This is a genomic window from Acinetobacter lwoffii (assembly GCF_022967985.1).
Classification (GTDB): Bacteria; Pseudomonadota; Gammaproteobacteria; order Pseudomonadales; family Moraxellaceae; genus Acinetobacter.
The window spans coordinates 1-57,671 of sequence record NZ_JALJVC010000014.1 but is presented as its reverse complement, the minus strand read 5'-3'; the positions used below and the strand labels follow the sequence as shown (position 1 = coordinate 57,671).

The 57,671-nt window shown below is 39.9% G+C and carries 49 protein-coding genes, 2 tRNA genes and 2 pseudogenes (1 of these 53 running past the window's edge); 22 read left to right on the top strand and 31 right to left on the bottom strand.

What is annotated here, in order from left to right:
* From MWG72_RS09720 to phoR, 3 genes are all read left to right on the top strand, one after another.
* Positions 1-575, top strand: the 3' portion of a protein-coding gene (locus MWG72_RS09720; RefSeq protein WP_247143928.1) for a TetR/AcrR family transcriptional regulator. 103 nt of this gene lie to the left of the window's left edge; only the last 575 of its 678 coding nucleotides appear in the window; its start codon lies off the left edge, out of view; its stop codon occupies positions 573-575.
* Between the two features lie 249 nt (positions 576-824).
* A complete protein-coding gene (gene phoB, locus MWG72_RS09715) occupies positions 825-1,535 on the top strand; it encodes a phosphate regulon transcriptional regulator PhoB (protein ID WP_004280972.1) in 711 nt (236 codons plus the stop codon).
* A gap of 25 nt (positions 1,536-1,560) precedes the next feature.
* Positions 1,561-2,919 (top strand): phosphate regulon sensor histidine kinase PhoR, encoded by a 1,359-nt coding sequence (phoR, locus tag MWG72_RS09710; protein ID WP_005245337.1) that lies wholly within the window; start codon positions 1,561-1,563, stop codon positions 2,917-2,919.
* Between the two features lie 46 nt (positions 2,920-2,965).
* On the opposite strand, the gene MWG72_RS09705 is transcribed toward phoR, so the two are convergent.
* Positions 2,966-3,616: a glutathione S-transferase family protein gene (locus MWG72_RS09705; RefSeq protein ID WP_005245338.1), complete on the bottom strand. Its 651-nt coding sequence runs from the start codon at positions 3,614-3,616 to the stop codon at positions 2,966-2,968.
* 160 nt (positions 3,617-3,776) lie between these two features.
* Positions 3,777-4,724, bottom strand: a complete 948-nt coding sequence (locus MWG72_RS09700) for a pirin family protein (protein WP_005108391.1) — start codon at positions 4,722-4,724, stop codon at positions 3,777-3,779.
* Between the two features lie 498 nt (positions 4,725-5,222).
* Here MWG72_RS09700 and MWG72_RS09695 point away from each other — a divergent pair, with 498 nt between their 5' ends.
* Positions 5,223-6,545, top strand: coding sequence for a GGDEF domain-containing protein (locus tag MWG72_RS09695; protein WP_005264631.1), 1,323 nt, complete (start codon positions 5,223-5,225; stop codon positions 6,543-6,545).
* 190 nt (positions 6,546-6,735) lie between these two features.
* The gene (locus tag MWG72_RS09690) at positions 6,736-7,959 is read left to right on the top strand and encodes a GGDEF domain-containing protein (protein ID WP_247143927.1); all 1,224 of its coding nucleotides are present in this window, start codon (positions 6,736-6,738) and stop codon (positions 7,957-7,959) included.
* A gap of 8 nt (positions 7,960-7,967) precedes the next feature.
* On the opposite strand, the gene MWG72_RS09685 is transcribed toward MWG72_RS09690, so the two are convergent.
* Positions 7,968-8,900, bottom strand: a complete 933-nt coding sequence (locus MWG72_RS09685) for a restriction endonuclease (protein WP_247143926.1) — start codon at positions 8,898-8,900, stop codon at positions 7,968-7,970.
* A gap of 159 nt (positions 8,901-9,059) precedes the next feature.
* Positions 9,060-10,628, bottom strand: a complete 1,569-nt coding sequence (gene guaA / locus MWG72_RS09680) for a glutamine-hydrolyzing GMP synthase (protein WP_005245345.1) — start codon at positions 10,626-10,628, stop codon at positions 9,060-9,062.
* Between the two features lie 344 nt (positions 10,629-10,972).
* On the opposite strand from guaA, the gene MWG72_RS09675 reads away from it, so the two are divergent.
* Complete coding sequence (locus MWG72_RS09675; protein ID WP_121979887.1) at positions 10,973-11,611, top strand: DedA family protein; 639 nt, start codon at positions 10,973-10,975, stop codon at positions 11,609-11,611.
* A 37-nt stretch (positions 11,612-11,648) separates the two neighbouring features.
* On the opposite strand, the gene MWG72_RS09670 is transcribed toward MWG72_RS09675, so the two are convergent.
* The 5 genes from MWG72_RS09670 to MWG72_RS09650 all read right to left on the bottom strand — a co-directional run bounded on the left by MWG72_RS09670 (position 11,649) and on the right by MWG72_RS09650 (position 14,489).
* Positions 11,649-12,242 (bottom strand): threonine transporter RhtB, encoded by a 594-nt coding sequence (locus MWG72_RS09670; protein ID WP_121979886.1) that lies wholly within the window; start codon positions 12,240-12,242, stop codon positions 11,649-11,651.
* A gap of 197 nt (positions 12,243-12,439) precedes the next feature.
* A complete protein-coding gene (locus MWG72_RS09665; protein WP_247143925.1) occupies positions 12,440-12,832 on the bottom strand; it encodes a hypothetical protein in 393 nt (130 codons plus the stop codon).
* Between the two features lie 13 nt (positions 12,833-12,845).
* Entirely contained in the window at positions 12,846-13,682 is an 837-nt protein-coding gene (locus MWG72_RS09660; protein WP_004280959.1) for a ParA family protein, read from the bottom strand.
* Between the two features lie 96 nt (positions 13,683-13,778).
* Complete coding sequence (locus tag MWG72_RS09655) at positions 13,779-14,171, bottom strand: SirB2 family protein (protein ID WP_005108384.1); 393 nt, start codon at positions 14,169-14,171, stop codon at positions 13,779-13,781.
* Between the two features lie 9 nt (positions 14,172-14,180).
* Positions 14,181-14,489 (bottom strand): BolA family protein, encoded by a 309-nt coding sequence (locus MWG72_RS09650; RefSeq protein ID WP_004280957.1) that lies wholly within the window; start codon positions 14,487-14,489, stop codon positions 14,181-14,183.
* 233 nt (positions 14,490-14,722) lie between these two features.
* Between MWG72_RS09650 and MWG72_RS09645 the strand changes: the two genes are divergently transcribed.
* A tRNA-Gly gene (locus MWG72_RS09645) sits at positions 14,723-14,795 on the top strand.
* 48 nt (positions 14,796-14,843) lie between these two features.
* Positions 14,844-14,919, top strand: a tRNA-Gly gene (locus tag MWG72_RS09640).
* Positions 14,920-15,182: 263 nt separating this feature from the next.
* Here the strand turns inward: MWG72_RS09640 and MWG72_RS09635 are convergent.
* On the bottom strand, positions 15,183-16,883 hold the full coding sequence (locus tag MWG72_RS09635; protein ID WP_148334873.1) for an NAD-dependent malic enzyme: 1,701 nt from the start codon (positions 16,881-16,883) through the stop codon (positions 15,183-15,185).
* Positions 16,884-17,177: 294 nt separating this feature from the next.
* Here MWG72_RS09635 and MWG72_RS09630 point away from each other — a divergent pair, with 294 nt between their 5' ends.
* The 10 genes from MWG72_RS09630 (at position 17,178) to MWG72_RS09585 (ending at position 28,561) form a co-directional block, all read left to right on the top strand.
* Positions 17,178-18,140, top strand: coding sequence for an alpha/beta hydrolase (locus tag MWG72_RS09630; RefSeq protein ID WP_247143924.1), 963 nt, complete (start codon positions 17,178-17,180; stop codon positions 18,138-18,140).
* Positions 18,141-18,485: 345 nt separating this feature from the next.
* Positions 18,486-19,997 carry an acetaldehyde dehydrogenase ExaC gene (gene exaC, locus MWG72_RS09625; protein WP_247143923.1) on the top strand — a complete coding sequence of 504 codons (1,512 nt, stop codon included), beginning with the start codon at positions 18,486-18,488 and terminating at the stop codon, positions 19,995-19,997.
* Positions 19,998-20,397: 400 nt separating this feature from the next.
* Positions 20,398-21,513 carry a bifunctional 3,4-dihydroxy-2-butanone-4-phosphate synthase/GTP cyclohydrolase II gene (gene ribBA, locus MWG72_RS09620; RefSeq protein ID WP_005105068.1) on the top strand — a complete coding sequence of 372 codons (1,116 nt, stop codon included), beginning with the start codon at positions 20,398-20,400 and terminating at the stop codon, positions 21,511-21,513.
* Positions 21,514-21,531: 18 nt separating this feature from the next.
* Positions 21,532-22,002 carry a 6,7-dimethyl-8-ribityllumazine synthase gene (gene ribH / locus MWG72_RS09615; protein ID WP_004280926.1) on the top strand — a complete coding sequence of 157 codons (471 nt, stop codon included), beginning with the start codon at positions 21,532-21,534 and terminating at the stop codon, positions 22,000-22,002.
* Positions 22,003-22,006: 4 nt separating this feature from the next.
* The gene (gene nusB, locus MWG72_RS09610) at positions 22,007-22,456 is read left to right on the top strand and encodes a transcription antitermination factor NusB (RefSeq protein ID WP_004280924.1); all 450 of its coding nucleotides are present in this window, start codon (positions 22,007-22,009) and stop codon (positions 22,454-22,456) included.
* Positions 22,457-22,473: 17 nt separating this feature from the next.
* Positions 22,474-23,391 (top strand): thiamine-phosphate kinase, encoded by a 918-nt coding sequence (gene thiL, locus MWG72_RS09605; protein WP_247143922.1) that lies wholly within the window; start codon positions 22,474-22,476, stop codon positions 23,389-23,391.
* Positions 23,369-23,890: a phosphatidylglycerophosphatase A family protein gene (locus MWG72_RS09600; RefSeq protein ID WP_247143921.1), complete on the top strand. Its 522-nt coding sequence runs from the start codon at positions 23,369-23,371 to the stop codon at positions 23,888-23,890. Before thiL ends, MWG72_RS09600 begins: the two co-directional genes overlap by 23 nt.
* Positions 23,891-23,910: 20 nt before the next feature.
* Positions 23,911-25,275, top strand: a complete 1,365-nt coding sequence (glmU, locus tag MWG72_RS09595; RefSeq protein WP_247143920.1) for a bifunctional UDP-N-acetylglucosamine diphosphorylase/glucosamine-1-phosphate N-acetyltransferase GlmU — start codon at positions 23,911-23,913, stop codon at positions 25,273-25,275.
* Positions 25,276-25,286: 11 nt separating this feature from the next.
* On the top strand, positions 25,287-27,125 hold the full coding sequence (glmS, locus tag MWG72_RS09590) for a glutamine--fructose-6-phosphate transaminase (isomerizing) (RefSeq protein WP_247143919.1): 1,839 nt from the start codon (positions 25,287-25,289) through the stop codon (positions 27,123-27,125).
* Between the two features lie 59 nt (positions 27,126-27,184).
* Entirely contained in the window at positions 27,185-28,561 is a 1,377-nt protein-coding gene (locus MWG72_RS09585) for a phosphohexomutase domain-containing protein (RefSeq protein ID WP_247143918.1), read from the top strand.
* Between the two features lie 81 nt (positions 28,562-28,642).
* Here the strand turns inward: MWG72_RS09585 and MWG72_RS09580 are convergent, their stop codons facing one another.
* From MWG72_RS09580 to MWG72_RS09485, 20 genes and pseudogenes are all read right to left on the bottom strand, one after another.
* Positions 28,643-29,512: a beta-1,6-N-acetylglucosaminyltransferase gene (locus MWG72_RS09580; RefSeq protein WP_005245382.1), complete on the bottom strand. Its 870-nt coding sequence runs from the start codon at positions 29,510-29,512 to the stop codon at positions 28,643-28,645.
* An 8-nt stretch (positions 29,513-29,520) separates the two neighbouring features.
* On the bottom strand, positions 29,521-30,534 hold the full coding sequence (gene galE, locus MWG72_RS09575) for a UDP-glucose 4-epimerase GalE (protein WP_247143917.1): 1,014 nt from the start codon (positions 30,532-30,534) through the stop codon (positions 29,521-29,523).
* 1 nt (position 30,535) lies between these two features.
* Entirely contained in the window at positions 30,536-32,194 is a 1,659-nt protein-coding gene (pgi, locus tag MWG72_RS09570) for a glucose-6-phosphate isomerase (RefSeq protein WP_247143916.1), read from the bottom strand.
* Entirely contained in the window at positions 32,194-33,450 is a 1,257-nt protein-coding gene (locus tag MWG72_RS09565) for a nucleotide sugar dehydrogenase (RefSeq protein ID WP_247143915.1), read from the bottom strand. The genes pgi and MWG72_RS09565 overlap by 1 nt, the downstream gene beginning before the upstream one ends.
* A gap of 23 nt (positions 33,451-33,473) precedes the next feature.
* Positions 33,474-34,349 (bottom strand): UTP--glucose-1-phosphate uridylyltransferase GalU, encoded by an 876-nt coding sequence (gene galU, locus MWG72_RS09560; RefSeq protein ID WP_247143914.1) that lies wholly within the window; start codon positions 34,347-34,349, stop codon positions 33,474-33,476.
* 12 nt (positions 34,350-34,361) lie between these two features.
* Positions 34,362-36,236: a polysaccharide biosynthesis protein gene (locus tag MWG72_RS09555; RefSeq protein ID WP_247143913.1), complete on the bottom strand. Its 1,875-nt coding sequence runs from the start codon at positions 36,234-36,236 to the stop codon at positions 34,362-34,364.
* Between the two features lie 130 nt (positions 36,237-36,366).
* Complete coding sequence (locus MWG72_RS09550; RefSeq protein ID WP_247143912.1) at positions 36,367-37,536, bottom strand: DegT/DnrJ/EryC1/StrS family aminotransferase; 1,170 nt, start codon at positions 37,534-37,536, stop codon at positions 36,367-36,369.
* Positions 37,537-37,567: 31 nt separating this feature from the next.
* Positions 37,568-38,224, bottom strand: coding sequence for a NeuD/PglB/VioB family sugar acetyltransferase (locus tag MWG72_RS09545; RefSeq protein ID WP_247143911.1), 657 nt, complete (start codon positions 38,222-38,224; stop codon positions 37,568-37,570).
* The gene (locus MWG72_RS09540; protein WP_247143910.1) at positions 38,217-38,828 is read right to left on the bottom strand and encodes a sugar transferase; all 612 of its coding nucleotides are present in this window, start codon (positions 38,826-38,828) and stop codon (positions 38,217-38,219) included. The genes MWG72_RS09545 and MWG72_RS09540 overlap by 8 nt, the downstream gene beginning before the upstream one ends.
* Complete coding sequence (locus MWG72_RS09535) at positions 38,821-40,038, bottom strand: glycosyltransferase family 4 protein (RefSeq protein ID WP_247143909.1); 1,218 nt, start codon at positions 40,036-40,038, stop codon at positions 38,821-38,823. Before MWG72_RS09535 ends, MWG72_RS09540 begins: the two co-directional genes overlap by 8 nt.
* Before the next feature lie 3 nt (positions 40,039-40,041).
* Positions 40,042-41,172 (bottom strand): non-hydrolyzing UDP-N-acetylglucosamine 2-epimerase, encoded by a 1,131-nt coding sequence (wecB, locus tag MWG72_RS09530; protein WP_247143908.1) that lies wholly within the window; start codon positions 41,170-41,172, stop codon positions 40,042-40,044.
* Between the two features lie 11 nt (positions 41,173-41,183).
* Positions 41,184-42,296 (bottom strand): UDP-2-acetamido-2,6-beta-L-arabino-hexul-4-ose reductase, encoded by a 1,113-nt coding sequence (wbjC, locus tag MWG72_RS09525; RefSeq protein ID WP_247143907.1) that lies wholly within the window; start codon positions 42,294-42,296, stop codon positions 41,184-41,186.
* A gap of 2 nt (positions 42,297-42,298) precedes the next feature.
* Entirely contained in the window at positions 42,299-43,336 is a 1,038-nt protein-coding gene (locus MWG72_RS09520; RefSeq protein WP_247143906.1) for a polysaccharide biosynthesis protein, read from the bottom strand.
* Positions 43,337-43,339: 3 nt separating this feature from the next.
* Positions 43,340-44,353, bottom strand: coding sequence for a glycosyltransferase (locus MWG72_RS09515; protein WP_247143905.1), 1,014 nt, complete (start codon positions 44,351-44,353; stop codon positions 43,340-43,342).
* 8 nt (positions 44,354-44,361) lie between these two features.
* The gene (locus tag MWG72_RS09510) at positions 44,362-45,513 is read right to left on the bottom strand and encodes a glycosyltransferase family 4 protein (protein WP_005245414.1); all 1,152 of its coding nucleotides are present in this window, start codon (positions 45,511-45,513) and stop codon (positions 44,362-44,364) included.
* Between the two features lie 7 nt (positions 45,514-45,520).
* Positions 45,521-46,864 (bottom strand): O-antigen polymerase, encoded by a 1,344-nt coding sequence (locus MWG72_RS09505; RefSeq protein WP_247143904.1) that lies wholly within the window; start codon positions 46,862-46,864, stop codon positions 45,521-45,523.
* The gene (locus tag MWG72_RS09500; protein WP_005245416.1) at positions 46,864-47,832 is read right to left on the bottom strand and encodes a glycosyltransferase family 2 protein; all 969 of its coding nucleotides are present in this window, start codon (positions 47,830-47,832) and stop codon (positions 46,864-46,866) included. Before MWG72_RS09500 ends, MWG72_RS09505 begins: the two co-directional genes overlap by 1 nt.
* Positions 47,833-47,984: 152 nt before the next feature.
* The gene (locus MWG72_RS09495) at positions 47,985-49,115 is read right to left on the bottom strand and encodes a polysaccharide pyruvyl transferase family protein (protein WP_247143903.1); all 1,131 of its coding nucleotides are present in this window, start codon (positions 49,113-49,115) and stop codon (positions 47,985-47,987) included.
* 21 nt (positions 49,116-49,136) lie between these two features.
* Positions 49,137-50,570: a lipopolysaccharide biosynthesis protein gene (locus MWG72_RS09490; protein WP_034437960.1), complete on the bottom strand. Its 1,434-nt coding sequence runs from the start codon at positions 50,568-50,570 to the stop codon at positions 49,137-49,139.
* A gap of 166 nt (positions 50,571-50,736) precedes the next feature.
* A pseudogene (locus MWG72_RS09485) lies at positions 50,737-50,886 on the bottom strand (Vi polysaccharide biosynthesis UDP-N-acetylglucosamine C-6 dehydrogenase TviB); the annotation flags it as partial.
* Positions 50,887-51,183: 297 nt separating this feature from the next.
* Here MWG72_RS09485 and MWG72_RS09480 point away from each other — a divergent pair.
* The 4 genes and pseudogenes from MWG72_RS09480 (at position 51,184) to MWG72_RS09465 (ending at position 55,957) form a co-directional block, all read left to right on the top strand.
* Positions 51,184-52,284, top strand: a complete 1,101-nt coding sequence (locus MWG72_RS09480; protein ID WP_005245421.1) for a polysaccharide biosynthesis/export family protein — start codon at positions 51,184-51,186, stop codon at positions 52,282-52,284.
* On the top strand, positions 52,284-52,712 hold the full coding sequence (locus MWG72_RS09475) for a low molecular weight protein-tyrosine-phosphatase (RefSeq protein ID WP_005245422.1): 429 nt from the start codon (positions 52,284-52,286) through the stop codon (positions 52,710-52,712). The genes MWG72_RS09480 and MWG72_RS09475 overlap by 1 nt, the downstream gene beginning before the upstream one ends.
* A gap of 35 nt (positions 52,713-52,747) precedes the next feature.
* Complete coding sequence (locus MWG72_RS09470; RefSeq protein ID WP_005245424.1) at positions 52,748-54,931, top strand: polysaccharide biosynthesis tyrosine autokinase; 2,184 nt, start codon at positions 52,748-52,750, stop codon at positions 54,929-54,931.
* Between the two features lie 280 nt (positions 54,932-55,211).
* Positions 55,212-55,957: pseudogene (locus MWG72_RS09465) on the top strand (IS5 family transposase).
* A 404-nt stretch (positions 55,958-56,361) separates the two neighbouring features.
* On the opposite strand, the gene MWG72_RS15540 reads toward MWG72_RS09465, so the two are convergent.
* Positions 56,362-57,048, bottom strand: a complete 687-nt coding sequence (locus MWG72_RS15540) for a sugar transferase (RefSeq protein WP_228128798.1) — start codon at positions 57,046-57,048, stop codon at positions 56,362-56,364.
* Between the last annotated feature and the right edge of the window lie 623 nt (positions 57,049-57,671).

Sequence of the window (57,671 nt, the reverse complement as noted above, 5' to 3'; positions counted from 1 at the left end):
AAAAGCTCATCGAAGCCGGGATTGAAGCCTATGGTAGTTATGGTTTTTTTTCAGTTACTGTCAAAGATATCTGCAATGAAGCCAAACTGACTGAACGTTATTTTTATGAATCCTTCAAGAAAAGCGAACATCTGTTTCAGACCATTTTCCTAAAACTGATTGATGAACTGCAACAGAATGTGATGCAGGCCATGATGCAGGCATCGAGTGATCCGAAAAAAATGATCGAAGCCGGTTTGAGTGCGCTGCTCACTACCCTGCGTGACAATCCGCGCATGGCACGGATCATTTATATTGATGCCATGCTGGTGCAGGAGCTGCATAATCAGGCCACTATTCATGAAACCATGTCACGTTTCGACCGGATGATTCATGCCTTTGTCATGTTGATGATGCCGCAGTTAAATCGTAGTGAACAGGAAATTTCACTGGTGTCGACTGGTTTAAATGGTTATGTCACCCAAATTGCCATTCGTTGGGTAATGAGTGGTTTTAAGTATTCGCTTGAGGAAGTTTTATCGTCTTGTAGTGTGGTTTTTTTGGCGCTGCTCGAGTCATTTTCCGAGAAAAAATAGCTGTTAAATCCTGTGCTTAATAGGATTTCCTGCATTTACCAGTCAGTTGCAGATTTATGCTGTACTACGGAAATGAGTAAAATTAATTTATGATTTTTTAACAAGTTTCTGCATTATATTTGTCACAAATCTTTGCGAATATCAGCAGTTTTTCCCTTTCTGCAATGATACTGTCATAATTAGTCTTTGTAATAAGCCTGTCATAAATATAAAACGGTTCACCGTTTACATGAAATAGGGTATTGCGTTGTGAAAGATGACTACATATTAATCGTCGATGACGAGCTCCCGATTCGGGAAATGATCCATACCTCTCTGGATATGGCCGGTTTTCAGTGCTTACAGGCAGAAGATGCCAAGCAGGCGCATCAGATGATTGTGGACCAGCGTCCGGCATTAATTTTGCTGGACTGGATGATGCCGGGTGGTGTGAGCGGTGTGGACCTGTGTCGTCGTCTGAAACGTGATGAAAGCCTGTCAGAAATTCCGGTGATCATGCTGACAGCGCGCGGTGAAGAAGACCACAAGGTACAAGGTCTGGATGCCGGTGCCGATGACTACATGACCAAGCCATTCTCGACCCGGGAACTGGTCTCCCGAATTAAGGCGGTACTGCGCCGCGCCAATGCCCTGAGCGGTGAAAAAACCATTGATGCCAATGGCCTGATTCTGGATCCGGTCAGCCAGCGGGTGAATTTTGGTAACAACATTCTGGAAATGGGGCCGACTGAATATCGTTTGCTGGCATTCTTCATGACCCATCCGGAACGTGCCTATACCCGTGCGCAATTGCTGGATCAGGTGTGGGGCGGTAACGTCTATATTGAAGACCGGACCATCGATGTACATATCCGCCGTTTGCGTAAAGTGCTGGAACCTTATGGTGTAGACCGTTTTGTACAAACCGTTCGCGGAACGGGGTATCGCTTTTCGACCCGTTCAGATGTCGCTTTAGGTTAATATCTTTTAAGGTAAATCTTGTTTTATGTATGAACCCTACCCTGTCCCCGAACTGGCACGCGAACATAAAAGAATCCGTTACAGTAGCTTATGGGATTTTGCGAAACAGGATTTACGCTTACTGGCTTTTTTCCTGATTATCGCCAGCTTTATCGGTTTTGGGATTGGGTATTTCTGGGTTTGTATCGTAATTGCTTTCGTGGCGTTCTTTGCGACCCAAATGCGTTCCTTATATCTGGTCAATGAATGGATTTCCAATCGCCCTTATGATGTTCCACCAAATATTGGCGGGATTTGGGGTGCGCTACTTTTCAATGTTTACCGCGCCCAACGTCAGGAACGGATTGTTCAGGCGGAAATGGTCGAACTGATTGATCGTGCACAGTCTTCACTGGTGGCCTTACAAGAAGCTGTGGTACTACTTGATGAAAACCAGCAGATTGAATGGTGGAATCCGGCAGCCGAACGTCTGCTCGGAATCTCCAGTGACGACCGTCGCCGTAATATCCTGACCTTGCTACGCCAACCAAGCTTTATCGAATACTATCACCATATTGATGAATCTCCCGACGGCCTGAAAATGCGTTCTTCGCTGTTCGAAGACCATTATGTGCAGGTCAAAATGACCCGTTTTGGTGGAGAAAGCCGGGTACTGGTCGCTTATGATGTGACCAGGATGCATAATCTGGAACAGATGCGAAAGGATTTTGTCGACAATATTTCACATGAACTGCGCACTCCTTTGACCGTGCTCAGTGGCTATATTGAAACCTTTACCGATCAGGAAGATATTAATCCACGCTGGAAACGCGCTTTTGATCAGATGCAGTCGCAAACCCGACGCATGAATGCTCTGGTCAACGACCTGCTGCTGCTGTCACGTCTGGAAAATGATAAGAATATTGCCAAAAACCAGATCATTGAAATGCCGAGTCTGATGAACCAGCTATTCGATGATGCCCAGGCCTATAATATTGATTATGGTCATACCCTGAATCTGGACATTGACAGTCATTGCGATCTGATCGGTTCAGATATGGAATTGGCTAGCGCCTTTAGTAACCTGATCACCAATGCCATCAAGTACACGCCTAAAGGCGGCACCATCACCATCGGCTGGCATGATGATGGTGAATCGGCTTATTTTGTGGTGCAAGATAACGGTATCGGGATTGATCCCAAGCATCTGCCACGTCTGACCGAGCGTTTTTACCGCATCGATTCAGACCGCAGCCGCCGTACTGGCGGTACCGGTTTGGGATTGGCAATTGTCAAACATGTGCTGATGCAACATCAGGCACATCTGGAAATTGAGTCTAAGGAAAACCAAGGCTCTACCTTTAAGGTGATTTTCCCCAAAGAGCGTCTCAGCTTTCCAGAGTAAGATACCCATCAAAAAAGGTGCCATCGGCACCTTTTCTTTTAAGTACTTAAGAGCTGATCTGTTTTTCTTTGGACAGTGCACGCGCATAGGCTGCACGTTGCGAGACCCGTTTCAGATAGGCTTGAATCGCTGGATAGCTTTGACCCGTCCGGCTCTGCATCGCTTCTAAAGGAAAACTCATCTGAATATCGGCAAAACTGAAATGCCCGGCAAAATAATCATGCTCGCTCAAATAGCTTTCCAGAAACTGGATATGATCTTTTAAACGGCTCTGTACAAACTGTTTTTTCACTCCATCACAGATTTTCTTGGCCACCGGCCGAATCAGCAACGGGGTATGTTTTGGTACAGTGGTCATCACCAGTTGCATTACCAGCAGCGGCATCAACGAGCCTTCCGCATAATGCATCCAGTAACGGTACTGGGCCTTGTCGGCAATATCTTCTGGGCGAAACTGCTGCTGTTCATCATAAGTTTCCTGCAAATATTCCAGGATCGCCGCAGATTCTGCCAGTACCTGCGACTGATCGACCAGAATCGGAGCCTTACCCAACGGATGGATCTGTTTTAAGGCCGGTGGCGCAGAAAGGTTGGGTTGACGTTTATAGTATTTAACCTCGTAATCCAGTCCTAATTCTTCCATGGCCCACAGGATACGAAATGATCGTGATTGTTCGAGATGATGTAAAACACGCATATTAGACTCATGATTTTATTGTTTTTGCCCACTGAGCATAGCAAAAAGCAGCAGACTCTAGCTCATTTTTTGATGACTGTAATGATATGTATCCTATGTTGCAGATTCATTATTTGAGTTCAACTCAGACAGCGTTCCATATTCCCATCATTTTTAGCATTTATCGGGAAGCCCGCATCTGGTCTGGAAGTGCGGGCGCTTCTAAACGTGGTCCATCATAGGCAGGAATGGAACCAAAACGTTCATGACCTTCAATCCATTGTTCCCGCGCAATTTTAAGTTCCTCTGTCGTGCGCCCGACCAAATTCCACCACAGTAAAATCGGGCTTTCAAATGGCTCCCCACCAATCAATAGCAGCCGGCTCCCGGCATGAACTTCAGCATTGACCTGCTGTAAGCCGGGCTCCAGGATCAGCATATTATCTTCATTTAGTTCATGCCCATTTATACTGGCCGTCCCCTCAAGCACCATAAAGCCATATTCAAATTTCGGATTCAGAGGCAAGCGCGCACTAGTACTTTGAGCTGCATACAGGTCTACTCCGAGTAGTTCGCTATGTACTTTAACCGGTGATCTCGTTTTTAAATATTCTCCGACCAGCACGGTAAATTCAATGCCTTGCTCATTGACGACCGGCAATTCAGGATAATGTTCAAAACCTGGTGCCATATTGATCTTGTCGTCCGGCAAGGCAATCCACAACTGTGCTGCATGCATATGGGTCTCACTTTCCGGAGAAACTTCAGTATGTGAGATACCATAGCCCGAGGTCATCAGATTGACCTGCTTGGGACGAATCAACTGCTGATTTCCCAGACTGTCATTGTGCATCATGCTGCCTTCGATCATCCAAGTAAAGGTCTGCAGACCAATGTGTGGATGAGGGCCGATATCCAGACCATCTCCTTGCGGGAAAATGGCCGGACCCGCATGATCCAGAAAACACCAGGCACCTATCATGCGCTTATGTCTGCTTGGCAAGGCACGTTTAATCACGGTGCCCTGTCCGATTTCCGCGCGACGTAAAGGAAACTCCTGAATAAACTGATTCACATACTTTTCGCAATCATCAGAATTCGACAGTTCAATATCACTATTATTCGACATGGCTGAGCTTACCTCGGCATTTTCATTCTACTTTTTGAGTGGGTGAGACATGTATTTGACCGATTCAAGATGCCTCTCTGTTCAGGACAATGTACAGGGTCTATGGGCAAAATCTATCCCTGGAAATATTTAGATACGTATAAAACGCCTCACTAGTCCCATCAATTTAAATTCTGAAAAGCTGATGAGATTTATATTCAAAGCCCCAAACTTGAGTTTTAACAAGTCAATCATGATTTAGGTACATGACGTTAGGAGTTTAAATAAACTGAAGATCAGGAATGTCATTTATGTTTCACGTGAAACGAATCCACAACAACTAAAGACCCCAATGAATAAGATGATTATTCATGTATTTCAATCACTTTCAATTTTATAAAACACAAATTTTGTTACGTTTTAGCTTTAAAAACTTCCCGGATACCCAATTTTTGGGAGGTTATTTTTTACTCAAACACGGCATAATAGGCACCTATAAAAATAATACTGGACCAGGACATGTCTGCTCAGAATGAGAATATATATTCAACGGCGAATGTATCTTTTCAAAATTCGACGACCGATAAATCACTGAAATTATCTGAATGTGATCTGCAAAACCGTCAGCTGATTGAACAGGCGCTGACAGATCCTCATGCCCGTATCCCTGCCCTGTTTCAGCAGTATTTTCATGATTATGTCTATACGCATAGTCATCATAACTTGCGTCAAATTAACTATCTGGCGCAAATTGCCTTTTTACTGTATTTCTTTGCCGATATCCTGATTATTCCAGACATGTTTTTTATTTCTGGTCTGATGCGCGTCGTTCTGGTTCTGGGGGCGATGTTTTGCTGTTATTACCTGTTTAAAAAATATAAAAATATTCAGATTTTGGACAGAATCTTGCCGATAGGCACCACTGTAGCTGCAGCGGCCTGGATTAGCTTACTCGCGCTTTCAACCAGTCCCCATGTTGCCACCTATATTTATGCCTCTGCGATCTTTATTCTTATCGCCAATCTCTGTGTGCAGACCCAGTTTAAAGTCGCAGTCTATTGCTCCATCTTGATTGCGCTGTTTATCATGCTTGGGGTGACCCAGTTCATGAGTGCCTCTCAAGCCTTTATTTTTAGTGTGGTCTTTAGTCCACTGTGGTTTTTTAGCATTTATATTAACTGGAATAATATTCTGAATGTGCGGCGTTCTTTTCTGCGCTCCCTGCTTGATGAATGGAACTATCAAACCTTAAAGAATCTGGCACATACCGATGATTTGACCCAGCTCTACAACCGTCGCCATTTTGTCGATATGGCTGAACGCTCTATTCATCAATGGCCCAAACATGCCAGTAGCTGCCTGTTGATGTTTGATGTGGATCATTTTAAAAATATTAATGATAGCTATGGGCATGATGTCGGTGATCGGGTGCTACAACTGATTGCTGAAGTGACCCGTAAAGAAATGCGGCATAGCGATGTACTGGCACGTTTTGGCGGGGAAGAGTTTATCGCTCTCCTGGAAGATACTCAGCTACAAGACAGCCTGGTGATTGCAGAACGAATTCGTTGTGCAATTCAAAAGCAGTATATTTATGTTGAATCCAATCATGCCATCCGGTTCACCATTTCGATCGGTGTTGCAGAACTAGAATCCCATACCCAGACTCTGGAAGATCTGATCAAACAAGCCGATATTGCCTTATATCAAGCCAAGAAGTCTGGCCGAAACCGGATTGAAGTCTATCATCCGGATATGCTGAATAAGCCCAAGCCAGCAACAGAAAATCCCTGGAATGTATTTAAGCCAGACACTCAACCAGCCCAGTCAACGGCGAATTAAAGCTGAATCATTAGTCTGTTCTATAAGCTAGGATCATTCTTAGAATGCGTTAATCGGGGATTTCATTTTATAAAATAAATTTGATTCTTCCACTTTTAAAATATCCAACAAAAGAATAGAATATTTTTTATACAACTATATATAAATTTCATCTTATTCATTTTTATATATTTTAATTTGGGAAGGCTGCATGCCGCATGATAACGAAAAAGAATCACGTACCCTGATTCAGGAGGCTCTTCAAGATCCGCTTGTTCGTATTCCTGCACCTCTAAAACCGGCCTACTATGCTTATCAGAAAAAACTCACTTTAAAATACTTATTACAGGTCAATTTATTCGCACAGCTGGCATATGCCTCTTATACCCTCGCCGATATTCTGGTGCTGAATGATATTCTCAAGTTACTCATTTTGACCAAAATCAGCTATACCATCCTGATCGTACTGATCACGATCTGGATGTATCACTCTTACCGCAATCTGCCTGTCTTTGATCTGCTCTTGCCTACCTCGATTATTGGTGCAAGTGCCATCTGGTTTTTTAATCTGAATCAGTCTGAAAGTGCTTATACCCTCATTTATCAATATGCCTCCTTAGTCTTTATTGTACTGGCCAATTTATGTGTGCAGATCCGGTTCTGGCCGTCTTTGATTACTTCAAGTCTGATTACCCTGATGATTTACATCGGTGTATATTTCAATACTCGGTCTGACCTGTACCAGATGTTTTTATTTTCCCTGATTTATCTGCCGGTATTGACCTTCAGTCTTTATATTAGTTGGAGCTCAACCTTAAAATCACGCATGGTATTCTTGCAGCATACCCTGAATGAATATAACCGGCAGGCCTTTGAAAATATGGCCCATACCGATTCCCTCACCGGCCTGAATAACCGTCGCTGTTTTGAATATCTCGCGCAACAACTGGTACAACAGAATTTTGATCAACCGGTACCTATGAGTTTACTGGTATTTGATGTCGATCATTTTAAGCAGATTAATGATCGTTATGGTCATGATATCGGAGATCAGGTCTTACAGACGATTGCCCTGAGCACACGCAGTGAAATGCGACAGCATGATATTTTGGCACGCTATGGCGGTGAAGAATTTATTGCATTTTTACCCGAAACCTCTCTGGATGAAGCGCTAAAAGTTGCCGAGCGTTTAAGGCATAACATTGAAAATATTGTGATCGATCTAGACAGCCAGCATCGTTTCAGTTTTAGCATTTCGATTGGTGCTGCCATTCTGGAAAGCTGTGAAACAGATTTAATGACCCTGATTAAACAGGCCGATATTGCCTTATATCAGGCTAAAGCCAATGGACGGAATCGGGTTGAAGCTTATGATCCAGATCTGGAGCAAAGTTTAGCTGGGGAGCTGCAAAACTGGCAGGTTAAACCGGCTTAAATTACCCGTTAAAAATTATCTTCATCAAAACGATCTTGGTCGATTTTATAGATATGAAAACTACGTTCTATTTGTACACCTAAACCAAATTCAATCATTAAAGACGTCAGCTTATCGCCATCAATTAAAACAATACCGGATTTTCTTGCCGACTCAATGGCCTCTTTACTGAAACTTGACGTAGTAATGAATACACTCTTCTTAGCAACTTGATCGGCCAAAGCACCTTTAAACTGTTGAATGTCGGGACGACCAACAGTATCTTTCCAACGTTTCGCTTGGATGTAAATTTTATCTAGCCCTAATCGATCTTCACTAATTACACCATCAATTCCACCATCGTTGGTTTTACCAATCGCTTGAGCTGCATCTTGATGTGAACCGCCGTAGCCCATTGCCACCAGAAGATCGACAACCAGTCTTTCAAAAAATGAAGGAGATTTATCTTTTACCATCTGAAGCAAATCACTTTTCAAATCAGATTTTAATAATTCCGTTGTGTTCTGGATTGTTTCTTCTGGAGTCTGAGTTTCTTGGTAACTATTTAGGCTTTCAATAACTTGTAGATTCCCGATCCCAAACTCATCTTTATTTTTCTTTCCTAATTTAAAATCTGAAAATCCGTTGAACTGTGCTAAATATTCATTTGTTATAGCATCTAAACTTTTTAAATCAACCTGTCTACCCAAGCTACTAATCTCACAATATGCTCTCTTCGGTTGTTGAACTAAGCCCGCCTTAACTAAGTAGGTCTTTGCCCATGCCACTCTATCTTTAAATATATTTTTCCCGCTCGGAAGAATTTTATTTAAATCCTCTTCGTGTAAATTGGAACGTTCAGCTAGGATATTCGCAGCATCCGAAATTTTTATTGGCTCATTTAATTCTGATAATAATTTCATTAAAGGCAGCATTAATTGATCATAAGTAGGTAAAGGCATTTTTTAGCTTTTAAAGGTTTATTTTTATTCAGTATAAATCAAAAAAAGAGCGCCGAAGCGCTCTTTTTTATTAGGTTATATCTGATAAACCAGATACTGCCGCGCGCCTAGCGCTTGGCGTAATTTAGGCGGACAGCAGTGCTGTCCGAAACCCCTAAATTACTCCCATTCAATCGTTGCAGGTGGCTTAGACGATACGTCATACACAACACGAGAAACTTCAGCAATTTCATTCATGATACGGGTCGAGATCTTATCGACTAAATCATAAGGAAGATGCGCGAAACGAGCCGTCATAAAGTCCACGGTTTCTACCGCACGCAGTGCAATCACCCATGCATAACGACGGCCATCACCGACTACACCCACCGATTTTACTGGCTGGAATACTGCAAATGCTTGAGCAGTCTTGTCATACCAGCCGCTGGCACGCAGTTCCTGCATGAAAATGTCATCCGCAAGACGTAAAATGTCTGCATATTCTTTTTTCACTTCACCCAGGATACGCACACCAAGACCTGGGCCCGGGAATGGATGACGGTAGATCATGCTGTGTGGCAAGCCTAAAGTCGTACCCAATTTACGTACTTCATCTTTAAATAAGTCACGTAATGGTTCAACCAGTTCAAACGCTAGATCTGCTGGTAAACCACCCACATTATGGTGTGATTTAATCACATGCGCCTTACCCTGCTTGCTTGCAGCAGATTCAATCACGTCTGGATAAATCGTACCTTGTGCAAGGAATTTTACGCCATCTAATTTACGTGCTTCTTCAGCGAAGACAGCAATAAATTCACGGCCAATAATTTTACGTTTTGCTTCAGGATCAACTTCACCTGCAAGCGCAGTCAAGAAACGCTCTTCAGCATCAGCACGAATCACGCGGATACCCATGTTATCAGCAAACATTTGCATCACTTGATCGCCTTCGTTCAAACGAAGCAAACCGTTGTCTACAAATACACAGGTCAGCTGATCACCGATCGCTTTATGCAACAGCGCTGCCACTACAGATGAATCCACACCACCAGAAAGTCCTAGTAATACTTTTTCATCACCAATCTGTTGGCGAAGCTGCTCTACACGTAGATCAATAATGTGTTCTGGCGTCCACAGACCGCGACAGCCACAAATTTGATGCACGAAGTTCGACAGTAATTCTGCACCTTTAGAAGTATGTGTCACTTCAGGATGGAACTGAATACCATAGAAACGGCGAGTTTCGTCAGAAACCATCGCAATTGGACAGCTTGGCGTCTGTGCAGTGATCTGGAAGCCTTCTGGAATACGGGCAACCTTGTCACCATGACTCATCCAGACATGCAGCTGGTTTTCACGGTCCTGTAAATTACCGATCAGCTTGTCACGTACAACAATATCTACTTCTGCATAGCCAAACTCATGCACAGTACCTGGCTCAACTTTACCGCCAAGTTGTTCGCACATGGTTTGCAGGCCATAACAAATACCCAATACCGGCACACCCAGCTCGAATACCACTTGCGGCGCACGCGGGCTGCCCTCAAGGTGAACGCTCTCAGGTCCACCAGACAAGATGATACCGTTTGGATTAAATGCACGAATGTCTTCTTCAGACATATCATAGGCATACATTTCAGAATATACACCAGCTTCACGGACACGACGTGCGATGAGCTGACTATATTGAGAACCGAAATCCAGAATCAGGATACGATCTTCAGTAATTTGAGTATTGGTAGTCATGACGAACAACTATGAAAGGCAAACGAAAGATAAGCGCCGTATTCTAACATTTTTCAGCGCATTAAGCACACAATTCGCATTAGGTATGCATTTAGTTGATTGCATTATATTTCTAGCACAACAAAGCATCCCTTCGGATGCCTTGTTTGATCTGTCATTTTTATATTTTTAAGCTCAAGATTTAATCCAATTAAGTCTATTTTTATAAAAATCTGAAGATAATATGTAAGAGAAATTTTGGCTCGATTGAAGATGAATGAAGCGTTAATTATTTTACTTTCTGGTACTGACTTTCATGCCCCGGGCTGTTAGGATTTGACCACACTTTTGCTTGTACTGGGCTCATGGAACTGATTGATTTTATCTTGCATGTTGATGATCACTTGCTTGAATTTATCACCAATTACGGGATCTGGATTTATGCCATTCTTTTCCTGATTATCTTTGTAGAAACAGGTCTGGTGGTGATGCCGTTCCTGCCCGGCGACAGCTTGCTATTTGCAGCAGGGGCACTGGCAGCCTCTACAGGTGCGATGGATCCATGGGTGCTGATTCCACTCTTGTTTGTTGCAGCAGTTCTGGGTGATACCCTGAATTATCATATTGGTAAATATATTGGTCCTCGGGTTTTCGAGATCGAATCGCGCTTCATCAATAAAAAACATTTATTGGCGACCCAGCAATTCTTTGCCAGACATGGTGGTAAGACTATTATTTTCGCGCGTTTTGTTCCTTTTGCCCGTACCTTTGCACCCTTCGTTGCCGGTGCTGGCAGCATGAATTACAAATATTTCCTGACCTATAACGTGGTGGGTGCATTCGCCTGGATTGGATCATTTGTCATTTTGGGCTATATGTTTGGCAATATGCCGATCATTAAAGACAACTTCACCTATCTAATTTTTGGCATCATTATTTTAAGTGTATTGCCAGGTGTGATTGGCTTTATTCAACAAAAGCTAAAAAAAAGTAAAACAGCTTAAGAACTTTTTACATTAAGATTTTTTACAGCCTGTGCGCTTAATCCCAGAGCTTGATCAGGAGTGGGATCAGACAAAGCAGGATAAATAGAGCCGCGCCTTTATAAATGAGGCCGGCTTTTATTTTTTCAGATGAACTGGTCAAAATGGCCTGACCAAAGACCATCCAGAAAATCCCGACCGGAACGGTGCTCAAGCTAAAGGCAGCAAAAACCAGAACGAAGTTGGTCGGGCTTTGCCAGGTTTCCATCGGTAAAATTCCGGAGGCCAACAGTGCTGCTTTAGGATTTGTTAAGGTAGTCCTAAACATTTGCCAAGGGCGAATCTGCGGATGGTTCTTGCTGTAACGTTCTAACTGCTGAGCCTTATATAAATGTAAGGTCATCCAGCCCACACAGATGGTACTCAGTACATAGACCAAGCCTTTAAAATTTGGCCAGATCGGTGACGCCAGATGAATCAACAAAGCCCAGACATTAATGGCATAAAAATAACCGAGCAAAATGGCAGGAAGATAGAGACTGGTTTTGGCCTGCCCCTGCTGATGAGCGGAACTGGCCACCAAGGCATTGGCAGGCCCTGGAACCATCAGTACAGCAATGAGTCCTAAAACAAATAACCAATTTTCAATCATCGCAATGAACTTTTCCGGGCCAAGGTTGTAGCTTAATCAATATGGAAGTGGGATAACAAGCTTATAAATTTCAGATTTTTATATAGTCTGGTCAATTTCCCGTGAGTTTTATCTTAATTTAAACTGCCCTATTCTTGATGAAAACAATAAAAAATGCCGACCTAAAGTCAGCATTTATCCGTTTAATGTTGAATGATTTATTTAGGCGTCGCCTGCTGAACGATGATCGGACAGTTCTTATAACGCGCGGCCTGTACAATCGCTTCCTGCTCGCCTAAAATCCGTGCCAGTTCGGTTCTTTTGGTATCGGATGACTGTCCCATATTGACCGAAACACTCGGGCCAATACCCCAACCACCGCGACTGCCCCAGCCACCACCAAGACCAACGCCTACACCGACGCCAGTACGTTTCGGTGGCTCAACGCCATTGTCGATATACTGCTGAATACGGTTATATTCACCCTGTAGTTGCGAACAACCCAAAGTCTGATACAGGGTTGGCGACACATAAGTCGGTTTTACCGGCGTTGCACAGGCACTCAGTAATGCAAGTGCAGCAATACTCAGGCTTATTTTCACAAGTTTCATAGCTAACTCGATCTTAATTCTGCTCTATCTCATTGAACAACGATTGATAGGCCTGAGTCAATTTATGATCAGTAGCCAAATGAATCAAAGGCTGATTTTTCTGATGAGATTCTTTCATCAAGATCGACGGTGGCAACATACTGTCGAGGACCGGTAAGCCTTCATCTTTGAGCTGTTGTACCACTTCACGCGGTAATTTGGCCTGTGCCTGAAACTGGTTCACGACAATCCCTTCGATTTCCAGCCCTTCATTATGGTCATCCTGGGTTTCAATGACATTTTCAATCAGGGTCTGTAGGGCACGTTTAGAAAATACATCACAGTCAAATGGAATCAGCACGCGGTTCGCCGCAATGAGAGCAGAGAGGGTAAAGAAATTGAATGCAGGCGGTGTATCAATAAATACCCGGTCATAATGCCCCGACAGTTGTTGCAAGGCATCTCGTAGCTTATAAATCTTGTGCTTGGACTCCAGTGCATGGGCCAATGCACCCAGTGTTGGGCTAGCCGGAATAACATCCAGATGTTTAAAAGAAGATTGATGCACATAGCTTTCCAGACCTTTGCTACGACTTTTTAAAATCGAGCCAATCGCATTACCAAGCAAGCCCTTGCTTTGCTGATTACCGAGTACATCTTCAAAATAGTTTTCGATATTCGGTTCGAGTGCCGGCTTGTCACTAGAATACGTCGCATCATCACCCAGCACATACTGGCTAGAGTTGGCCTGCGGATCCAGGTCAATCAATAAGGTTTTTAAACCCTGATGTGCACTGATCGCTGCCAGATTGACAGTAATACTCGACTTGCCTACCCCACCCTTTTGATTAAATACCACACGTGTACGCATGTCCCCCTCCTCACATTTTTAATTACTTTTACAACATTTGTATTTTCTAATTATTTGCATGGACTGGCTGTGCTGATCATCACAGCCAGCTTGCTTTTAGCCAAAATTTGGCTTGATCATCACCAAAGCCAGAATAGACACCAATGAAACTACAGCAATAACTAAGCCAGCACGACGCTGCGACAGCAAGATCGAATCATCTTTTTTATAGGCTTTGCCTAGAGAGGACACTAGCACCAAAAATAAAATGACTTTGGCATAGAACCAAGGCTGTACATCAAAGTCTTTCAGGACGAGCGATACTATACCGGTCAGTGCAATCACCGTGATAGCTAAATGCTGTAAAGCGACTAACGCTGTACGTGCCACCGGATTAGGTAAATTCCCTTGTGTACCGACAAACAAGGTTAATGCGCGGGCAAGAATGGCGACAATGGCCAGTCCTGCTGCCGACATATGAATAATCTTGACTAAAAGTTGGGTTTCCATCATGTCCTCTTAGTTTTTAGGTGCGTGTGCACAAGCAGGGCTGGTCGTGTCCTGGCCTGCCCATTCTTCAGGCAAAAATGCATGAATAGCCAACGCATGAATCTTATCTTTTGACAGCAGATCACCCGCAGCAGCATAAACTTTCTGATGACGCTGGACTGGACGTAAACCGGCAAAAGCCTGACTCACAATCACGGTTTTAAAATGCGATTCTTTTCCCGGAAAATAACCGCCATGACCCGAAGATTCATTCACCACTTCCAAATGGGTTGGGGATAATTGCGCCAAACGATCTTTCAGTTGTTGTTCTAAGCTCATGGCCTGACTCCAATCTTCAAAAATATAGTTCCAGTATACCTTGTTCTGCCGAGTATTTCGGTAATCTGTTCAGATGCAATCCATTGATTGTGGCGAAAATTTATTGATTTTTATATGAATATTGGTTATTTATTGTCTGGTCTACAGCATTTTGCTTTTATTTTATGCAATTGATGCAAGATTTTTAACAAAGGTGTTGACCACATTTTTGCATGCTGTATTATACACGGCATGCGGGAATAGCTCAGTTGGTAGAGCATAACCTTGCCAAGGTTGGGGTCGGGAGTTCGAGTCTCCTTTCCCGCTCAAAATTTTTTCATTTAGTTTTTTCATTTAAAAAACTTTATAGACTCCGCGGGAATAGCTCAGTTGGTAGAGCATAACCTTGCCAAGGTTGGGGTCGGGAGTTCGAGTCTCCTTTCCCGCTCCAGATTCTAAAAAAGCCCTGATCGAAAGATCGGGGCTTTTTTTATACTGATGTTATTTTTTAAATGATCCTTTCATTTTTATTTCATTCAATAAAAAATTCTTAAAGTACTTTCTGATTTTATAACCAAGATATGACTATGACACTCCTAAGACAATAAAAAAGCCCTCATCAAAAGATCAGGGCTTTTTATATTTCACCAACGCATCAGATGAACTCAAGCTAGCAAACCACTAGCCACAATACAGAGTCCATTTTCAATATAATTAAAAGGTAATTCGCTGATAGTTACGGTATTGCGGTGTCCAGAAATTATGCTCTATTGCTAGCTGTAATTCTTCTACACTAACTTTCGGTGCTACTCCGTCTTCAATCGCAGCAAGCGCTACTTTTAAGGCAATCTGCTTCGAAATTGACTGTAAACAATCCAGATTCGGCAGTAAATCTGCCTGAGGGTCTTTCAGTTTCGGAGAACAGTCCGCCAAGGCATTACTCGAGGCCATCAGCATATTATCTGTGACACGTTTCGCACCTGAAGCAACTACACCCAGACCGATACCCGGAAAAATATAAGAGTTATTGCATTGGGAGATATGATGAATCTGTCCCTGATAATTCACTGGTGCAAATGGGCTACCTGTCGCAATCAATGCTCTGCCATTGGTCCATTGCAAGATATCGGCCGGAACAGCTTCTACGCGGGAAGTCGGGTTAGATAAAGGGAAAATAATCGGCTGTACACTATTTTCAGCCATGGCTTCAATCACTTCCTGAGTGAATAAACCCGGCTGTCCAGATACGCCAATCAATACCGTCGGTTTGGCACGCTTAACTACATCTAGCAGAGAAATCATGCTCTCTGCATCTGCCCAGCTTTCTACATTTTCAAGAGGCTGTGCCAGTTTGCGCTGGAAGTCCAGTAAATTCGGCTGATTCTCTGTGATCAGACCAAAGCGGTCGACCATAAGCACGCGTGCACGCGCTTCAGCATCACTCAAGCCCTCAGCAACCATTTGCTTAATGATCTGTTCTGCAATCCCGCAACCGGCTGAACCAGCACCCAGGAAAGTAACTACCTGATCTTTAAGCTGTTTGCCTGCTGCGCGCGAAGCAGCAATCAGGCTGCCCACAGACACTGCTGCGGTGCCCTGAATATCATCATTGAAACAACAGATTCGATCACGATACTTTTCCAGTAAAGGCATGGCATTTTTCTGTGCAAAGTCTTCAAACTGAATTAAGGCATCTGGCCAGCGCTGTTGAATCGCCTGAATCACCGTCTCGACAAAAGCATAGTATTCATCGCCGCTGATTCGCGGTTCACGCCAGCCCATATAAATCGGGTCATTCAACAACTGCTGATTATTGGTACCGACATCAAGAGTAATCGGTAAGGTATAGGCCGGACTGATCCCGCCACATGCGGTGTAGAGTGCCAGTTTTCCAATGGGAATCCCCATACCACCGATGCCTTGATCTCCAAGACCCAAAATGCGCTCACCATCTGTAATCACAATCACTTTCACGTTCTTTTTATTGATATTGTGAATAATCTGGTCGATCTGATCACGGTCAGGATAGGAAATAAAGATCCCACGATGACGGCGATAAATATCAGAAAAGCGCTGACATGCCTCACCCACAGTCGGGGTATAGATAATCGGCATCATCTCACTGAGGTGATTTTCAATCAGATGGTAAAACAGGGTCTCATTGGTATCCTGAATATTCCGCAAATAAATATGCTTGTTAATATCACTGCTAAAAGCACAATACTGCTGATAAGAACGCTGACTTTGTTCTTCAATCGTCTCGGTGACATGAGGAATCAAGCCATGCAAGTTAAAGCTTCTACGCTCTTCTTCAGAAAATGCAGAGCCTTTATTGAGTAGTGGGAGTTCTAGCAGAGTATTTCCAGCATAAGGAATATATAAAGGGCGTTTACTGTTCAAATTTTCTCTGGGCATTATTTAACTCATCTAATCAATCTTCGGCAGTTCTGCCAAAATAGTCACATCACTTTGTTTATTTTATATAGCTTAGCCTGATTTTAAGCTGTTAGGTCATTTAGTAAATTGATAATACTTTTAGCAGGATTTTATAATCTGATAACACTCTTTTTTTAGCATACGTTCGGGGTTGATTTTAACATGAACCGGTATTGGTTTTATTAATCCAAATAAGTAGCAAGATCTGTTTGACAAAAAACCTCAGCTCATCAAGGATAAAGCATAAATTTAATAAGATGAACGAGTATAAAAATGAGTGAACTGCAACCGCTTTATCAGCTCGATATTCTGGGGACAGGCTATGAACAAGCGACCTTAAACTTTCCCGATGATTATGAGGGCAAAGTCGTAGCAACCCTGATCCGTAAAAAAGCAGCCCAACCCACAAAAAAAGCAGTTCTATATATTCACGGCTTTATCGATTATTTTTTTCAGACCGAAATGGCAGAGCGCTTTAATCAGCATGGTTTTGATTTTTATGCGCTGGATTTGAGAAAATACGGCCGTTCGATTCTGCCGCATCAAAAATATTATAACGTGTATGACCTTGCTGAATATGATGCAGAAATTACCCAGGCACTCGACATTATAGCAGCCGAGGGTCACGATGCTGCCCTGCTCTGTGGTCATTCTACCGGCGGCCTGACCACGACCCTGTATGCGGCACATCATCCGCAGCATTCTTTAATTAAAGCACTTTGGGTCAACAGTCCATTTTATGACTTCAATATGAATCCGATTAAACGTGCGCTTGGCATTCCGCAACTGAGCAGACTGGCCAAAATTTTTCCCAATCTTAAATTTCCAAGCGAGCTAAACAAGTGGTATGCCACCAGCCTGCATAAGGATTTAAAAGGTGAATGGGACTTCAGTCTGGACTGGAAAAAGACCCGCTACCCGATGGTTCGGATCAGTTTTATTCGTGCCATTCATAAGGCACAGAAAGAAATTCATCACGGTGTTCAGCTCGATGTTCCGGTACTGATCATGCATTCGCATCAGACTTTATATCCTAAAAAATGGGGCAAAGCGGCGCAGAGCAGTGATGTAATTCTAGGCATTAAAGACATTCAGAAATATGCCAAAAAAATTAAAGGCGATGTCACGGTTCAAAGTATCCGGAACGGTTTACATGATCTGGTACTTTCAGAGCAATCTGTGCGTGAGCAGGTTTATCAGCAACTGTTTCAATGGCTGCATGACAAAGGGCTTTAGATAAATGCGAAAGGAGAAATGAAACTTGCCCTCATTTCTCCTGCTTGGCTTCTTTTGAATCCTTATTAGGTTGGAATGTAATTAAGCACATTGAAAATATGCCAATTTTTCGATGGTTTATAAGTGCTATAAACCCTTGTTTTTAAATTTAAGACTTGAGAATTTATAACTTTTATTCTTCTACTGCTTGTCTCCAAATATTGTCTTTTGTAGCAAGCCTGTAAACAAACAACCGCCCGTCTTTTTCCCTCTTTATAGTAGAGCTGAATGCAGAAGCGCCTATATTTTTTGATCGGCAACATGCGCTCGACCTGCACCACTAACAATCATATAAAGGAATAGATTATGCGTTATGCAGACCCCAATACTGACGGTTCAAAAATCCAATTTAAAACACAATACGATAATTTCATTGGCGGCGAATGGGTCGCTCCGGTCAAAGGTGAATACTTTGACAACATCTCTCCGGTAGATGGCAAAGTCTTTACCAAGGTTCCGCGTTCTTCTGTAGAAGACATTGAATTGGCCCTGGATGCAGCGCACAAAGCCAAAGAACAATGGAACAGAGCATCGCCGACCACCCGCTCCAATATTCTGTTGAAAATTGCAGATCGTCTGGAACAAAATCTGGAAATGTTGGCGGTGGCAGAAACCTGGGACAATGGCAAACCGATCCGTGAAACGCTGGCTGCCGATATTCCGCTGGCTATTGACCATTTTCGTTATTTTGCCGGCTGTATCCGTGCTCAGGAAGGCGGCATTTCCGAAATTGATGAAGATACCATTGCCTACCATTTCCATGAACCGCTTGGTGTAGTCGGACAAATCATTCCCTGGAATTTCCCGATTCTGATGGCCGCCTGGAAACTGGCACCCGCCCTGGCTGCAGGCAACTGTATTGTGCTGAAACCTGCAGAACAGACCCCGGTCAGTATTCTGGTTCTGGCTGAACTGATTCAGGATATTTTGCCACCGGGTGTCCTGAATATCGTCAATGGTTATGGGGTTGAAGTCGGTCGCCCGCTAGCCACCAACCCACGCATTGCCAAGATTGCCTTTACCGGTTCAACCGCAGTGGGTCAGCTGATCATGCAATATGCGACTGAAAATATTATTCCGGTGACTCTGGAACTTGGCGGTAAATCACCAAACTTGTTCTTTGCCGACATTATGGATCAGGAAGACGATTATCTGGACAAGGCACTGGAAGGCTTTGCCATGTTTGCCCTGAACCAGGGTGAAATCTGTACCTGCCCTTCCCGGGCCTTGGTACAGGAAAGTATTGCCGATGAGTTTTTAGCGCGTGCAGTAGAACGGGTACAACGCATTAAAACCGGTCATCCACTGGATACTGATACTATGATTGGCGCGCAAGCTTCTCAGGAACAGCAGGACAAGATTCTGGGCTGTATTGCCACTGGCCGTGAAGAAGGTGCACAGATCCTGACTGGCGGTGAAGCACGTCAGGAAGTCGGTCAAGGTTTCTATATTGAACCGACCATCTTTAAAGGCACCAATGACATGAAGACCTTTCAGGATGAAATCTTCGGACCTGTACTGGCTGTGACCACCTTTAAAGACTTCGACGATGCGATCAAGATCGCCAACGATACGATTTACGGACTCGGTGCCGGTGTCTGGTCACGTTCGGCAAATACCACCTACCGCGCTGGTCGTGCTATTCAGGCGGGTCGGGTGTGGACCAACTGTTATCACATCTATCCTGCGCATGCGGCTTTCGGTGGTTATAAAAAATCAGGCATTGGACGTGAGAATCACAGAATGATGCTAGATCATTATCAGCAAACCAAAAACTTGCTGGTGAGCTATTCAACCAAACCGGCAGGTTTTTTCTAAACAACCTGATGATTAAAAGCGGGCTTCGGTCCGCTTTTAATCCCCTATTTTTTAAAAATTTTTAATACTAGGTAAAATTTCCCAACATTGTTCGTCCAGAATTCCATTGAATGACTGACAATGAATAAAAATACTTTCTAAAAACACCTTAATGTCTGAGCTTATGTTGATTTCACCTAAGTTTCTCATTTTTTATGCTTTTTAATTGCTCAAAAAACCTGCATAAAGCCCAGGCTTTCATTTAAAGTCGGCTTTTCATGTTTATCAAGACTGTGTATAACAATGAACCACTAGAGGGAAAGCAATAAGCATAGGCAAAATTGCGCAAAAAGCGTTAGACTATGTACCCAATAATGTCATGATTCGGTCTGATCAAGATCAAAAAAGAAGGTGAAGGTTGATGCCGCTCAATACTGTTGAAGAGCTTGTAGCAGATATCCGTGCAGGAAAAATGGTCATCCTGATGGATGATGAAGACCGTGAAAATGAAGGCGATTTAGTGATTGCTGCCACACACGTACGTCCTGAAGACATCAACTTCATGATCACCCATGCACGTGGTCTGGTCTGCCTGACTTTGAGTAAAGAGCGTTGCCAGCAGTTGAATCTGCCGTTAATGGTAGATGCCAACGGCGCCCAGCATGGGACCAATTTCACCCTGTCGATTGAAGCGGCTGAAGGTATTTCTACCGGTATTTCTCCGGCTGAACGTGCGCACACGATTCAAACTGCTGTGGCTGCTCATGCCAAACCGGCAGATATTGTACAGCCAGGACATATCTTCCCGCTGATGGCGCAGCCAGGCGGTGTCTTGCACCGTGCCGGACATACTGAGGCAGGTTGTGACCTTTCCCGTTTAGCAGGACTGGAACCGGCTTCTGTGATTTGTGAAATCATCAATGAAGATGGCACCATGGCGCGCCGTCCGGATCTTGAAGTGTTTGCTGAAAAGCATGGCCTGAAAATCGGAACGATTGCCGATCTGATTCATTACCGCATGACCAATGAACAGACGGTTGAGCGTATCGATCAGCAAAGTATTGATACTGAATACGGTAGCTTTGACCTGTATCGCTATCGTGAACTGGGCAACCCGGATATTCATTTGGCCCTGGTCAAAGGTGAGCCTAAAGAGGGCGTGACCACGGTGCGTGTACATGGTTTTAACCCGACCCGTGACTTGCTCAAACTGAAAAAACAGGATGGCGAGCCGGCCTGGAACCTGGATCGCGCCCTGAAAGAAATTTCCAACAGTGATCGTGGTGTACTGGTCTGGATTGGTCAACGCCATTTACAGGATTTGGGTCCAGCATTAGATACCCTTAAAGCACCAAAAAATGTAAAATCAAATTCTGCACTGTCTCAGCAGTATCAGACCATTGGTGTGGGTGCACAAATTTTGCGTGATCTAGGCGTTGAAAAAATGAAGCTGCTCAGCTCTCCATTGCGTTTCAATGCCCTGTCAGGCTTTAACTTAGAAGTGGTGGAATACATCACCGCACAACAAACATCTTAAGAAATTATCGAGGTTGTTATGGCAGTTCGCCGTATTGAAGGTATGTTACATCTCGCGAACGAAGACCGTTATGCGATTTTAGTTGGTCGTTTTAACAGCTTTGTGGTTGAACATCTGTTAGAAGGTGCCATTGATACATTGAAACGTCATGGTGTATCAGAGGATAATATCACTGTTGTTCATGCACCTGGTGCCTGGGAACTTCCTGTAGTTGCGAAAAAACTGGCAGCTTCAGATCGTTTCGATGCCATCATCGCGCTTGGCGCCGTGATTCGTGGTAGCACGCCTCACTTCGATTTCGTTGCAGGCGAATGTGCCAAAGGTTTGGGCGTGGTTGGCCTGGACACTGGCTTACCTGTCATTAACGGTGTACTCACTACGGACAGTATTGAACAAGCGATTGAACGCTCTGGAACAAAAGCAGGCAATAAAGGTAGCGAAGCTGCCCTGACTGCGATTGAAATGGTTAACTTGTTAAAGGCTATTTAACGCTATGTCGCAAACACTTCAAGCAACTTATGCAGCAAAACGTAAAGCACGTCGCTTTGCTGTACAAGGAATTTATGAATGGCAAATGAGCCACAATCCGGTGCATGAGATTGAAGCACGTACGCGTGTGGAAAATGCCATGCACAAAGTGGATCTGAGCTATTATCATGAATTGTTGACTCAAGTGGTTGCCAATCATGAAGCATTGGATGCGCTCTTAATCCCGGTACTCGATCGCGAACTTTCAGCACTTGACGGTGTTGAACTTGCGACCCTTCGCCTTGGTGCATATGAACTCAAAGAACATCTTGAGATTCCATATCGCGTCGTTCTAGATGAAGCGATCGAGTTGGCTAAACATTTTGGCGGTGCCGATAGCCATAAATACATCAATGGTGTATTGGATCGTTTAGCGACAACTTTGCGTGCAGCAGAAAAACAGCAATCTAACTAATAGCGTAGATTTGTTGTATGGCTGAATTTTCGATTATCGACACCTATTTCAATCGCAAGAATGCCAATTCTGTCGATCTGGGCGTCGGTGACGATTCAGCCTTGCTCACCCCCCCTCCTCAGCAACAACTGGTCATCTGTGCCGACACCCTGGTTGCTGGACGCCATTTTCCAATAGACACCGATCCGCATGCGATTGGCTGGAAATCTGTGGCTGTCAATTTATCTGATATTGCCGCGATGGGCGCAACCCCGCACAGTATTTTACTCGCATTGAGCCTACCCCAAATTGATCATGACTGGCTAAAAGCTTTTAGTCAGGGTTTGTACGATTGCTGTGATCAATTTGGCGTGAACTTAATCGGTGGTGATACCACTCAAAGTCCTCATTTAACCCTGTCTGTTACTGCATTAGGCTGGGTGGACATTGGTCAAGCCATTACACGCTCAGGTGCAAAACCGGGTGATTTGATCTGTGTCAGTGGAACTGTCGGTGATGCAGCTTTTGCACTACAGCATCTTGGTCATCCACTACAAAAACGTCTGGACTATCCAACGCCACGTTGTCAGCTCGGTGCCGCCCTAAAAGGTCTGGCGCATAGCATGATTGATATCTCGGATGGTTTGGCACAAGATCTTGGACATATTCTCAAAGCTTCTCAAGTCGGTGCAAAGCTGCAACTCGAAAACTTACCGATCAGTCCTACCCTGCATGCCTTAAACAATGAGCAAAAATGGCAATATGCCCTCGCTGGTGGCGACGATTACGAATTATGCTTTACAATAAGCCCGCAAAATTACGAAAAATTATTGCAAAAACAACTTGATGTTTCGATTAGTATAATCGGCACAATTCAGCAGCAACACGGCTTAACTTTTGAAAAAGATGGCGTAGATCATTCACTTCAATTTAATGGGTATCAACATTTTGCATAAACCTGTGATTAATTTTAAAGCCATGTCATGGATCGACCGACTGATTGTCTTTAGTGGGGTTGGTTTTGGTTCCGGTCTGGCACCTAAAGCACCCGGTACATTTGGGTCGGCCTTTGCACTTTTATTTATTCCTATTTGGCTGCATCTTGGTTTTCTAAACAGTGTTTTTGCCATTGCTATCATGTCCCTGATTGGCATATATATCTGCGGACATACTGCCAAGGTCATGGGTGTTCATGATGATGGCCGCATCGTCTGGGATGAATTTGCAGGACAATCCATCACATTTTTGCCCCTGATCTACTTAGGCCAGATGAACTGGTTATGGTTATTCATCGGTTTTGCGCTATTCAGATTATTTGATATCTGGAAACCTTGGCCGATCCGGGTGGTTGACCGTCAAGTGGACGGTGGCTTCGGCATCATGCTGGATGACATTATTGCCGGCCTTTGGGCAGCTATTTGTATTTTGCTTTATTTTTACTTCACCGTGGCATAAGCCATATTTAGGATTAGAACATGTCAACGACTGTTATTATTCTTGCTGCAGGTAAAGGCACGCGCATGCGTTCAAGCTTACCGAAAGTATTACAACCTCTTGCAGGACGTCCTTTACTGGGTCATGTCATTGAAACGGCAAAAAAATTAAACGCAGATAATATTATTACCATTTATGGTCATGGTGGTGACCTTGTTCAAACAGCATTTGCACAACAGGATATTAAATGGGTAGAACAGGCTGAACAGCTGGGTACCGGACATGCGGTGCAGATGACCTTGCCTGTACTGCCTCACGACGGCGTATCGCTGATTCTTTCCGGCGATGTACCGTGCATTAATCCTGTGACCTTGCAAAAATTACTCGATGCCACCGCAGAAATCGGTATTGGTCTGGTGACGCTTACCCTGCCGGATGCGAATGGTTATGGTCGTATTGTCCGTGAAAATGGTGAAATCCAGGCTATTGTTGAGCACAAAGATGCTTCCGAAGAGCAACGTCAGATTAAAGAAATCAATACCGGTATTTATGCGGTCAGCAATGCCAAACTGCATCAATGGCTGCCAAGTTTAAGTAATGACAATGCTCAAGGTGAATATTACCTGACGGATATCGTCGCGATGGCTTTGGCAGATGGTATGCAAGTTGCATCTGTAGAACCTGAGCAGGCTTTTGAAGTTGAAGGGGTAAATGACCGGGTGCAGTTGGCTGCTTTAGAGCGTCAGTTCCAGGCTTATCAAGCAAAACAGCTGATGCAGCAAGGCGTACATCTGATTGATCCAAGCCGCTTTGACTTGCGTGGCAATTTGACTGTCGGTCAGGATGTCCGCATTGATATCAACGTGATTATCGAAGGTGATTGCGAGCTGGGCGACAACGTTGAAATTGGCGCTGGCTGTATTATCAAGAATACCAAGATTGCAGCTGGCACCAAGGTTCAGCCATATAGCATTTTCGATAGCGCCATCGTGGGTGAAGATACCCAAATTGGACCTTTTGCACGACTACGTCCGGGTGCACAACTGGCCAATGAAGTACATATTGGTAACTTCGTTGAAGTCAAAAATACCACGATTGGTTTAGGCTCTAAAGCCAACCACTTTACCTACCTGGGTGATGCAGAAGTTGGCAGTGGTGCAAACATCGGTGCAGGAACCATTACCTGTAATTATGATGGTGCAAATAAATTTAAAACGATTATTGGTGATCAGGCCTTTATTGGCTCGAACAGTTCATTAGTGGCACCTGTGAAAATTGGCAATGGCGCCACTGTAGGTGCAGGCTCAACGATTACCCGTAATGTGGAAGACAACTGTTTGGCAGTAGAGCGCTCTAAGCAATTTGCCAAAGAAAACTATCCACGTCCGCAAAAAATCAAGAAATAAGGGAAATAAATATGTGTGGTATCGTTGGTGGCATTGCAGAACGTAGCATTACCAATATTTTGATCGAAGGCTTAAAACGCCTGGAATACCGGGGTTATGATTCAGCAGGTTTGGCACTGATTAATAATAGCCAGGTCCTGCGTGAACGCCGTGTCGGTAAGGTCGCAAACCTTGAACAGGCGGTGAATGAATCCCAGATTAGCGGTTCACTCGGCATTGCGCATACACGCTGGGCGACCCATGGCAAACCGACTGAAGAAAATGCCCATCCGCATATTTCTGAAAATGTGGCAGTGGTGCATAACGGAATTATCGAAAACTATCAGGAACTCAAAGATGATCTTGAAGCTTTGGGCTATGTGTTTACCTCACAGACTGATACTGAAGTGGTTGCCCATCTGATCAATGATGCACTGAAATCTACCCCGAGCCTGTTAGAAGCTGTACGCCAAGTGGTTCCGCAATTGAAAGGTGCCTATGCACTGGGCATCGTACATACTGACCACCCGGATGAACTGATTACCGTGCGTGAAGGTTCTCCACTGGTGATTGGTGTCGGGATTGGTGAAAACTTCATTAGTTCAGATCAATTAGCCTTACTTCCAATTACTAACCGTTTTATCTACCTGGAAGAAGGTGATATTGCCCGTTTGACCCGCACCACCATTGAAGTCTTTGTCGATGGTCAGCTGATGGATCGTCCGGTCAAGGAACTGGATGCTGCGGTCAGCAATGCGTCTAAAGGTGAATACAAGCACTATATGCTCAAAGAAATTTATGAGCAGCCTGAAGCGATTAAACAGACCATTTCCCAAGCCTTAAATGGCAATGACCTGCGCGAAGACTTCCTTGCCAGTGCGGAACAAGACTTTTCAAAAATCCAGCAAATCCAGATTATTGCCTGTGGTACCAGCTATCATGCCGGCATGATTGCCAAATACTGGTTTGAACAGCTGATTGATCTGCCTTGCCAAGTCGAGATTGCCAGCGAATTCCGTTATCGCACGCCGGTGATTGTGAATCACACGCTATATGTGTGTATTTCCCAATCTGGTGAAACTGCTGATACTTTAGCTGCATTACGTGATACACAAAAACGTGCGGCAGCTAAAGGCCTGGACATCACTACGATGACCATCTGTAACGTAGCAACCTCTTCGATGGTGCGTGAAACTCAGCATAGTCTATTGACACTGGCAGGCCCTGAAATTGGTGTGGCTTCAACCAAAGCCTTTACCACCCAGCTTGCTGCATTGATGCTGTTGGTACTCAAAATCGGTTCTGTGAAAAATACTATTTCTACAGAACAAATGACGGAGATCACCACAGAACTTTGGCATACGCCTAAAGTGATTCTGGATACCTTGCGTCATGACGATGAAATTTTACGTCTCTCTGAATTGTTTGTTGAGAAGCAGCATTGCCTGTTTTTGGGCCGTGGTACGCATTTCCCGATCGCTCTGGAAGGTGCACTCAAGCTGAAAGAAATTTCCTATATTCACGCTGAAGGTTATGCTGCAGGTGAGCTGAAACATGGGCCATTGGCACTGGTCGACAATGACATGCCGGTGGTGATTCTGGCGCCACAAGATGACATGCTGGACAAACTGAAATCCAATATGGAAGAAGTTCAGGCACGTGGTGGTGAACTGTTTGTTTTTGCTGATGAACACAGTGGCATTAAAGCCAAAGAGCGCAAGCACGTGGTACATATTCCATCAGTAAATGCAGTACTGGCACCGATTGTGTATAGCATCCCGGTGCAGTTACTCTCTTATCATGTGGCAGTGCTACGTGGTACGGATGTGGATCAGCCACGCAACCTGGCAAAATCGGTTACTGTAGAATAATTAAAATTGAATCGAGGCTGAGAAACCGGCCTTTTTTCTTCTAAATGGAGAGCCTCTAAATGACAAAACTGACTTGCTTCAAAGCCTATGATATTCGCGGCAAACTGGGTAGCGAACTCAATGAAGAGATTGCCTATAAAATTGGCCGTGCTTATGGACAGATCTATCAGCTTAAAACAGTTGTCATTGGCTGTGATATTCGACTCAGCAGTGAAGGTTTAAAACAGGCGACCATTCGCGGTTTAAATGATGCCGGGGTTAATGTGCTGGATCTCGGCATGACCGGGACTGAAGAAGTTTATTTCGCGGCCTTCCACCTCGATGTACAAGGTGGAATTGAAGTCACTGCCAGCCATAATCCGATGGACTATAACGGCATGAAACTGGTGCGTGAAAATGCCCGTCCGATTAGTGCAGATACAGGCTTAAAAGAAATTCAGGCCTTGGCAGAATCGGGACAATTCATTGAAGTTAGCCAAAAAGGTCATACTGAAAAATATAATATCCTGCCAGAGTTTATCGATCACCTGATGACCTATATCGATCCGGCAAAAATCCGCCCGATGAAACTGGTGATGAATGCCGGTAATGGTGCCGCAGGTCATGTGGTGGATGCGCTTGAACAGAAGTTTCAACAGCTACAGATCCCGGTTAAATTTGTCAAAATTCACAATGAGGCCGATGGTAACTTCCCGAATGGTATCCCCAATCCAATTCTGGTTGAAAACCGTGATAGCACCTGTAATGCGGTCATTCAGCATGGTGCGGATATGGGCATTGCCTGGGATGGCGACTTTGACCGCTGCTTCCTGTTCGATGAAAAAGGTCAGTTCATTGAAGGTTATTATATTGTTGGCCTTCTGGCTCAGGCATTCTTGCTGAAGCAGTCCGGTGAAAAAATTGTGCATGACCCGCGTCTGGTCTGGAATACGCTCGATGTCGTGGAGCAGTATCAGGGGATTACCGTCCAATCAAAATCAGGTCATGCCTTCATTAAAGATGTCATGCGTGAACATAATGCAGCCTATGGCGGGGAAATGAGTGCCCATCATTATTTCCGTGATTTTGCTTACTGTGACAGCGGCATGATTCCATGGTTATTGGCTATGGCTGTACTATCTGAAACAGGAAAATCCTTATCTTCTCTCGTGGAAGAAATGATCGCCAAGTTCCCATGTTCAGGTGAAATTAATTTCAAAGTTGCAGATACCCAAGCAACCATCCAGAAACTTTTCGATCATTATGCCGAGCAGAAACCTGAAATTGACCAGACCGACGGCGTGAGCCTGAATTTTGGTAGCTGGCGTTTTAATGTGCGTGCATCCAATACTGAACCATTATTGCGTTTGAATATTGAAAGCCGCCGTGATCATCATCCACGCCCAATGCAGGAGTATGTTGATGAGCTGACCCAGCTGATCCAGGGCGAATCTTAATTCCTCAAAAGCCTGAAAACAGTGCCCTTTAAACCAGAGAAAAGATTCCAGTTTTTAGGGTACTTTTCCGACTTGAAGCTTTTATGGAAAATGTTTTTCGAGTATATCCACTGTGATATTTGGATTCATTTTCCGCGCAAACAGCATGCCTGATTGCCTCATTTTATCAAAATCCGATTCATCTAAAGTCCTTGGATAATCCGGTCCTGAATCCCAATCAATATATCTTAGTCCACCTTCACAAACGTTTTGCTCATCTTCGGGGCAGTATATTTTTTCTTTTAAATACGAATTATAAATAATAGTATGAAAATAAACTTCATCTGCACAAATTGAATTCTTAAATGCTAAATCATAATTTTTATTATTTTCTATAAAAGCTAAAATATAACTAACAGCTTGATTACTTAGGGTAAACCATTGTGAGCCTTTATAAAGTTTTGGTAATTTATCAATATCCTGATTAAATAAACCAATTTTATGCAGAAAAGTTAAAATTTTACATTTAATTTTTATCCATATTGATTTTTTCTTATTCAGAAAAAATTTTGGATATAAATATTTAACCTGAATCGCAGGATCTGCAAGATACTCATAACCTATATATTCCCGATCATTGGTTAAAAGATATTTTTCTATATGCTCTACCTTCATCAATGGAATATCATCACCGGATAAAAGAGAAAAATACTGATAATCAAATTGACTTGCATAATTTAAGAGTTTTAGGGTGGTTTCAATTTGAGTATAACCACCCCACTCCACATCAGTTCTATCTGTTAAAAAATGTATTTGTGGACTATTTGGTAAAAATTTTCTTATATGAGCAATATCCGATTTCTTATCAACATGAATAAGAATAATACTATTGCTGCTAGTAATTAGCTTCTCCACCAAATAAATTAAGGGATTGGTTAAACGATGACAAACAATCCCATAAATAAAATTCATATTTATTATCAATATCCTTTGGGATTCTGTTTCTGCCAGTTCCAGCTGTCGGCGAGCATATCCTCCAAGCCATATTTAGCTACCCAGCCAAGTTCCTGTACAGCGCGTGTATTGTCTGCAAAACAGGTTGCCACATCCCCTTCACGACGTGGTACAAATTCAAATGGAACATCAACCTCATTCACCTGCTCAAAGGTATTCTTGACTTGCAGGACTGAAATTCCATTGCCAGTACCAATATTCCAAGCTCGGCAACCTTGAGAAACTAGACGGTTCTTCAGGGCACACAGATGTGCATTGGCCAGATCCACTACATGAATATAGTCCCGCACGCCGGTACCATCGACCGTGTCATAATCATGACCAAAAATAGACAGCTTTTCACGACGACCTACAGCCACCTGAGTTACATAAGGCATTAAATTATTTGGGATACCTTGTGGATCTTCCCCAATCTGACCACTTTTATGTGCACCGACTGGATTAAAATAACGCAATAAGGCAATCGACCAGCGTTCATCCGCCACAGCCAATTTTTCTAGTAGCTGCTCAACTATTAGTTTGGTATAACCATAGTTATTCGTTGGTATGCCAGTAGGCATCTCTTCATTTAAGGGTGAAGGATTGTTTTCCCCATAGACCGTAGCCGACGAGCTAAATACCAGTTTAAACACCTGTGCGCGCTGCATAGCCTGAACCAGACTGATTGAACCGGCAATATTGTTGTCAAAATAGGCCAAAGGAATCTGCTGGCTTTCCCCCACCGCTTTCAATCCGGCAAAATGAATCACCGCATCAATCGAATTTTGCTGAAAGACCTGATCGAGTAACTGGCTATCCCGGATATCTCCTTCAACAAAGGTCAGGCTTTTGTGACTTAACTGCTGGACACGATTTAAAGACTCAGCTGAGCTATTGCACAGATTATCCAGCACGATCACTTCATGTCCAGCATTCAGCAATTCCACACAGGTATGTGAACCAATATAGCCTGCTCCACCCGTTACCAAAATTTTAGCCATATTACTTTCCTAACAAAATTTTAATTAAGCCTTGGGTAGAACCGTCCAAACCATTCAGATCGGTTTGTTCGCCATTCAGTATTGGCAATAGCTGGTTGGCAATTTCCTTGCCCTTTTCTACGCCCCACTGGTCAAACGGATTGATATTCCACAGCACAGACTGAACAAATACCTTATGTTCATAGAGTGCAATTAGCATGCCCAAACTGTATGGATTCAACTCTTGCAGCAACAAGGTACTACTCGGCTGATTACCTTCATACTGCTTATAGGCCGGCAAGCTTGCCAATTCGGCCTGATCCAGCGCTTCATTGCCAAAAGCCAGTAAACGCGACTGCGCCAGACAGTTAGATAAGGCCAGATGATGTTGTTCTACCAATGCTTCGGCACTGTCTGCATAGGTATATTGCTGGCTGTTATAACGCTCTACCGGCGCAATAAAATCACAGCTAACTGACTGAGTGCCCTGATGCAATAATTGATAGAAGGCATGCTGGGCATTCGGCCCCACTTCACCCCAGATGATCGGACAGGTATCAAACTGGACTTTCTCTCCATTACGCTGGATTGACTTACCATTTGATTCCATTTCCAGCTGTTGCAAGTAAGATGCAAAATATTTCAGCCGTCCGTCATAAGGCAGAATCGCATGGGTCTGAATATCCAGAAAATTGGTATTCCAGGCTCCCAACAATCCCATCAATACCGGAATATTGCGTTCAAAAGGCTGGTACTGAAAATGCTGATCCACTGCATAGGCGCCAGCGAGCAGCTGCTTAAAGCCTTCAATCCCGATACTCAAGGCAATTGGCAGTCCGATACAGGACCAAAGTGAATAACGCCCGCCAACCCAGTCCCAAAGCAATAACTGGTTTTCCGGTGCGATACCCCACGCGGTCATTTTTTCCGGCTTGGTTGATACTCCAATAAAATGATGCTTAAGAATATAAGGATGCTGACCTAAAGCCTTTTCCAGCCATAAACGGACTGTTTGTGCATTAGTCAGAGTATCAATGGTGCCAAAGGATTTGGAGGAAATAATAAACAGTGTCGTTTCCGGACGCAGCTGATGCAACAGCTCGGACAGCTGACTACCATCCATGGTCGAAACAAAATGTACGTTGAGTGGCTGGGCAGACTGGTATTTAAAATCAGATAAAGCGTGCGTGACCATCAAAGGACCCAGATCTGATCCACCAACACCAATATTGACCACATCCTGAATCACTTCCCCGGTAGCACCGCGACGCTGTCCAGCATGAATCTGTTCCACTAGGGCATACATCCGCTCCAGCTGGGCATGTACGTCTGCTGCCAGATCAGCATGCTGTTGGTCCTGTTTAGGCAGGCGTAGTGCCCAGTGCATGGCAGCACGCTGCTCGGTATAGTTGATTTCCTGATTAGAAAATAGGGAGCCAATCCAGGATCTGAGGTTCTGTGCATCGGCCCATTCGATCAGGCCCTGCAGCACATTTTTATTGATTCTGTGTTTACTATAGTCAAATAGCAGTTGTTCAAACTGGATAGAATATCGATTAAAGCGCTCTGGGTCAGCTGCAAACAGCTCCCGCAAATGCTCAGACTGAAGCTGTTCTTTATTCGAGGCGAGTTTCTGACACACAGTTTCAGTGTCGAGATTTGGATTAAAATGGCTCAACATTAACGTCCTACCCCAATATAATTAAAACCACGTGTCTTGATATACGTCGGATCATACAGGTTACGCCCATCCAGAATCAGGGGATGCTGCATCAGCTTGATCAAATATGGATAATCCGGACTGCCATACTGTTTCCATGCCGTAATCAGACACAAGGCATGCGCCCCTTCCACGGCCTGATACTGGTCTTTACACAGGATCAGATCTTCCCGTGGCCCATAGACCTTTTCAATATTTGCGATTGCCTGAGGGTCATGTAACTTGACCGTCACGCCTTGCGCCCACAAAGCGGTCAGCATGGCATGTACCGGAGACTGTTGGATACTCGGTGTATTTTCCTTAAAGGCTGCACCCCAAATCGCAATGACTTTACCCTTTAAGTCTCCACGGAAATAGTTCCAGAGTTTACGAAACAGTAATTCTTTTTGCTGTTCGTTAATGTCCCAGACCTGTTCCAGCAACTGGTTTTTTACCCCTGAATCTGCCACGGCGTGAGTAAGCGTCCGGATATCATGGGAGAAATTCTCTCCACCAAAACCAACGCCGGGGAACAGATAGGCAGAACCAATCCGGTTATCCGCAGCCATGCCTTGCCGTACCTGTTCAATATCAATGCCAAGCTTTTCTGCCACACTGGCCAGATCATTCATATAACTGATCCGGGTGGCCAGCATGCCGGAAATACTCAGCTTGGTAAATTCGGCATCCAGAACCGGCATAAATAGATACTGCTGCGCGCGTGGAAATAGGGGACGTAATAATTCTTTGATTTTAGGCTGTATATCTGCATGATCACAGCCCACAATCAGCTGGGTGGCCTGAGTAAAGCTACGCAATGCATTCCCTTCCTGGATAATATCTGGCAGATAAATCCAGTCATCATTCGGCAGCAACTGCTGAAAACGTTGCGTGCCATGCAAGCCAAAGGTCGAGGCATTAATCATTAGTTTGGGATGGGCAAAACAGGCATGCCGGATGGTATCTACCATCTGAAACGCCTGTTGTTCTTCAGTCGCATTAAAACTAAAGAAAAAAACATCCTGATTAAAATCCAGATACTGAAAATCGCAACAGTTTAAAAAGCCAGACTTTTCCTGTTTTTGCAGTAATAGCTGGAGGGATTCATCCTGGAAATAGGGCCGAGCTGATTCAGCTGCACCGAAGCTATTACACCAGACCACCTGATGACCACATTCAGATAAAAGGGCCGACATGACCCCGGAAAATAGGGTTTTTCCCAATACTGCGACTTTCATATTATTCCTTTCTATTATTTTTATTACAAAGCCAGTTCCTGAATTAATGCTTTAAACTCAGTACCGAGTTTAGGATGATCAACGCCATAATGTAAAACAGCTTTTAGATAACCTAACTTACTGCCACAGTCAAAGGTCTGGCCTTTCATGCGGTAGGCTTCTACAGCTTCTGTCTGCTGCAGCATGGCAATTGCATCGGTCAGCTGGATTTCATTGCCTGCCCCGCGTGGTGTCTGCTCTAAAAGCTGCATGATCTTGGCGGGTAGAATATAACGCCCGACCACAGACAGGTTTGAAGGTGCTGTACCCACTGCCGGTTTCTCGACAATGCCTTGCATGACAATACTGTTCCCTTCCGCAGGCACTGCTGCAACATCAACAATGCCATATTGGTCCACTAGATGTTCAGGCACTGCTTCAACCATGATTTGTGAAGCTTGAGATTGTACATAGCGCTGAATCATGCGTGACAGGTCATTTTCCGGATCCTGATCTTTCACTAGCACATCTGGCAATAACACCGCAAAATCTTCATCGCCAATCACAGCTTTGGCACACAGTACGGCATGCCCCAGGCCTAAAGGCTGAGGCTGACGTACACTAATCACACTCACACCTGCAGGCAAAATTTCAGTAATCTCTTTGAGTAAGTCCGTTTTGTTTTTTTGCGCAAGGGTGGTTTCAAGTTCAAAGTTACGATCAAAATAATTTTCAATCGATGCTTTAGAAGAATGGGTCACCAGAATAATCTGCTCAATTCCGGCAGCAACCGCTTCACGTACCACATATTCAATCGCAGGGCGATCCACGACTGTCACCATTTCTTTAGGAATGGATTTACTGGCAGGTAAAAAACGTGTACCTAGACCCGCCACAGGGAGAATTGCTTTTTTGATCATATCTATAAAAACCTAGTTCACTTTAATTTCGTTACCGCGTACATAACCATCCACATAATGTTCTAATTGTGCCAGTGCCCATTCAATATCGGACTGAGTCGCGCTAAGTTCATGCATACGGTTAAATACTGCCAGAATTTCTGCCAATGGATAATGTTTCTCGACAGATCGTAGAATACGCGTATGCGCGGTAATTTCTGTATTTTCTTCGTCAATCAGCAGTTCTTCATAAAGTTTTTCGCCTGGACGTAGCCCAGTATATTGAATTTCAATATCACCATTCGGGTCTTTATTATCTCTGACTTTGAGTCCGCTAAGGGCAATCATTTGACGAGCCAGATCCTGAATCCGTACTGGCTCGCCCATATCCAGCAGGAACACGTCGCCTCCTGTACCCAAAGCACCGGCCTGAATCACCAGTTGCGAGGCTTCCGGAATGGTCATAAAGAAACGGGTAACTTCTGGATCGGTCACGGTAATTGGACCACCTTTAGCAATTTGCTGTTTAAACAGCGGCACGACCGAGCCTGAAGAACCGAGGACATTACCAAAGCGCACAATACTGATCTGGGTCTGATCCTGAGCCTCTGCCATAGCCTGACAGTACAGCTCTGCCATACGTTTGGTCGCCCCCATCACATTGGTTGGACGTACCGCTTTATCAGTTGAAATCAACACAAAGGTTTCTACACCTTTTTTTACCGCCGCATTCACACTAAAGGCGGTTCCAACAGCATTGTTTTTCAAACCTGCCAGCGGATTACACTCCACCAGCGGCACATGCTTATAAGCAGCAGCATGATAAACGGTTTGTATGCCATATTGTTCAATCACTCGTTCTAACTTACGTTCGTCGAGAACTGAACCTAAAATTGGAATAATTTCACAGCTTGCCGTAAGACGTAATTCTTTATCGATACGATATAAAGCAAATTCTGTTAGCTCATAAATAATAATTTTGACAGGCTGATTTCTAATAATTTGGCGACATAGTTCTGAACCAATCGAGCCACCCGCGCCTGTCACCATGACTACTTTATTTTTAATATTTTTAGCCAAAAGCGCTGGAACTGGTGGTACAGGATCACGCCCCAGTAAATCAATAATATCCACTTCCTGAATATCAGAAATTCGAATTTCACCATTGACCAGTTTAGTCAGCCCCGGAATCTCGGTAATTTTTAAATGAGCCGGCTCTAAAAACTTGATAATTTCACTTTTACGTATTCGCCCTACTGACGGCAGTGCAATTAAAATTTCATCAATTTTGAATTTTGTAAAACATTTCAAAGCAATATGTGGTAAAAAAACTTGGATACCACCAATATTTTGGCCACTTAAAGAAGGATCATCATCAATAAATATAATCGGTAGATGTTCATTAGAACGGTTTAAAGTAGCTGCTACTTGCTGACCAGCATGACCTGCTCCATAAATCGCGATACGTTTTTTCGGTACACCTGACTTCAAATAAGATTGAACGACAAAACGAATAATACCCCGGCTAAACCAAACCCAAGCGAACATCATAAAACCAAACATTAAAGGGATTGATGTCGGAATAAAGGCATGTGTACTATAAGCCAACAAGTACAAACCAATCACGCTTAATATGGTTGCCAGACCTAATTTGGCAATAAAAAATTCATTAAAGGTACGAACAATAAAACGGTATACACCACAAATAAACAGCGCAAAGACTGTAATAGCACTGACCCAAACTGACCCAAAGGGAATATTGGGTACAACTTCTGCACCGAGATCAAACTGTCGAATGACATAACAAAGCCAGATCAGAACCGGGAAAATAAAGAAGTCCAAGACGACCAAAAATACTAATTTTGCTGATCGTGGAGATTCAACTAATGGCAAGATGATAGATTTCACGTGATGTGTCTTCTCAATATGACTTATAAGTTTCAACTCAATTTAAATATTAGAATGACTAAATTGAAACCTGGATAAATTTATCAAATGCACCCATCGGTACATTCTACGTGACTGAATCATTGATAGATTATATACGAGCAATCACTTGTTGAATGCCATATTCGGTTGTTTGAATATTATTTTCTGTTAATGTCGGATGCACCAAAAACATTAAACTAGTTTCACCCAATTGCTGCGCATTTTTCAAACGTTCTACTGGACGCCATTTTGTATGATCAAACGCATGCTCCAAATAGACCTCTGAGCAAGATCCGCTGAAACAAGGCACGCCCAAAGCATTAATCTCTGCCATAATTCGGTCACGTGACCATCCTTCAGGCAAAGCATCGATATTGACCTGCACATAACATTTATAAGCAGCATGTACATAATCATCGGATGGGCGATGTACAGTAAAATATGGACTATTCTCAAAACAACTCAAAATTCTTTCAGCATTTTTAGTACGTTTTTCCGTCCATTCCGGCATCATTTTGAGCTGAATACGCCCAATCACTGCCTGCATTTCCATCATACGCCAGTTAGTACCAAAAGAGTCATGTAACCAGCGGAACCCCGGTGGATGCTGCTTGTTATAGATGCTGTCAAAGTTCTTACCGTGATCTTTATAAGACCACATTTTTTTCCACAGGGTTTCGTCATTGGTGGTCACCATACCGCCTTCACCGCCTGTCGTCATAATCTTGTCCTGACAGAAGGACCAGGCCGCGACATGACCGATTGAACCCGCAGATTTGCCTTTGTATTTTGCCCCATGCGCCTGTGCACAGTCTTCAATTACATACAGGCCTTTATCGGCAGCCAGCTGCATGATCGGATCCATGTCGCACATCCAGCCCGCCAGATGTACACAGATAATCGCTTTGGTATTTGGGGTTAAAACTGCTTCAATTGTTCGTGCAGAAATATTTTGGGAGTCCAGTTCAACATCAGCGAAGATCGGATTTGCCCCAGCCGTGACAATAGAACTGGCAGAAGCTAAAAAAGTACGAGAAGTGACAATCACGTCATCCCCTGCGCCAATGCCTAAGGCTTTTAACGCTACATCCAAAGCTACAGTGCCATTAGCCAGCGCCACGGCATATTTGGTTTCTGCAAACCGGGCAAATTCTTTTTCAAACTCTCGGCATTCCTGTCCAGTCCAGTAGTTGACTTTATTCGACAATAATACCTGAGAAACCGCATCCGCTTCTTCCTGAGTAAAACTTGGCCATGGTTCAAATGCAGTGTTTAACATGATGTGTCCTGAATTTTTAAAATTTAAAAACTTATTTTTTCTCTAGAATCCGTGCCGGATTGCCGATTACTGTTACACCCGGTGGTACACTTTTGGTCACGACTGCCCCCATACCGACCACGGCGCCTTTGCCAATCACCAAAGGCTTGTCCGGTGTGCCCTGTTTGATCACGGCACCTGTTCCAATATAGGCATGGTCTTCGATATGGATATTGCCATTGCATTTCACCCCGGGAGCAAAGGTGACATAATCACCAATGACACAGTCATGCTCAACATAACTGTATAGGTTGGCATGAAAACATTTGCCAATTTTAATATTAGAGGTGAGGGTTACAAAGGGACTTAAAGCAGCACCTGGGGCAATCTCTATATCATCCATACATACGACATTATCTGCCTGAACTGCCCACAGCTCAATTGCATCTTGTTCAAGTTTTATCGCAATTTTTTCACGAACCTGACTATTGGCAATCGCAATGAGAACTGACTTTCTATCAGCCTTTAGATTTTTAAATGCTGCATAATTTAACGCTCTATGCCCATTAACCGACATTTCTTCGATCAAACTGTCATCAATAAAATAGATTTCGGTTTTTATATACTGACGCTGTAATTGCTGACGGGCGACAGGCATCAAGCTTCGGCCACAACCTGAAACGCCATACACGGCATAGATTTCAGTCATGAATCTTGTCCGTTTTTGTGCCGGTAAATTTGGTCATGGTCGCTTCACCCTCAGCACTGATATCATCTTTTGCTAAAACTTTATGTATCGTTTTAAACATAATTTTAAAATCGAGCCATATCGACTGATTTTCCACATACCAGGTATCCAGCTTAAATTTTTCTTCCCAGCCAATGGCATTGCGGCCATTGACCTGCGCGTGACCGGTCATGCCCGGACGGACATTATGGCGTTTGGCCTGTTCGGGACTGTAAAGTGGCAGGTATTCCATCAGCAGGGGGCGTGGACCGACAATACTCATATCGCCTTTGATCACGTTCCAGAGTTCTGGCATTTCATCCAGACTGGTAGAACGCAGCATTTGGCCAAAAGGTGTTAAACGCTCATTGTCCGGCAATGGCTTACCCTGCTCGTCCACAGCATCTTTCATGGTCCGGAACTTGATCATTTCAAAGGGCTTGCCATGTAAACCGGGACGTACCTGACGAAATAGCACAGGCGAACCTAAGTTCTTTTTTACTTTGTAAGCAACAAAGGCATAAAGGGGTGAAAGCAGGATCAGAGCTATGGAGGCGATGATAATATCGAGAAGGCGCTTAATCATGTTGTACCTTTTCAAAAACTTCAATGAACTGTTTAACGCCACTTTCTAAAGATAATTCCTGTAAATAATAATTACGCGCATTCAAGCCCATTTGTAGTTGCTCACTAGCAGGTAAGTGATAAATTTTTAAAATAGCTTGCTGAATACTTTCTACATTTTCAGATATTGCTACACAACCGCACTCAGCAGCTTTTACAAGATCAGCAGCATTACCCTCTACAGCCATTAACACGGGTTTACCCATCGCCATATAAGCCTGAGTTTTAGAAGGTACTGTGATTTCAAATAAAGGATCTTTTTTTAAGTGTACCAGTAATAAATTAGACAGCTCTAATACACCGCCAACTTCAGCCATAGGCATACGAGGGATAAAAATCGCGTTAGATATATTTTCAACAATTAAACGTTGTTTTAAACGTTCAGTTTCTGTTCCTCCGCCAACAAAGACAAATTGAATATCCTTAATATGTTGGACTTTTTTAGCAACCTCTAAAATAGTATCCAAAGCCTGAGCTTTTCCCATATTTCCTGCAAAAACAATATTAAATTTATTCTGCATGAGTTGTTGATATTCAACCTTTGCAGACTGAGCCTGCGTTAAACTCTGCTCATCACACCAATTATAAATAATGCTAATTTTTTCTTCTGGTACACCACGTTCTGTCAGCAGCTTTTTAAAGCCTGGACATAAAACGACAATATGATCAGCAAACCTATAAACCAGCTTACAGACTGAATCAATAAGATTTAAAATTTTATTGTTATTCAGCATGCCTGTTGCTTTTAGGGTATCAGGCCACATATCCTGAATGTCATAGACAATCGGTGTACGTCGAAAAAGTTTCATAAAAATAGCAGTGATCCCCACAGTTAACGGGGGATGATAAGCATAAATGACATCAGCTTTTTTGGTTGCAAAAATGCCAAAAAGTATTGCCATAAATGCAAAGCTAATATAATTAAAAATTCTTTTTAACGCAGAGCTATCATGATTAGGATATAAAGCAACACGTAAAATGGATATTCCATCTACTTCTTCACGTTGATAAAGTTTTAATTTATATCCATCATAAATTTTCCCACCTGGATAATTTGGGAACCCCGTGAGTACCTGAACATCATGACCTTGTCGTTTTAACTCTTTGGCAAAAGCCAGTCCTTTAAAAGTAGGTTCAGGATCAAACCACTGCGTTAAAAGAAGAATTTTCATATTTTAGTACTTCTTCCACACTACACGATTCACATAGTCGGTATAGCTTAAAATTATACGCGCCACCTTTTCACTCACGTTTGGCATACTGTAGTCAGCCACTAAGCGCAATAATCGTTCTTCGCCACGTGGTTGATGATCCAAAATCTCTAAACCTTGTAAAATCCGCTCTGCAGTTAAACCCACCATCATCACCGCAGCTTCTTCCATACCTTCAGGACGTTCATGTGCCTGACGCAAGTTCAAAGCAGGAAAATTCAGAATAGAAGATTCTTCATTAATGGTGCCGCTATCCGACAAGGTTGCTTTTGCAGAAAGTTGCAACTTATTGTAATCACTGAATCCAAGTGGCTTTAATAACTGAATAAGTGGATGAAATTCAATATTTAGCTCTTCAATACGCTTACGGGTACGAGGGTGCGTTGAAACAATCACAGGATATTGATATTTTTCAGCCACTGCATTCAGCATCTTAACCATATCTAAAAAGTTTTGATCCGAATTAATATTTTCTTCACGGTGTGCACTGACAATAAAATATTGATGCTCTTTTAAACCTAAACGATCTAACACATCTGAAGCTTCAATTTTAGCCTTATAGTGATTTAACACTTCAAACATGGGGCTACCTGTTTTAATCACCTGATCTGCAGGTAGGCCTTCTGCTAATAAGTAATCTCGTGCAATCGTACTATAGGTCAAGTTAATATCAGCCGTATGATCGACAATACGACGATTAATTTCTTCTGGCACTCGCATATCAAAACAACGGTTCCCAGCTTCCATATGGAAAGTTGGAATCTTACGACGCTTAGCAGGAATGACCGCCATACAGCTATTGGTATCACCTAATACCAGTAAGGCTTCTGGTTGCACTTCTTCTAATACTTTATCTACAGCAATAATCACATTACCAATCGTTTCAGCACCCGTCACACCTGCAGCATTTAAAAAATGATCTGGCTTACGAATACCCAAATCGGTAAAGAAAATTTCATTGAGTTCATAGTCATAGTTTTGACCGGTATGTACCAATACATGATCGAAGTACTGATCACACGTAGACATGACACGTGATAAACGAATAATTTCAGGACGCGTTCCAACAACGGTCATTAATTTTAATTTCTTCACAATCTTAACTCTTAATGTGTTAGTGGCATGGCATAAGTATCTGGTTTCTCACGGTCAAATATTTCATTTGCCCAAAGCATCACTAGCATTTCATCTTCACCAATATTGGTAATATCATGGGTCCAGCCTGGCACAGTTTCTACAATTCGTGGTTCATCACCACAAGTTTCAAGCTCATAGAACTCACCTGTAACCACATGCTTAAACTTAAATAATGCCTTACCTTTAATCACCAAAAATTTTTCTGTTTTGCTGTGATGATAATGTCCACCACGCGTAATTCCCGGATGTGCAGTAAAGTAGGAGAACTGCCCTGCATCCGGTGTTTTCAGCATTTCAACAAATACTCCACGCTGGTCGCCATATTTAGGTACGCTATAGTCAAACTGTTCAGGCTTTAAAAAACTTAAATAGGTTGAATACAATGCACGGGTTAAACCAGTACCCACTCGATCTGTAATCAAGCTTTCACGTGACTGTTTAAAACCTGCCAGCGTTTTAGCCAACTCACCTACGCTGATTTGATATTCAGGTTCTATAACGAAAGTTTGCTCTACCTTTTGTGTACCTTGAATAACATTCCAGAATGACTCTACGACATCATCCACATAGACTAGGCGAATAAGCGCATTTTCATCATGAATCTGAATCGGTAAGTCATTTGCAGTGTTATAGCAAAATGTTGCAACAGCCGAGTTATAATTTGGACGTGACCATTTACCAAATACATTGGCCAAGCGGCAAATATATACAAGGTTGCTTTGCTGTTGATGCAAATCTAATAAGGCTTGTTCACCACCCAATTTACTCTTTCCATAAACATTGTCATGCTCCGCCTGAATAGACGAAGAAAGGATAATTGGAGTCTGCTTTTTTGATGGTTTAAGAATATCTGCAATTTTTTGTGTCAGCGTGATATTTCCCTCAATAAATTCTTGCTTATTTAAAGGGCGGTTTATTCCTGCTAAATGTACAATCCAGTCCGCAGCAAGTACAGATTGTTCCAATTCTGACTCAGTAGAATCTCGATGAAACTTTAATACTTCAACATCAGATTTTTCTGATAGAAATTGAATCAAGTTTTTGGCAATAAAACCGTTGGAACCTGTGACTAAAATTTTCATGTTTAAGCCTCTGGGTCTACATACTGGCCTTGAGTTAAAGCACGCACAAATTCAAGTTTTAACAATAACTTTTTCATACTTTCGACATCTAAGCGCTCAGTATTATGTGAATTATAATCTTCATATTGAGTAATTTTTAAATCACCATCTTCTACATATTTTTCATAGTTCAGGTCGCGTTGGTCTGCCGGTACTCGGAAGTAATACCCTTGGTCTATTGCCACTACCATTTCTTCACGGCTAAGTAAAGCCTCATAGGCTTTTTCACCATGACGCGTGCCCATAATTGAAACAGGATGATCTTCTACATTGAGCAATTCTTTTAATGCTTGAGCTAGTACTTCAATCGTAGCTGCTGGAGCTTTTTGAACAAAGATATCGCCATTTTCGCCATGTTCAAAAGCATACAATACCAGATCAACTGCATCCTCTAATGTCATCATGAAACGGGTCATATTTGGGTCAGTAATGGTAAGCGGTTTACCTTGACGCATCTGATCTACAAACAATGGAATCACAGAACCACGTGAAGCCATGACATTGCCATAACGTGTACCACAAATTACCGTTTCCAATTCTTCTAAGTTACGTGACTTCGCCACCATGACTTTTTCCATCATGGCTTTAGAAATACCCATAGCATTGATAGGATAGACAGCTTTATCTGTACTTAAACATACCACACGTTTTACACGGTTCTGAATAGCCGCTTCTAAAACATTTTCAGTGCCAAGAACATTGGTTTTAACCGCTTCCATTGGATGAAATTCACAAGAGGGAACTTGTTTTAATGCTGCAGCATGATAAATATAATCTACTCCACGCGTGGCATTTAAAACACTGTTATAATCACGCACATCGCCGATATAAAATTTCAGTTTAGATGAATGGTATTTTTTACGCATGTCATCTTGCTTTTTTTCATCGCGGCTAAAGATACGAATTTCTTTAATATCCGTTTCTAAAAAACGGTTTAGAACAGCATTACCAAATGAGCCTGTACCGCCTGTAATAAGTAAAGTTTTGTTTACAAAAGTCATTATTTAATCCGCTAAAAGTTGCATAATCTTAGAAATATCGTTTTCAATCAATTTTTGGGCATATGGTAATTCATTCTGGACAGCTGTTACTATTGCATTTTTCATAGATTCTACACTGTAAGGATTAAAAACTAAGGAAGGTTCACACACTTCATAGGTATAATTCAAATCTGCTGCAATAATTTTACATCCCCCATCAATAGCTTCTGCGAGTCCCAAACCAAAACTCTCAGCTAATGAAGGAAATATTAAATATTCATGGCTTAAATAAAATTCAGCTAGCTTTTCTCTTTCAATAAAACCAACATTTCTAATAGGATAACCTAAATTTATTTTTTCTTTAATAAGACCACATAGATTAATATCTGAAATTGGTACAGTAATTGTTAAGCTCCCTTTTTTTATTTCATCATAAGCCAAACAAAAAGACTCTATTAATTTATAGTGATTTTTATGAGGAGAGCTATTGCTTACATAAAGAAAACTTTCTGGCACTTTTTTCTGAGTAAATTCACAGAAATCAAGCGGAGGATAAAATGGAGCAATAATAATTTTTTTATTGGATTTTGATAAATATTTATAGGAAAAACCATTCGCAATATAGTTACTTTGAACCAGCCAATAATCTGCATTTTTTTTAAAAAAATTTAGAAAAATTTGTTTAGCAATATAAGTAAATTTATTTTTAAAGGAAAAGTTTTTAGGAATATGTAGAAATAATGGTTGATGAAAATAAACAAAAACTTTAGACCTTAAACGAATAGTAGGTGGTAAATTACCAAAGCAGAAAACTTTATTAAATTTATTTTTATTTTTATTATAAAAAAAATGTCGCTCTAATATAGAGTTAGATATAAACTCTTTTCTATTAACTGGTATATCACTAAAGCAATTTTCAACCCTTAAATCAAGTAAGTAAAAAACATCTAATGATTTTTTTTCAAAAAAATCAATTAGATATTTAAGGAGAACCAAACCACCTCCATTATTTATATATACAGCATCTAATAAAATCATAAAAAACCTTAAACCATCGACTCAAATAAATATTTCCATCTGGACATAATATTATCAACAGCATACTTTTCAGATTTAAGAGTACATGCTTTAGATAATACTAGTCTTTTTTCAGCCATCTCAATCATATCAATTATTTTAAGAGATAATTCTTCAATATCTCCATTATTAGCAAGTAAACCGCAATCATTATTTTCTATAATATCAGAAGGACCGGTTTCACAATCAAATGCCACCATAGGTAAACCACATGCCAGACATTCTAACATCACTAAAGGAAGACCTTCATATCGTGATGGCAATACATAAAAAGAACTCTTCATTAGCTCATAAGAAACTTGTTGAGTGACACCACATAATTGTACAGTTTTTTTTAGATTTAACTCATTGATCAAACCATTAAGACTTTCTTCTAAAGAACCACTACCATAAATATCAAGCTTCCACATTGGATATAAATTAATTACTCGACTCCATGCTTTAATTAATAGATCAAAACCCTTTTCATACTCTAAACGACCTAAAGAAATCACTCTACGAGAATCAACATCATATTGATTAGGAAAAGTTTTTATAGAGGAAGGATTAGGAATAACCAATACATTCTCGTTAGTTTTCAACCACTCATCTTTTGACTTTTCAGTTAAAACAACTAAAGCATCTAATTTTTTTGTTTGTTTTACAATCTGTAATTCTCGTAATTTAGCTATGTACTGCCAAAAAAAACTATTACCTTTATTTGCTAATAAATTTCTTGTACGAATACCATTACTAAAGTGTGCTTCATAAATTTTTTTAGCAGGATGCTGAACTTTATATAAAAACTCTAGCTCTTTCCCCCCCATACTTATTAGAACATCTATTTTATTTTTTGATAAAAATAAATCTAAAAGATTTTTATATTCAATTAACTTCTTATATGTATATATTGTTTTTGATATAAAATTATTATTATAAATAATATTAAAAAATAATTTAAATTTATATACTTCAACCCCTTTATCCAATTGAAAAAAAGGTTCTTCTCCATCAGGCATATCAGTTGTAATAATATATATATTATATCTGCCACTTTTAGCCAAATAGTTAACCTTTTGAGTCAACACTCGTTCCATACCACCCGCTTTATGTAAGCTAGGAATAAAATATAATAAATTCATACAAACCTTAAGATCTTTTCTTATCAAATAAGTAATTGAGCAATAATAGAATCATCAGCATCCAAAAAACATTTTTCAGACCCCAAAAATAGTTAATTCTTGGGTAAAAAACAGACTGACCAACTAAATAAAAATATATTACAGAAAAATAAATACTATTAAGAGATTTTAATTTTGTCTTCTTGATTACCCAACCAAACGCAAAGAAAACAAAAATAACTCCCAACAAACCAAAAGATAAGTATGCCTCCCCAACCATACTTGTTCCTAAGCCATAATTAGCATTAGGTCCAAATGTAAGATAAGTAGGAAACAGACCTGAAGTCTTATAAACTTCTACTGGCAAAAGATCAATAAAAAAACCAGAAAAAGGAAAAACAGATAATAAAGTAGGTAGTTCATTTAAGAAAAATAGACTACCGAAGTTATCAACATAATCATATAAAATATATAAATTTCTATTCGTGCCTATTAAGTCCATAAATATATCAAAAGGTAAACCAGGCAGCGTGTCATTAGAGGATGAAAAAACTAACTTTTGATTTTCTCGAATTAACATTATTATATATAAAAAATTTGCACCTAGAAAACAAAAAAGTAGAGTTGTTTTAATTGTTATCTTTCTAACCTCTCTAGAATATACTGCTAATAACATAATAAAAAGATTTACAGCAAGCAACCTAGTTCCAGTACTCAGCATAAACATAGCTACAAAAACAATACTAATTAAAGCAACTTTCCTTAAAAAATAGTTTTTTGAATAATAAAATATAGAGGCTAATAGCATGCTAAATATAAAAATCAAAATTTGGGCATATCCAAAAGTATCATTTTTTTGTACACTTATTCCCAAATCACCAGAATATAAGGCTTTTGTTATATTATACCCCCCAAAAATTACAAATAAGAAAATTGAAAAATACAAAAGAAAAATAATAGAATAAATAGTATTAGAATTAATAATAAAATTTTTTCTTACTTTGTGAATATAAGTATAATTTTGATTGTATTGCGTAACACCAAAAACATAAAAGCAGTATGCTACCAAGGCAACAGCTGTTGCTTTATTAACAACATTTTGATTATATGGAAATATAAATGAACTTACATACGTATAATCTACAATATAAAAGACAGGATATATAAAATTACTAAATAAAAAAGCTATTGAAAATAGTATACCAAAACCAAATCCTTCTTTTACATCATTAATATATGTATTTAATAAAAAAACAATTAGAAAAATAATTAATAGAAACAAACAATATTTATAAGAGTACTGCTCAGGCGCAAATATATATATAAATAATGATAAAAAACAAAAAAACATATTAAATAATAAACTTACCATTATCTATACCCCTTAAAAGTCGAATATAGAATTAAAGCAAACCATCTAAAAGAAAAAAACAAATAAGCTAAAATAGAAAGTCTTTTATTCATTGTAAAAATCAGAAACTTCTCTTGAACACCACTATCAATTATAGTAACCTTGAAATCATTCCATATTTTTTTGAAAATCAACAAATCCCTACAGTCCCTTAATAAATCAAATTTTTTCTTACTAAAACCAATATTTAATGTATTTTTAAAATCACTTTTATCTTTAAAAAAAATATTTAAATTTTCACAAACTTCTATCAAGTTATTTAAATGAGACTCTTTAATCTGAGCAGTATATGAATTTGAATTCCAACGAATATAATTATATAAAGGCAATTCAACAGAAACTATTTTTGAAGAAAAATAAATAATTTGAGGAATTAACATATAATCCTCACCATAATTCACACCCTCTTTAAAAACTAAATTATTTTTCTTATAGACATCTAAACGGATTAATTTATTCCAAATAGAGGGAGGTATTTTAGCTGCTAATATATCATTCAAATATTGATCTTTATCTAAAAAACCATTTTTCACTTCAATACTTATTTTTTTAAACTCTAAGTAATAATTGCATAAAACAATATCTGCTTTTTCCTCTATAGCTTTATTTAACATTAACTCTACCGTATGAACATCAATATAATCATCACCATCAACTTGCAATAAATACTCACCCGTTGCATTTAAAATACCTGTGTTTCTAGTAGCCGCAATACCTTTATTAATCTCATGATGAATAATTTTAACTTGATTTTTTCGTTCTGGAAATTTTACCAATATTTTTTTTAATATTTCTAAAGAATTATCAGGTGTACAATCATCTACAAAAATATATTCAATATTTTCATAACTCTGCAAGAACAACGATGTGGCACATTTTTCTATAAAATCTGCTACATTGTACATTGGAACAAAAATAGACACTTTCATTGAATTTAAATCTTTCTTAAAAGGTGCTGAAAAAATATATTATGAAAGTTTAATATCATAATAAAAGATTATAGCTTATTTATAAACTATCTTCTTCATAATTGCTGTATAAAAAATAAATATTTCTTCAAAATATTAAAAAAATTTATTACTTAAATTTTAACTCCCGTGAAATTTAAAGAAGCACGAATTTTCATCTCATCATTTTTTTTTGGTTTGATATACTTATTATCATTATTTAACACTGAAATTATCAAATTAGCCTTTTCTTTATAATCATATTCATCATCAAACATTCTAAATTTTTTATCATAATCCACATTATCTAAAAAATCTTTACACTTTCTATGATACTCATTTAACATAAAGGGTGTTTCAGAAAAACAAGCAAAAATTGCGGCATGGAGACGTGTAGATATTATAAAATCGCAATCCGAAATTTCATTCCAAATTCTGCGTGTATCTCTTGTATAATATACAATCTCATAACTTAAAGGATTTACACTTTCAATGGTCTTTTTAGTTAATTCTAAATCACCAAAGACAGAATGACCATTAATTATAAAAAATTTAAAATGAACATTTTCGTTTTTATCAATGGTTTTTAATAATTCATTAATATTACTATTTCGCTTATTCTCTTGATTTAAATTATTTAAATTTGTAATACTTTCTACAGGGCAAACACTAACCCCTATAACTTTTTTTCCATTTATTTTATTTCTTTTCTCAGAAAAATCATAAATTTCTGGTAATAAAGCTGCTAAATCAAAAGCATTTACCACATTATAAGGTAAGTCTAAATTCTGCACATAATCAAATGAGGCTTGATCTCGAACCGCCAAAAAGTCTATATTTTTTAAATATTCAATTATAGCCTTTTCATCGTTAATTGATCTGAACGGCCCAATAGACACACCGATCCCCCCAATTTTTATTTTATTACTCCCTTTTATTTTACTTTCTACTGCTATACGCTTAATATCATTTTTTAATAATTCATGATGTAATGTAGATCCACCAGAGGAAATTAGATAGTTAGTTGAAGCTAATAAAAATCTATTCTGAAATCTATAAGTTTTAGGAATTGTTAACGGATACCCTCTTATTTTATTGGTAGTTATTGGCAGATTACTTTCTTTTGCTAAAAATATATTCTCATTCTTGTTCCAATACTTTTTAGCTCCCCATGAGGTAACTTCTATAAATGCATCATCACCTGCATTTAATTGCCCATAGTAACCTGTAAATAAAATATCTGAATTAAAAAATCTAATTTTCATATAATGTAACCTATTTCAATACTAAATTTTGGCAATTTTCTTTAAAATATTTAAAATATCTCCATCATACAATAAAGTAATTGTAAAATAAATTATATTAAAAAAAATTGAATAAAATATAAGATAAATTATATCACTACCTAAATACAAAAAATCATTATTCTTTAAAAAATACAATGATAAAAAAATTATGGTCCCAAATATCAAAAAATGAATAACTTTCTTTAATTGTGTAAAAAAATCAATACCGATAATTAACCCACTAAAGTAAATATTTATAAAATATGATATTAAAGAAAAAAACACTAATGAAAATACAAGCCCTAAAATTCCAAACTGAAACCCCACCACGATTAAAATCAAACCAATAATTTTTTTTAAAATTTCAATTTTTAAAAAAATATCACTTCTTCCTTTTACTTTTAAAATATTTAAGCTATAAGAACTTACAGGTCTAACTATTGACGCTATTGCTAAAATTTGAAAATAAGGCACAGCTGGTAACCATTTTTCCCCAAATAACAATCTAAAGCCTTCATTTGCGATTAGTATCAAAGTAAACATAATTGGCACAGTAATAAACATCATTATTTTTGCAGTAATATTATAAGCATATCTTAAATGTTCATCATTTTTTAAATTAGAAAAAAGTGGATATGTAACTTTTTCCACTACCATGCTAATTTGCTGCACTGGAAATAATCTCATTGTTTCAGCTTGATTAAAATAGCCTACTGATTGAGGCGAAAAAAACTTACCTATAATTATTCTATATAAATCATTAAAAATTACATCTATCAAGCTTGCCAATGTTAATTTATAACCAAACACAAAATGAAAACAAAAGCAATCTTTGCTAAAAACAAATGATAATTTCCATTTTACAAGCCATAAAATTAATATAGTAAAAACCGAAGCTTGTATCAAATTTAACCACACAAGACTCCATACACCATAACCTTGTAATGCCAAACTTATCCCGACTCCACCAGCAATAAGTGATGATGGAATCTGTAATTGCATTTGTAATTTAAAATTCAACTCTTTTGTTAATTTTGCAATATGTACACCTATTAAAGCCTTTATTATAAAAACAAGTGCAAAAATACGTATTAAATCTTCCAATATTTTTTGTTCATAAAATAATGCAACATAAGGTGCTCCAATATAAACTAAAATATAAACAAATAAACTTACTGATATATTAGTCCAAAAAACGGTTGAATAATCCAGTTCAGTTGGATTATTAGTACGAATTAAAGAACTTGTCATACCACTATCCATCAATGTTTGCCCTATTGAAATAAAAACCATCAACATAGCTATAAGACCAAACATTTCTGGCATCAAAATCCTAGCCAAAATCAACTGAACAGTAAAATTAATAATTTGCACACTAAATTGCTGCAAAAAATTCCATTTAAACCCATTTATAGCTTCTTTCTGAATACTCATTTATTTACACTTTAGCTTTTATAAAAGCTAACCAATTCAAAACTAATAAATTTAAAAATATCATTTAGTATCAAATATACTTAATTACGCCTGTAACATTTCGTCTAATTATTATAGTAAAATTATACTACCTTACTTATTAATATAAAACATGTTTAAGCTTACCCAAACTATGCATTTTTTTAAGTTCATCAATTCGATTTTGGTAGATGTCAAAAATAACGACGATACTTTTTTTCCCAAATTCTACTGCCAATGGTGAACCCACATAGCCTAAACCAATCCCCGCAATTTTTAAATCTGCAATAGATAGCATTTCAACGCCTTATTTATGTACTGTACTTATGAGGAGTGCAACTTTCGGCACGAATATTATCAGAAAACCATAAATTTTCTATTATGATTTGTACGGAAACAATTTAAACTACAAACTAATGTATGTTTTTTGTAAAAATTATGATTTCATTTATAATTTGTATGATCAATTCAGACTAATTTATCTTCTATTCAAAAAACAGCGATATGATTACAAATTGCTATGTATAGAACCTATAACTTAGGTAGAATAGCCTCAATTTAAAATGAATTTAAAAATTAATATTTGGGAAAACGTGTGCGACATTTTCAATTAATTCTTTTATTGGCCGGCGGTATTGCCACCACAGGATGTGCGGTCACCTCAGGTTTACAAACCTATGACTTACCTAGTGAAGGGGTTTATCAAACCGACCTAGGCACGGAAGTGAACATCATTAAACTCACCCAAGATTCTATTATGGCCGTTCAGCCTGCTATACAGAATATTCAACAAGAATATGCCCATCTTTTTAGTTCAAGACATCATAACTATAGTCTGAGTTCTGGTGATATTTTATCTATTTATTTATGGGCTTATCCAGAACTCACATCTCCAAGTAACATTAGTACAGATCAATCCGCCCAAGCAAATGGTTTTCAAATCGATTCAGAAGGTTATATTCATTTCCCAATTATTGGCCGTTATAAAGCCGCAGGAAAGTCACTGACCCAAGTCAACCGTGAATTACGCAGTCAGCTATCACGTTACCTAAAAAACCCGGATGTGATCGCGCGAGTACTATCTTATCAAGGTCAACGTTATTCAGTTCAAGGTAATGTTCTAAAAGGCGGTCAATTTTATTTGAGTGATCAACCCGTTAGTGTTTACACCGCTTTAGGTATGGCAGGGGGAGTAAGTGCAGAGCAAGGTGATAATGCCTCTATCACTTTAGTACGCCAGGGACGTTCATATAGCCTGAATACTGTAGAATTAGAAAAAGCTGGCCTCTCACTTCATAATCTGTTGATTCAGCCCAATGACACCTTATATGTGAATAATCGTGAAAATCAGAAAATTTATGTGATGGGGGAATCCGGCAAAAATCAGTCATTACCCATACGTGATCAAGGCATGAGTTTGAGTGATGTATTAGGAGAAAGCCTAGGCTTAAATCCACTTTCTGCCAGTCGGAGTAAAGTTTATATCGTTAGAAGTCAGCTGAATGCACTTCACACTGAAGTCTACCAGATGGACTTGACCAGCATTGCAGACTTTGGTCTCGCTAATCAGTTTAAAATGCGTAGCAACGATATTGTTTATGTGGATGCATCTGGTTTAGCACGCTGGCAACGTGTAGTGAATCAGATGATTCCATTCTCTAGTGTTCTTTATCAGCTAGATAACTTAGGTAAATAATGAAAATTAAAAATATCTTAGTAGTTTGTATTGGTAATATTTGCCGTAGCCCTATGGCCGAATACTTTTTAAAACAGGAATATCCACATTTAGAGATAGAATCTGCGGGTATTTCCGGTTTAGTGGGTCATGCAGCTGATGAAAAAGCCAGTTTATGTATGCAACGTTTTGGGATTGATATGAGTGCACATATTGCGAAAAAACTGGATGCTAAACTAATCAAAAAAGCCGACCTGGTTCTTGTGATGAGTCAAAATCAGCAAAAGCATATAGAACAGACTTGGCCTTTTGCTAAAGGTAAAACGTTTAGATTAGGTCATTGGCAAAGTAAAAATGTTGCCGATCCTTATCAGCATGATCAAGCATTCTTTGATGAGACCTGCCAGTTGATTCAGGCCTGTATTGCTGACTGGAAAAAATATATTTAAGTTTTTTAATATTTTCACTTTTTGATATTTAAATTATGAGCCAAACCGCCAACACCGAAGATACCATTGATTTAAAAGAATTATTTTTTTCTTTAATTGCACAATGGAAATTGATTGCACTGTGCATTATTTTAAGTCTGATTTGTGCCTTACTGTATTTAAGAACCACACCGGATACTTATGCAGTAGATGCCATGGTACAAGTCGAAGACAGTAAAGGTACTTCCGCTGCATTGTTAGGGGATTTATCTGGTATGATCGACCAAAAATCCCCCGCTCAGGCAGAAATTGAAATTCTGAAATCACGCTTGGTATTGGGCGAGGTCATCAACCATTTAAATTTAAATATTCGTGTATCTGGTACAGAAGATAGCTTCTGGAACCGGTTAATGGCCAACCATGAATATGCCACAGAGTATTCAGCAAAATCGGTACTGTTTAAAGATAATCAAAATAGTTTTGATATTCGCCAATTCGATATTCCCCAATATTTTCAAGATAAGAACTTAATTTTAAGTTTTGAGCCAGGCAAATACAGTCTAACGGATGAAGAAACTGAACAAGTAGTTTTTTCTGCTCCTTTAAATCAAGTAAGTCAATCCTCATCTAAATATGGTCTCTGGAAAGTAGGTATTTTTAGTCAAGACAGTTTCGATGCCGCTTATAATATACAAAAGCAAAGTTTACCTGCGGCGATGCAATCTTTAACCGCTAATTACTCAGTAGCCGAAAAAGGCAAGATGAGCGGTGTATTGGGTTTGAACTATCAAGGCAATGACAAACAACATATTACTGAAGTTCTGAATGCCATTCTGGCTGCTTATAGCCAGCAAAATATTGAACGTCGTTCAGCAGAGACTGCTCAAACACTTAAGTTTTTAGAAGATCAATTACCTGAACTAAAACAACAACTCGATGTTGCAGAGCGTGAATTCAACCGTTTCCGTCAGCAATATAATACTGTAGATGTGACTAAAGAATCGGAATTATACTTAACGCAGAGCATCACTTTAGAAACAAAAAAAGCAGAACTGGAACAGCTAGTTGCAGAAGCTTCAGCTAAATATACCGGCGAACATCCAATGATGCAGCAAATGAATGCGCAACTCAGTGCAATCAATCAAAAAATTGCTGAGCTAAATGGGACTTTAAAACGTTTACCTGAACTTCAACGTCAGTACTTACAATTTTTCCGTGAAGTCGAAGTGAAGCAACAATTGTATACAGGTTTGCTCAATTCGTATCAACAACTTCGAATTGCTAAAGCAGGTGAAATTGGTAATGTACGTATTGTCGATACTGCGGTTGAACCCATTGAACCAATTAAACCAAAGAAATTACAGATTCTGATTTTAGCAATTTTCCTTGGTGGTTTCTTAGGAACATTGCTGGCATTGTTACGTAATATGATGCGCTCAGGTATTAAAGATGCGGCTCAGATCGAAAATGAGTTGGATCTTCCTGTCTATGCCACTGTACCGCGATCCGTTATTCAAGAAAGTCGTATTAAATTATTAAAAAAGAAAAAGAATATTCCTATTCTTGCGGTTAAAGATAGTAGTGACATTGCAATTGAAAGCTTACGTAGTATGCGAACAGCGATTCATTTTGCCCTCATGAATGCCAATAATAATGTAATTGCTATTTCGGGCCCTGCTCCGGAAATTGGTAAATCGTTTATTACCACTAACTTGGCAACTATTTTAGCACAAGGCGGAAAACGAGTATTAGTGATTGATGGTGATATGCGTCGAGGTTATTTACATAAGTATTTCAATGCAGAGGTACAACCGGGTTTAGCAGAACTATTGAACCACCAAAATAGCTATGCAGATGTAGTACAAAACTCTACTGTAGAGAACCTGTTCTTTGTTACTCGAGGCAAAAGCCCAGTCAACCCTTCTGAACTTTTGAGTACAGATCAATTTAAAGCATTTTTAGATCAGGCATCAGCCTCTTTTGATCATATCTTGATTGATACTCCACCAGTCCTTGCCGTGACAGATGGTATTATTATTGCACAATACGCGGGCGTGAATTTATTGGTTGCACGTCATGGGAAAACCCAAATTAAAGAACTTGAAATTACTGTCAATCGTTTTGAACAAGCGAATGTAAAAGTTAATGGTGTTATTCTAAATGACGTACAAAAAGGCTCTGCTGGTAGTTATGGCTATAATTATGCCTATGCATATACAGCTTCCAAAGATGAGGATTAATATGAGTTTGATTTATATTAAGTAAATTTAATTTTCTGAAAATATCAAAATATTTTTCAGAAATAAGAGTGTTGATTAGGCTGTTTTTACAGAAAGTCACCTTTTTAAAATTTATTATAAATAAGGGTAAGTGAATATTATAGTACTTCAAACAGATTTGAAAATTTTCAATTTAAATCTGTTTGAAGTTTTTTATGTTTGCATGGGTAATAAATATATTGTATCTAGAGCCTGTCATCAATTAGCTTGAGAAAATCTAACCTGTCCTCATTATTTTTTCATGACTAAACGCTATGCATTAAGAGATGATCAGTGGGAGCAGATTAAGGATCTGTTACCTGGACGAGCGAGTACTGTTGGAGTAACTGCCAAAGATAACAGGCTATTTGTTGAAGCAGTATTGTATCGGTATCGTTCAGGTATTCCATGGCGAGACTTACCCGAACGCTTTGGGGATTTTAGAGTTGTGCACACTCGCTTTAGCCGTTGGGCTAAAGCAGGCGTATGGCAGAAAGTTTTTGAAGTGCTATCACATGAAAGTGATAATGAATATGCCATGCTAGACTCAACCATTGTGCGTGCTCATCAACACAGCGCCGGAAAAAAGAACAGGCAATCGGACGCAGTAAAGGTGGTTTAAGTACCAAAATTCATGCCCGTACTGATGCTTTAGGCAACCCAACAGGATTTTATCTCACTGCCGGGCAGACTCATGACTTAAATGGTGCTGATGTGCTGCTGGACTTATCGTTAAGTCAGACTTGGCTCATGGATAAAGCCTATAATTCTAAGGATCGGGTGATTGATCCAATCCATAAGATCAAGGGTCAGATCGTGATGCCATCCAAAAGTAACGCGATTGATCAGCGTGATTATGACCAACATCTTTATAAAGCAAGACATCTGATCGAGAACTTCTTCGCCAAGCTCAAGCAGTATCGAGGTATTGCTACGCGCTATGATAAATTGGCTCAAAACTTCCTGTCAGCAATCTACCTTGCTTCAATCATGATATGGCTTAATTGATGACACGCCCTAAGCCAACCTCAATATTCAGTAATAAAAAATCTATTAATATAGATATCTTTGGCTAATTAAGCTGGATTAATTTCTGACTTATCTTGATCCAATCTAAACAAAGAACTATTACTAAATATAAATAGCATTATCAAATTTTAATGTCAGGTATGGCCTCCTCCAAGAGTATCTATTGTATCTCTACAAAACTCAAATTTAAAATGATTAAATAGTATAACCTAAAGACACTCAAGACTATGAGTCTATATTCTAAGATTAATTAATGCTCTCATTTTTAATAATATTAGATAAAATTTAATATTGAAAGTTCCCTATCTCTTAATAAAACAATCATTTTCGACTCAAGAATAGTTACCTATACCAGTGATAGAACGAATTTATTTTTACTCATATTATTTTACCTCTTTTGTAAATAAAGAGGTATCCGTAATATTTTTTTTCGAAAATCGTGCAGCACCTACTTCTTGGTCAGGAGCATTAACTCCCTCTTGACTCAACATGACTTTAGCCGTTTTAAACATAATTTTAAAATCAAGCCACATATTATGATATTCAACATATTGCACATCTAATTCAAATTTTTCTTCCCAAGATAAATTATTGCGTCCACTTACCTGAGCAAGTCCTGTCATACCAGGTTTTACTTCATGTCGTCTCATTTGTTCTTCAGTATAATGTTGGAGAAACTCTTTCATTTGAGGCCGAGGTCCGACAATACTCATATCTCCTTTTAACACATTAATCAGCTGAGGCATTTCGTCTAAACTAGTAGAACGTAATTTTTTTCCAAATGAAGTGATGCGAAATTTATCAGGTAAAGGATTACCCTCTTTATCAATTGCATTCCTCATAGAGCGAAATTTAATCATTTTAAATAATTTACCATTTTTACCAGGTCGTTCTTGATAAAAGAAAATTGGAGAGCCCAAATTTTTTTGAACCTTATAAGCCACTATAATAAAAATTGGAAATAATATAATCAAAGCCATTAATGCAATAACTATATCAATTAATCGCTTAAATACATCTTCTTTATTTTCAAATAAATCAGCAAAGGAATAAAAATGTACTTGAGGTATTAAAGAATTTCTTAATATTAAATTATCTTTACAAATAAAATACCTAAATTTTTTTTTATTCATTTTATTTGATCGATCTTTTTCTGAAGAAAACTGTATTATTTTACTTCTATACTCCCTCTTATTTTCTGAATATTTTTTTAATAAAATATTATTTTTCTCATCAAACAAAGGCTTATATATTAAAATATTACTTTCTTCATTTTTTTTGATCTTATTTTTATCTTTTTTTAGATCCATTAATAAACACCTCGATATGTCTATTTTTTTTCAATCATATCAAGAGTGTTATTTTTTAAGTAGAGGTATATTTTAGATGAAGGCTATCAACCAAAAAATAATCTTATATTAATATTTTTTTTATTAATTTTTTTATTTAAATATTATCAATGAAAATTTATTTGATATTGCAATAAAATTCTTATAATTCTTTCAACGAAATAAGCCGTTTCGTAAATTATCTCCATTTAATAAGCCCTACTAGATCTTAATAATAAATATAGAAAAGTATTGTTAATCGAATAAAATATTAATTACAAAATACAATATAGCTCACACTAAAAAAAATGTGACAAAATGTAAGATAATTCTAGATATCGTGATAAAGAACACAAAGTTTACAT

Coding starts and splice junctions, on each gene's coding strand:
- nusB (WP_004280924.1), top strand. CDS start 22,007: ATGTCGCAAACACTTCAAGCAACTTATGCAGCAAAACGTAAAGCACGT.
- galE (WP_247143917.1), bottom strand. CDS start 30,534: ATGGCTAAAATTTTGGTAACGGGTGGAGCAGGCTATATTGGTTCACAT.
- phoR (WP_005245337.1), top strand. CDS start 1,561: ATGTATGAACCCTACCCTGTCCCCGAACTGGCACGCGAACATAAAAGA.
- glmU (WP_247143920.1), top strand. CDS start 23,911: ATGTCAACGACTGTTATTATTCTTGCTGCAGGTAAAGGCACGCGCATG.
- MWG72_RS09675 (WP_121979887.1), top strand. CDS start 10,973: ATGGAACTGATTGATTTTATCTTGCATGTTGATGATCACTTGCTTGAA.
- MWG72_RS09565 (WP_247143915.1), bottom strand. CDS start 33,450: ATGAAAGTCGCAGTATTGGGAAAAACCCTATTTTCCGGGGTCATGTCG.
- pgi (WP_247143916.1), bottom strand. CDS start 32,194: ATGTTGAGCCATTTTAATCCAAATCTCGACACTGAAACTGTGTGTCAG.
- MWG72_RS09535 (WP_247143909.1), bottom strand. CDS start 40,038: ATGAAAATTCTTCTTTTAACGCAGTGGTTTGATCCTGAACCTACTTTT.
- MWG72_RS09505 (WP_247143904.1), bottom strand. CDS start 46,864: ATGGTAAGTTTATTATTTAATATGTTTTTTTGTTTTTTATCATTATTT.
- MWG72_RS09490 (WP_034437960.1), bottom strand. CDS start 50,570: ATGAGTATTCAGAAAGAAGCTATAAATGGGTTTAAATGGAATTTTTTG.
- MWG72_RS09695 (WP_005264631.1), top strand. CDS start 5,223: ATGTCTGCTCAGAATGAGAATATATATTCAACGGCGAATGTATCTTTT.
- MWG72_RS09510 (WP_005245414.1), bottom strand. CDS start 45,513: ATGAATTTATTATATTTTATTCCTAGCTTACATAAAGCGGGTGGTATG.
- ribH (WP_004280926.1), top strand. CDS start 21,532: ATGGCAGTTCGCCGTATTGAAGGTATGTTACATCTCGCGAACGAAGAC.
- ribBA (WP_005105068.1), top strand. CDS start 20,398: ATGCCGCTCAATACTGTTGAAGAGCTTGTAGCAGATATCCGTGCAGGA.
- MWG72_RS09540 (WP_247143910.1), bottom strand. CDS start 38,828: ATGATTAAGCGCCTTCTCGATATTATCATCGCCTCCATAGCTCTGATC.
- MWG72_RS09495 (WP_247143903.1), bottom strand. CDS start 49,115: ATGAAAATTAGATTTTTTAATTCAGATATTTTATTTACAGGTTACTAT.
- MWG72_RS09545 (WP_247143911.1), bottom strand. CDS start 38,224: ATGACTGAAATCTATGCCGTGTATGGCGTTTCAGGTTGTGGCCGAAGC.
- thiL (WP_247143922.1), top strand. CDS start 22,474: ATGGCTGAATTTTCGATTATCGACACCTATTTCAATCGCAAGAATGCC.
- MWG72_RS09520 (WP_247143906.1), bottom strand. CDS start 43,336: ATGACTTTTGTAAACAAAACTTTACTTATTACAGGCGGTACAGGCTCA.
- MWG72_RS09580 (WP_005245382.1), bottom strand. CDS start 29,512: ATGAATTTTATTTATGGGATTGTTTGTCATCGTTTAACCAATCCCTTA.
- MWG72_RS09600 (WP_247143921.1), top strand. CDS start 23,369: ATGGGTATCAACATTTTGCATAAACCTGTGATTAATTTTAAAGCCATG.
- MWG72_RS09515 (WP_247143905.1), bottom strand. CDS start 44,353: ATGATTTTATTAGATGCTGTATATATAAATAATGGAGGTGGTTTGGTT.
- MWG72_RS09500 (WP_005245416.1), bottom strand. CDS start 47,832: ATGAAAGTGTCTATTTTTGTTCCAATGTACAATGTAGCAGATTTTATA.
- wbjC (WP_247143907.1), bottom strand. CDS start 42,296: ATGAAAATTTTAGTCACAGGTTCCAACGGTTTTATTGCCAAAAACTTG.
- MWG72_RS09635 (WP_148334873.1), bottom strand. CDS start 16,883: ATGCCCAGAGAAAATTTGAACAGTAAACGCCCTTTATATATTCCTTAT.
- MWG72_RS09650 (WP_004280957.1), bottom strand. CDS start 14,489: ATGAGCTTAGAACAACAACTGAAAGATCGTTTGGCGCAATTATCCCCA.
- MWG72_RS09705 (WP_005245338.1), bottom strand. CDS start 3,616: ATGCGTGTTTTACATCATCTCGAACAATCACGATCATTTCGTATCCTG.
- galU (WP_247143914.1), bottom strand. CDS start 34,349: ATGATCAAAAAAGCAATTCTCCCTGTGGCGGGTCTAGGTACACGTTTT.
- MWG72_RS09630 (WP_247143924.1), top strand. CDS start 17,178: ATGAGTGAACTGCAACCGCTTTATCAGCTCGATATTCTGGGGACAGGC.
- MWG72_RS09660 (WP_004280959.1), bottom strand. CDS start 13,682: ATGCGTACACGTGTGGTATTTAATCAAAAGGGTGGGGTAGGCAAGTCG.
- MWG72_RS09700 (WP_005108391.1), bottom strand. CDS start 4,724: ATGTCGAATAATAGTGATATTGAACTGTCGAATTCTGATGATTGCGAA.
- guaA (WP_005245345.1), bottom strand. CDS start 10,628: ATGACTACCAATACTCAAATTACTGAAGATCGTATCCTGATTCTGGAT.
- MWG72_RS09470 (WP_005245424.1), top strand. CDS start 52,748: ATGAGCCAAACCGCCAACACCGAAGATACCATTGATTTAAAAGAATTA.
- MWG72_RS09585 (WP_247143918.1), top strand. CDS start 27,185: ATGACAAAACTGACTTGCTTCAAAGCCTATGATATTCGCGGCAAACTG.
- MWG72_RS09475 (WP_005245422.1), top strand. CDS start 52,284: ATGAAAATTAAAAATATCTTAGTAGTTTGTATTGGTAATATTTGCCGT.
- MWG72_RS09665 (WP_247143925.1), bottom strand. CDS start 12,832: ATGAAACTTGTGAAAATAAGCCTGAGTATTGCTGCACTTGCATTACTG.
- MWG72_RS09690 (WP_247143927.1), top strand. CDS start 6,736: ATGCCGCATGATAACGAAAAAGAATCACGTACCCTGATTCAGGAGGCT.
- MWG72_RS09550 (WP_247143912.1), bottom strand. CDS start 37,536: ATGTTAAACACTGCATTTGAACCATGGCCAAGTTTTACTCAGGAAGAA.
- MWG72_RS09655 (WP_005108384.1), bottom strand. CDS start 14,171: ATGGAAACCCAACTTTTAGTCAAGATTATTCATATGTCGGCAGCAGGA.
- exaC (WP_247143923.1), top strand. CDS start 18,486: ATGCGTTATGCAGACCCCAATACTGACGGTTCAAAAATCCAATTTAAA.
- glmS (WP_247143919.1), top strand. CDS start 25,287: ATGTGTGGTATCGTTGGTGGCATTGCAGAACGTAGCATTACCAATATT.
- MWG72_RS09670 (WP_121979886.1), bottom strand. CDS start 12,242: ATGATTGAAAATTGGTTATTTGTTTTAGGACTCATTGCTGTACTGATG.
- MWG72_RS09685 (WP_247143926.1), bottom strand. CDS start 8,900: ATGCCTTTACCTACTTATGATCAATTAATGCTGCCTTTAATGAAATTA.